Genomic DNA, 57,671 nt, shown 5'->3' with positions numbered 1-57,671 from the left:
TACCACCGACGCTCCCGGTTGCCGTGAGACGGTCCAGGACGGGGTCAACGGCTTGCTGGTCAGGCCGCGCGACTCGGCCGATCTGGCAACGGCAATGACACGCCTGGCGGGCTCAAGCGAGCTGCGTGAGCAAATGGGCCGCACAAGTCGCGAACTAGCTGAACAGAAGTATGACGTACATCGCGTAAACGCAGCCATGATTGAAGCAATGGAGTTACGCGGCTAACTGGCTGACCCGGTCCGGCGCGCTGTCAACACACTGCGCCGGGCTTTTCATGTGATGAAGCCCTCTTCTCATCCGAGATGAGAGGTACTCCTTCCGAGCCGGTGCTTATTACGTCGGGACATGACCATCCCCAGCAGAGGCCCAACAGCCAACCCCAACAACAACGCCCCCAAAATGTAAACCGAAAGGGCCCATTGCGGGGTAGACCAGCCCACAAACACCAGCGAAACCGATTGCTGGTTTTCCAGAACAAACGCCAGAATCGCCAGAACCAGCACCAAGGCGACTACAGCGAGCAATACGCGCTTAAGATTACGCATCAGCGGATCCTTGAGTTACGGCGGTCATCAAAGCCCCTCTTCCTCTTCCTCGTTCACACGATCGCGCAGCTCTTTGCCCGGCTTGAAGTGTGGAACGAATTTGCCGTCGAGACTGACCGACTGCCCGGTCTTCGGATTACGCCCTACCCGGGGCGCGCGGTAATGCAATGAGAAGCTGCCAAATCCACGGATCTCGATGCGATCACCGGTGGCCAGGCACTGGGACATTTGCTCGAGCATGGTCTTGATGGCCAGCTCCACATCCTTGGATGAGAGCAGCCCTTGATGGGTGACAATTCGTTCGATCAACTCCGACTTCGTCATATTTTTCCCTTCTTTTTCAAGCAGCTAGATCAGCGCTTCAAAGGTTTTAGCACGCCCGGATGAATTTGAACAGTCTGAGTTTTCACATATCTTTACCAACTGTGAGTGATCCTGTCGCGGAGCAAGAGCCGCTGATCGCCCGCTTTTTTGCTCATCTGCAGATAACCAGCATGGTGCGGGTCAGGTAGCCGGCAGGATTGAAGCCGAAAGGATATTCATCCTCTTCCTTGGCATCATCGGACCTCGTCACGACTTTGTAGCCGGCGCCCTTGCACTCCTTGTCCGCTCGTTTGCGGCACTTTTCCCAGCCCGAGCCCAGCCCGGAGCAATCGACCTCGATACCACTGACCCCGCGCTTTGCGTGGGTCTTGGCGTTAGTGGTACAACCTGCCAATGCCAATGCCAGTACTGCCATTGCGACAATGAGCTTGTTCATTCACTTCCTTATGCCGGACGCTCTGCCCGACTGTCGTTTGCTTCAGGCTATAGACTAGCTGCAATTAAACGATTGATCCTGTTAAAGAAAGGGACAGCTTGAGGGGGCTGCGGTTCATCGCTGATGCAAGGCGGTAGCAGAAGATCAAAAGATCGCAGCCTGCGGCAGCTCTTAAAGGGGATCAGCGTGACGCTGATTGCGTGCTCATCCTGAAGCGGTGCGATCGCCAAATCGCAGGCACAAAAAAGGGCGACCGAAGTCGCCCTTTTTCTATGGTCTGACAGAACTTAGTTCTGTTTTTCCATTTGTGCACGCAACAGGTCGCCCAGAGTGGTAGGACCAGCAGCGATGCTATCCGAAGGCTTGTCTTTCAAGCTTTGGATTGCTTCTTTCTCTTCAGCATCGTCTTTCGACTTGATGGAGAGCTGGATTACACGGCTCTTGCGGTCAACGCTGATGATCTTGGCTTCTACTTCCTGGCCTTCTTTCAGAACGTTGCGCGCGTCTTCAACGCGGTCACGGCTGATTTCGGAGGCTTTCAGAGTCGCTTCGATATCGTCGGCCAGAGTGATGATGGCGCCTTTGGCGTCAACTTCTTTCACGATGCCTTTAACGATTGCGCCTTTGTCGTTCTCTTGAACGTACTCGGAGAACGGATCGCTTTCCAGTTGCTTGATGCCCAGGGAGATGCGCTCGCGCTCTGGGTCAACCGACAGGATAACGGTGTCCAGCTCGTCGCCCTTCTTGAAGCGGCGAACGGCTTCTTCGCCCACTTCGTTCCAGGAGATGTCGGACAGGTGAACCAGACCGTCGATGCCGCCGTCCAGACCAATGAAGATACCGAAATCGGTGATCGACTTGATGGTGCCGGAGATTTTATCGCCCTTGTTGAACTGGCCAGAGAAATCTTCCCATGGGTTAGATTTGCACTGCTTGATGCCGAGGGAGATACGACGACGCTCTTCGTCGATGTCCAGAACCATGACTTCCACTTCGTCGCCGACTTGTACGACTTTCGAAGGGTGGATGTTCTTGTTGGTCCAGTCCATTTCGGAAACGTGTACCAGGCCTTCAACGCCTTCTTCCAGCTCAGCGAAGCAGCCGTAGTCGGTCAGGTTGGTTACACGAGCGGTAACGCGAGTGCTTTCTGGGTAACGGGCTTTGATAGCAACCCATGGATCTTCGCCCAGTTGCTTCAGGCCCAGGGAAACACGATTGCGTTCGCGATCGTACTTCAGAACCTTGACATCGATCTCGTCGCCAACGTTGACGATTTCGGAAGGATGCTTGATACGCTTCCAAGCCATGTCGGTAATGTGCAGCAGGCCATCGACGCCACCCAGATCGACGAATGCGCCGTAATCGGTGAGGTTCTTGACGATACCTTTGACTTGTTGGCCTTCCTGCAGGGATTCCAGCAGAGCTTCACGCTCGGCGGAGTTCTCGGCTTCGAGGACGCTGCGACGGGAAACGACAACGTTGTTGCGTTTCTGGTCGAGTTTGATGACCTTGAATTCCAGCTCTTTGCCTTCCAGGTGCGTAGTATCGCGCACAGGACGGACGTCAACCAGAGAACCTGGCAGGAACGCACGGATGCCGTTAACGTCGACTGTGAAGCCGCCTTTAACCTTACCGTTGATAACGCCCTTGACCACTTCTTCGGCTGCGAAGGCTGCTTCCAGAACAATCCAGCATTCAGCGCGCTTGGCTTTTTCACGGGACAGCTTGGTTTCACCAAAGCCGTCTTCAACCGAGTCCAGCGCAACGTGAACTTCGTCACCGACGTTGATAGTCAGTTCGCCAGCATCGTTGTAGAACTGCTCAAGCGGGATGAGTGCTTCAGACTTCAGGCCAGCGTGAACGGTTACCCAGCGAGCCTGGTAATCGATATCAACGATAACACCGGTGATGATGGAGCCTGCCTGAAGGTTCAGGGTTTTTAGGCTTTCTTCAAAGAGTTCCGCAAAGCTTTCGCTCATTTTAATTCCTGTTGAATAAGGGCGAAGGATACGCCCAGCTCCACATCCCAGACGATGTGGGTTACGTTCATTTAAAGAAGCGACACAGGACTATGACTGGTCCCCTGGGTCGTTTCTTGGTCACCCGGCGATATCGCGGATTGCGATCTCGCTCATGATGCGTTCAAGCACCTGTTCGATGGACAACTCCGTGGAATCCAGCTGTATCGCGTCGGCCGCCGGCTTGAGCGGGGCCACTGCGCGCTGGGTGTCACGCTCATCGCGTGCACGGATCTCATCTAGCAGACTCGACAGACTAACACCATCGACTTTGTCCTTCAACTGCAAGTATCGACGGCGCGCACGCTCCTCGGCACTGGCAGTGAGGAATATCTTCAGCGGAGCGTCCGGAAACACCACCGTGCCCATGTCGCGACCGTCGGCCACCAGGCCCGGCGCTTCCTGGAACGCACGCTGGCGCTGCAGCAGCGCCTCGCGCACGGCGGGCAGCGCCGCGACCTGGGAGGCACCCGAACCGACACTTTCGGTGCGGATGACATCGCTGACTTCGTCACCTTCCAGGATGATGCGCTGCAGTTGACCGTGGGTCGCGCGATGAACTGCACGTCCAGATGAGCGGCGAGTTTTTTCAGCAGCTCTTCATTGGTCAGGTCGACGCCGTGGTTATACGCGGCGAACGCCAGCAGTCGATACAACGCACCGGAGTCCAGCAGATTCCAGCCCAGTCGCTTGGCCAGGATCCCGGCGACCGTGCCCTTGCCAGAGCCGCTTGGCCCATCAATGGTGATGACCGGTGCGCTGATTTTCACGATTGAGCCTCTTGTGCTACACGGATACCGACCTGCGCGCATAACGCGAGGAAGTTCGGGAACGACGTCGCGACGTTGGCGCAATCATGGATGCGGATCGGTGCGGTGGCGCGCAGCGAGGCCACGCTGAAGGCCATGGCAATCCGGTGATCGCCGTGACCGTGCACTTCGCCGCCGCCGATCTGGCCGCCGTCGATGATGATGCCGTCCGGGGTCGGTTCGCATTTGACGCCCAGCGCCAGCAGGCCATCGGCCATGACCTGGATCCGGTCCGACTCCTTGACTCGCAGCTCTTCAGCGCCGCGCAGGACGGTGCGCCCTTCGGCACAGGCCGCGGCCACGAACAGCACCGGGAATTCATCGATGGCCAGCGGAACCAGCGCTTCGGGAATCTCGATACCTTTGAGTTTAGCTGCACGCACGCGCAGGTCCGCTACCGGCTCGCCGCCGACTTCACGCTGGTTTTCCAGGGTGATGTCAGCGCCCATCAGGCGCAGGATGTCGATTACGCCGGTACGGGTCGGGTTGATGCCGACGTGCTCGAGCACCAGCTCCGAACCTTCGGCGATCGACGCGGCAACCAGGAAGAACGCGGAAGAGGAGATATCGCCCGGGACTTCAATGTGGGTGGCGGTCAGCGTGTGGCCGGACTCGACCGACGCGGTAGCGCCGTCGACGCTGACCGGGTAGCCGAAGCCACGCAGCATGCGCTCGGTGTGGTCGCGGGTCGGTGCAGGCTCGGTGACAGTGGTCTTGCCTTCGGCATACAGACCCGCCAGCAACAGGCAGGATTTCACCTGGGCGCTGGCCATCGGCATGGTGTAGGTCAGGCCCTTGAGCTTGCTGCCGCCACGAATGGTCATCGGCGGACGACCTTCGGCGGCGGTTTCGATCACGGCGCCCATTTCACGCAGCGGATTGGCCACGCGATTCATCGGACGCTTGGACAGCGAGGCGTCACCGGTCAGGGTGCTGTCGAAGTCCTGCGCAGCCAACAGGCCAGACAGCAGGCGCATCGAGGTGCCGGAGTTGCCCAGGTAGATCGGGCCCGGCGCCGGCTTCAGGCCATGCAGGCCGACGCCGTGAATGGTCACGCGACCGTGGTGCGGACCTTCGATCACCACCCCCATGTCGCGGAAGGCCTGCAAGGTCGCCAGGGCGTCTTCGCCCTCGAGGAAGCCTTCGACTTCGGTGACGCCTTCAGCCAGCGAGCCGAGCATGATCGAGCGGTGGGAAATCGATTTATCGCCCGGTACACGAATCCGCCCAGTCAGGCGGCCACCAGGTTGTGCCAGGAAAATCAGGTCGTTGGAATTCATAGCGTCCACATAAGCCCGGCGGGCCAGGATTTTACTGAAATGTTCGCGGGCAACCCGGGCGCGCGTGAACACGCCCAATAATTGGTGCCCATCCCCTGCATCGACCGCGTCGCGCAAGGCGTCGAGGTCGCTGCGAAATGTATCGAGTGTGCGCAGGACAGCTTCGCGGTTGGCGAGGAAGATGTCGTGCCACATGACCGGGTCGCTCCCCGCGATTCTTGTGAAATCGCGGAAACCGCCGGCAGCGTAACGGAAGATCTCAAGGTTTTCATTGCGCTTGGCCAATGAATCGACCAGGCCGAACGCCAACAAGTGCGGCAAATGGCTGGTCGCCGCCAACACTTCGTCGTGACGCTCGACCTGCATGTGCTCGACATCGGCACCCAGTTCGCGCCACAGGCGGTCGACCACGGCCAAGGCCGCCGGATCGGTTTGATCCAGCGGCGTCAGTATCACTTTATGACGGCGGAACAGGTCGGCATTGGAGGCTTCCACCCCGCTCTGCTCGGAACCGGCAATCGGATGCCCCGGCACAAAACGCGCAGGCATGCCGCCGAACGCTGCGGTTGCCGCACGCACGACGTTGCCCTTGGCGCTGCCGACGTCGGTCAGAATCGCTTGCCCCAGGTTCATGCCGGCCAGGCGGCCGAGCATTTTTTCCATGGCGAGGATCGGCACGGCCAGTTGAATCACGTCGGCGCCCTGGCAAGCAGTGGCCAGGTCTTCCTCGCAGCGATCCACCACGCCCAACTCGACCGCCAGCTTGCGCGACTGCGGGTCGAGATCGACCCCGACCACTTCGCGACACAGGCCGCTTTCACGCAAACCCTTGGCAAACGAACCGCCGATCAACCCCAGGCCGACCACCACCAGGCGCCCGATCACCGGTGCAGCAGCGTGCCGCGCAGGGACATCAACCACGGGCCAGGACCTTGGTCAGCGCCTCGAGGAAGCGGCTGTTTTCCGCCGGCAGGCCGATGGTGACGCGCAGGTGGTTCGGCAGGCCGTAGTTGGCCACCGGACGCACGATCACGCCTTCGCGCAGCAGGCCCTGGAACACCGGAGCCGCCACTTGCCCCAGATCGACGCAGATGAAGTTGCCCTTGGATGGAATCCAGCCGAGCCCCAGTTCGCGCAAACCCGCTTCCAGTTGCTGCATGCCGGATTCGTTCAGGCGACGGCTTTCAGCCAGGTACTCGGTGTCTTGCAGCGCAGCGCAGGCCGCAGCCAGGGCCAGGCTGTTGACGTTGAACGGCTGGCGCACGCGGTTCAGCACGTCCGCCACGACCGCGGTAGACAAGCCATAACCGACCCGCAGTGCCGCCAGGCCATAGGCCTTGGAGAAGGTGCGCGAGACCAGCAGGTTCGGGTATGCCGCCAGGTAATCGAGGCCATCCGGCAAGTCGCCGCCCTCGGCGTATTCGATGTAGGCCTCGTCCAGCACCACCAGCACGTGTTCCGGCACATCCTGCAAGAACTCGTCCAGCGCCTCGGCATCGAACCAGGTCCCGGTCGGGTTGTTCGGATTGGCGATGAACACCACGCGGGTATCGGCATCGATCGCGGCCAGCATGGCCGACAGGTCATGCCCCCAGTCTTTCGCCGGGATAACCCGCGCGTCGGCACCCACGGCCTGGGTCACGATCGGATAGACCGCGAACGCATGCTCGCTGAACACCGCGTTCAGGCCCGGCGCCAGATAGGCACGCGCGACCAGCTCGAGAATGTCGTTGGAACCGTTGCCCAGGGTCACCTGGTTCAGCTCGACGCGACACTGCTCGGCCAGCAGGGTCTTGAGCGCAAAACCGTTGCCGTCCGGATAACGGGTCAGTTCGGCCAATGCTTCGCGAATGGCCGCCAATGCCTTGGGACTGGCGCCCAACGGGTTTTCGTTGCTCGCCAGCTTGACGATGCTGGCCGGATCGATGTCCAGCTCGCGCGCCAGTTCGTCCACGGGCTTACCCGGAACGTAAGGCGAAAGTTGTTGCACGCCCGGCTGTGCCAGAGCGAGGAAGTCGCCACTCATTTGCTACCCCTTAGAGAACGGCTTTCGGGTAGGAACCCAGCACTTTGAGTGCCACTGCTTCCTGACTGATCTTTTCCAGCACACCTTTTACCAGCGGATCGCGGTGGTGGCCGACGAAATCGATGAAGAACACGTAGGTCCACTTACCGCTGCGCGACGGACGGGTCTCGATGCGCGTCAGGTCGATGCCGTTATCGTGGAACGGAACCAGCAACTCGTGCAACGCGCCAGGCTTGTTGCTCATGGACACGATGATCGAGGTCTTGTCGTCGCCGGTTGGCGGCACTTCCTGGCTGCCGATCATCAGGAATCGCGTGGAGTTGTCCGGGCGATCCTCGATTTTCTCCGCCAGACGGGTCAGCCCGTACAAGCCTGCCGCCATGTCGCCGGCAATCGCTGCCGAATTCCACTCGCCCTTGACCCGCTTGGCCGCTTCGGCGTTGCTGGAAACCGCCACGCGCTCGACATTCGGGTAATGGGCGTCCAGCCACTTGCGGCACTGGGCCAGGGACTGGGCGTGGGAATAAATACGGCTGATGCTGTCGGTCTTGGTGTTTTCACCGACCAACAGGTGGTGGTGGATCCGCAGCTCGACTTCGCCACAGATCACCATGTCGTGCTCGAGGAAGCTGTCGAGGGTGTGGTTAACCGCGCCCTCGGTGGAGTTTTCCACCGGGACCACGCCAAAGTTCACCGCACCGGCCGCGACTTCACGGAACACTTCGTCGATGGCGGCCATCGGCTTGCTGATCACCGCGTGACCGAAGTGTTTCATGGCCGCCGCTTGGGTGAAGGTGCCCTCAGGGCCGAGATAAGCCACTTTCAACGGCTGCTCGAGCGCCAGGCACGAGGACATGATTTCGCGAAACAAACGCGCCATCTCTTCGTTGCCCAGCGGCCCCTGGTTGCGCTCCATCACGCGCTTGAGCACCTGAGCTTCACGCTCGGGGCGATAGAACACCGGCACTTCGCCTTCGGCCAGCGAGGCCATCTTTACTCGCGCAACTTCCTGGGCGCAACGTGCGCGCTCACTGATCAGCTCCAGGACTTTTTCGTCCAGGGCATCAATGCGCAGGCGCAGTGCCTTGAGTTCTTGCTCAGACATTAACCGTGTTCCTTCTCGAACTCTGCCATGTACGACACCAGCGCGTTGACCGCAACGATGTCGACGGCGTTATAGATGGAGGCACGCATGCCGCCCACGGATCGGTGACCCTTTAGGTTCAACAGGCCACGCTCGTCGGCACCCGCCAGGAATGGCTTGTCCAGACGGTCGTCCGCCAGGCGGAACGGCACGTTCATCCACGAGCGGTCCGATTTGTTGATCGGGTTGCTGTACAGGCCGCTGGCGTCGATAAAATCGTACAGCGTGCGCTGCTTCACGTCATTGAGCCTGCCGATGGCTTCAACGCCACCCTGCTCTTTCAGCCATTCGAACACCAGGCCCGACAGGTACCAGGCCAGGGTTGGCGGGGTGTTGTACATCGAGCCGTTATCGGCCGCGACCTTGTAGTCGAGCATGGTCGGGCACAGCGAACGGGCGCGACCCAGCAGGTCTTCACGAATGATGGTGACGACCAGGCCGCTCGGGCCGATGTTCTTCTGGGCGCCGGCGTAGATCATGCCGAAGCGCGAAATGTCCATCGGACGCGAGAGGATGTCCGAGGACATGTCGGCCACCAGCGGCACGTCACCGGTTTGCGGGATCCACTGGAATTCCAGACCGCCGATGGTTTCGTTCGGGGCGTAGTGAACGTAGGCCGCGTCTTTGGACAGGTTCCACTCGTTCTGACCGGGAATGGCGAAATAGTCATAAGGCTTGGCGGTGGCCGCAACGTTGACGTGGCCGTAGCGCGAAGCTTCTTCGATGGCTTTCTGCGACCAGATACCGGTGTCGATATAGTCGGCGGTGCCGCTTTCCGGCAACAGGTTCAGCGGAATCTGCGCAAATTGCTGGCTGGCGCCGCCTTGCAGGAACAGCACTTTATAGTTCGAGGGGATATTCAGCAGATCACGCAGATCCTGCTCGGCCTTGGTGGCGATGGACACGAACTCATCACTGCGATGGCTCATTTCCATGACCGACAGGCCCTTGCCATGCCAATCAAGGAGTTCACCCTGGGCGCGCCGCAGGACAGCTTCGGGAAGCGCCGCAGGACCGGCGCAGAAGTTATAGGCTCTCTTGCTCACATCCAATCTCGCTCTGATTTGGTGGGTCACGCAAACATATCAGTCGACGCAGATCCAATGTGGGAGCGGGCTTGCTCGCGAAAGCGGTGTAACAGGCGACATTGATGTTGAATGTCAGTCCGTCTTCGCGAGCAAGCCCGCTCCCACACTCGATCTTCATGGGCGTCGAAATTTCATTGCAGACAAACAACAAGGGGGCGAATTTTCATCCGCCCCCTGTTTGCCCGCTTACTCTTGCGGTTCTTCGTCGGCGGCGGCGTCGAGTTGCTGGTCTTCGGCAGCGTCGTCGATCACGACTTCACCGTCGAACACTGCACCTTCTTCGCCCTCTTCGCCTTCCAGCTCTTCGCCTTCGACTTCCGACGGCTCTTGAACCCGCTCCAGGCCCACCAGCGTTTCATCGCTGGCCAGCTTGATCAGGGTCACGCCCTGGGTATTACGACCCAGACTGGAGACTTCGTCGACACGGGTACGCACCAAAGTGCCCTGGTCGGAGATCAGCATGATCTCTTCGCCATCCTGCACCTGCACCGCGCCGACCAGACGGCCGTTACGCTCGTTGCTGACCATGGCGATCACGCCCTGACCGCCACGCTTGTACTCGGGGAACTCGGTGATCGCCGTGCGCTTGCCGAAACCACGCGCCGAAGCGGTGAGGATCTCGCTGCCTTCTTCCGGGATCAGCATGGAAATCAGCTTCTGCCCTTCCGGCAGACGCATGCCACGCACACCGCGAGCGGTACGGCCCATGGCGCGAACTTCGGACTCCTTGAAGCGAGTGACCTTGCCACCGTCGGAGAACAGCATGATTTCCTGCTCGCCATCGGTGACGGCAGCAGAAATCAGAATGTCGCCTTCGTCCAGCTCGAGCGCGATCAGACCGACGCTGCGCTGACGGCTGAACGCCACCAGCGGAGTCTTCTTGACCGTACCGTTAGCGGTCGACATGAAGATGAACGGCGCCTTCTTGCGGTCAGCAGCCTTGATACGAGCACGACGCTCTTCGTCGGTTTCGTTGCTGTTTTCGATTTCTTCTACATCAGCCTCGGCACCTTCGGCTTCTTCTTCGTCAGCCTGCCGCTTCATGGCTTCCAGATCGACCGGCAGCATGGTGGTGATGTATTCACCCTCGCTCAATGGCAAGAGGTTGACCAGCGGACGACCGCGGGCCGCGCGGGACGCTTCCGGAATCTCGTAGGTCTTGAGCCAGTACACCTTGCCTTTGCTGGAGAACAGCAGCAGCGTGGTGTGGCTGTTGGCGACCAGCAGGTGAGCGATGTAGTCCTCATCCTTGACGCCGGTGGCCGACTTGCCTTTACCGCCACGACGCTGGGCCTGGTACGCAGCCAGCGGCTGGGTCTTGGCGTAGCCACTGTGAGAAATGGTCACGACGCGCTCTTCTTCCGGGATCATGTCACCCAGGGTCAGGTCGAGGCGGGCATCGAGAATCTCGGTGCGACGCACATCGCCGTATTCGGCGCGGATCACTTCCAGTTCTTCGCGGATCACTTCCATCAGGCGCGTGGCGCTGCTGAGGATGCGGATCAGTTCGCCGATCTGGTTGAGGATCTCTTGATACTCGGCCAGCAGCTTTTCGTGTTCCAGGCCGGTCAGGCGGTGCAGACGCAGTTCCAGAATGGCTTGCGCCTGTTCCGGCGACAGGAAGTACTTGCCTTCGCGCAGACCGTATTGCGGGTCCAGGGTCTCTGGACGGCACGAATCGGCACCGGCACGCTCGACCATCGCGACCACGGCGGACGATTCCCACGCAGTCTTGATCAGCGCTTCCTTGGCTTCCGACGGCGTCGGCGAAGCCTTGATCAGGGCGATGACCGGGTCGATGTTCGACAGGGCAACCGCTTGACCTTCCAGGATGTGACCCCGTTCGCGGGCTTTGCGCAGCTCGAACACGGTACGACGGGTAACGACTTCGCGACGGTGGCGAACGAAGGCTTCCAGCAGGTCCTTGAGGTTGAGGATCCGCGGACGGCCGTCGATCAGCGCGACGATGTTGATACCGAACACCGCTTGCAGCTGGGTCTGGGCGTAGAGGTTGTTGAGGATCACCTCAGGCACTTCGCCGCGACGCAGCTCGATCACGACGCGCATGCCGTCCTTGTCGGACTCGTCACGCAGCTCGGTGATGCCTTCGAGCTTCTTCTCCTTGACCAGCTCGGCGATCTTCTCGATCAGACGGGCTTTGTTCAGCTGGTAAGGCAATTCGGTGATGACGATCTGCTGACGGCCACCGACCTTGTCGATGTCTTCGATCATCGAACGGGCGCGCATGTAAATGCGCCCGCGACCGGTGCGGTAGGCTTCGATGATGCCGGCGCGACCGTTGATGATCGCGGCGGTCGGGAAGTCCGGACCGGGGATGTATTGCATCAGCTCATCGATGGTCAACTCGGGGTTGTCGATGAGGGCCAGGCAACCGTCGATGACTTCACCGAGGTTGTGCGGCGGGATGTTGGTCGCCATGCCCACGGCGATACCGCTGGAACCGTTGACCAGCAGGTTGGGAATACGGGTCGGCATGACCGCCGGGATCATTTCGGTGCCGTCGTAGTTCGGCACCCAGTCCACGGTTTCTTTGTGCAGGTCGGCCAGCAGCTCGTGCGCCAGCTTGGTCATGCGCACTTCGGTGTATCGCATGGCCGCGGCGTTGTCGCCGTCCACCGAACCGAAGTTGCCCTGGCCGTCTACCAGCAGGTAGCGCAGCGAAAATGGCTGCGCCATCCGAACGATGGTGTCGTATACCGCTGTATCACCGTGCGGGTGATACTTACCGATCACGTCACCGACAACACGGGCAGATTTCTTGTACGGCTTGTTGAAGTCGTTGCCCAGCTCGCTCATCGCGAACAGCACACGCCGGTGCACGGGCTTCAAGCCATCGCGCGCATCCGGCAGTGCCCGCCCGACAATTACGCTCATTGCGTAGTCGAGGTAGGACTGCTTCAGCTCGTCTTCGATATTGACCGGGAGGATTTCTTTGGCCAGTTCGCCCATGAGAAGCCTGATTCCTTTTTCTGGTGAAACCTCGTCACATCCATATGGGACGAACGAAGCTCGCCGCTGCAGGCTGAGTGCCGTGCACCGACTTACGACAAATCAACGAGTTATGCCATGGATCTGCGCAGTAAAGACAACCCCGTGGGACTGCCTCGGAAAACGCCGGATGTTATCACAAGAGCCGCCACGCACCTATCCCCCTGATGCGCATGGAGCATAGTTAGTTGACCGGTGACAGGCTTGAAGGGGACGAGAGAGGCTTAGAGAGTTGTTGAATGCAGAATTCAGGCTTGATTGAGGCTTGTTTGTTGACTTTCAGGGCCTCTTCGCGAGCAGGCTCGCTCCCACACCGGATCGCTGTTGTGCCGGCTATTGCGCAAACACTTCGATCAACTGTGGGAGCGAGCCTGCTCGCGAAGGCGATTTACCAGGCGTCCAGGGTCATCAATGCAACCGCTTACGACACATCAACTGCGCCATCTTCGCCGTATCCGGCCGCTCGACAATGCCCTTTTCCGTGACGATCACATCGATCAGGTCTGCCGGGGTCACGTCAAACACCGGGTTGAACGCGGCGACATCGGCCCCGACCCGATGACCGCCGACTTCCAGCAACTCGCGACCGTCGCGCTCTTCGATTGGAATGTCATCGCCGCTGGCCAGGTTCATGTCGATGGTCGAACTCGGCGCCACGACCATGAAGCGCACGCCGTGGTGCATGGCGTTCACCGCCAATTGATAGGTGCCGATCTTGTTGGCCACGTCGCCATTGGCGCTGATGCGGTCGGCCCCCACGATCACCCAGGTAACGCCCTTGGTTTTCATGATATGGGCAGCGGCCGAGTCGGCATTGATCGTGACCGGAATCCCCTCGTTGGCCAATTCCCACGCGGTCAGGCGCGACCCTTGCAGCCAGGGGCGGGTTTCGTCGGCGTATACCCGTTCGACCATGCCTTCAATGAACGCCCCGCGAATCACTCCCAGCGCCGTGCCGAAGCCGCCGGTGGCCAAGGCTCCGGTGTTGCAATGGGTCAGGAACGCCTGGGCATTGCCCTGGTGCTTGCGAATCAGGTCCACCCCCAGTTGCGCCATGGTCAGGTTGGCTTCGCGATCACTTTCATGAATGGCAAGGGCTTCCGCTTCCAGCACCGCCAGCGGATCGGCGTGATGCTTGAGACGCCCAAGCCGCTCACGCATGCGGCCCAGGGCCCAGAACAGATTGACGGCGGTCGGACGCGCATCGGCGAGCAGCGCGGAAATCCGCTTCCAGCGCCGCCCGCCAGTCGCCGCCTTCGGCAAACCGGGCACGCGCCGCCAGCACCACGCCATAAGCGGCACTGATGCCAATGGCCGGCGCGCCGCGTACGACCATCGAACGAATCGCCTCGGCCACACCTGCGGCGCTGGTGTAAGCGATCCACGTTTCCTCGAACGGCAAAATACGTTGATCCAGCAGATACAGGGCGCCATCACGCCAATCGATGGCCTTCACCTTCTCCGCAGCCAACAGTCGATCGCGCATTCCCCACCCCGCACTCAGAAACAAAAGCCGCCGATTATAGCGATCCCCCCGCGAACACGCTCGGGTATACTTCGCCATCCTTTATAAAAGCACTGGAGCCCATCCTCGATGCCGAACACTGCCGTTGCGCTCGACCTGCTATTACTGCCGACCTGGCTGGTACCCGTCGAACCCGCTGGCGTTGTCCTCAAAGAGCACGCTCTGGGCATCCGCGACGGGCGCATCGTCTTTATCGGCCCGCGTGCCGCGGCTCTGAAGCTTGAGGCAAGCGAAATCCGCGAATTGCCGGACATGCTGCTCTGCCCTGGCTGTTCTTTGCTCACGGGCACGCCGCGATGACGCTGTTCCGCGGCCTGGCGGACGATCTGCCGCTGATGGCCTGGCTGGAACAGCACATCTGGCCGGCCGAAGCCAAATGGGTAGACGAAACCTTCGTTCGCGACGGCACCGACTGGCGATCGCCGAGCAGATCAAAGGCGGCATCACCTGCTTCTCCGACATGTATTTCTTCCCGAAGATTGCCAGCGAGTGCATCCATGACAGCGGCATTCGCGGGCAAATCGCCATTCCGATCCTCGACTTTCCGATCCCGGGCGCCAGCACGGCGGACGAGGCCATTCGCCAGGGCGTCGAACTGTTCAACGATCTCAAGCACCACGAGCGTATCAAAATTACCTTCGGCCCCCATGCACCCTACACCGTGGGCGACGAAAACCTGGAGAAAATCCGGGTGATCGCCGAAGAACTGGACGCCTCGATTCACATGCATGTCCATGAAACCGCCTTCGAAGTGCAGCAGTCGGTCGAGCAATATGGCGAACGCCCGTTGGCCCGCCTCGGGCGCCTGGGCCTCCTGGGGCCGCGCTTCCAGGCGGTGCACATGACGCAGATCAGCGATGAGGACCTGATGTTGCTGGTAGAAAGCAATACCAGCGTGGTCCATTGCCCGGAATCGAACCTCAAGCTGGCCAGCGGTTTCTGCCCGGTGGAGCGTTTGTGGCAGGCCGGCGTCAATGTCGCCATCGGCACCGATGGCGCGGCGAGCAACAACGACCTCGACCTGCTCGGCGAAACCCGCACCGCTGCATTGCTGGCCAAGGCCGTCGCAGGCTCCGCCACCGCGCTGGACGCCCATCGCGCCGCTGCGCATGGCCACCCTCAACGGCGCCCGCGCGCTGGGGATCGAAACCGACGTCGGCTCGCTGGAAGTCGGCAAAGCTGCGGACATCGTGGCATTCGACCTCTCGGGCCTGGCGCAGCAACCGGTCTACGACCCGGTTTCGCAGCTTATCTACGCCACTGGCCGCGACTGCGTGAAACACCTTTGGGTCGCCGGCAAGCAACTGCTCGACGACCGTCGTTTGACCCGTCTGGATGAAGACCGGCTTTGTGCCACCGCCAAGGCCTGGGGCCAGCGCATCAGCGGCCGCACCGAATTGTAAGCCCCCGGTCGGGGCAACAGGATTTTTCAAGTTTTAGAGGATTAAGCATGAGCAACGTCGACTACGCCGAAATCGCCAAATTCGAAGCCCTGGCGCATCGCTGGTGGGACCGCGAAAGCGAGTTCAAACCGCTGCACGACATCAACCCGCTGCGGGTCAACTGGATTGACGAACGGGTCCACCTGGCCGGCAAGAAAGTCCTCGACGTCGGCTGCGGCGGCGGCATCCTCAGCGAAGCCATGGCCCAGCGCGGCGCCACCGTCATGGGTATCGACATGGGCGAAGCGCCGCTGGCGGTCGCGCAATTGCATCAGCTGGAGTCGGGCGTGAGTGTCGAGTACCGCCAGACCACCGCCGAAGCCCTGGCCGAAGAGATGCCCGAGCAGTTCGACGTGGTCACCTGCCTGGAAATGCTCGAGCACGTGCCGGACCCCTCCTCGGTGATCCGCGCCTGCTTCCGCATGGTCAAACCCGGTGGCCAGGTGTTCTTCTCCACCATCAACCGCAACCCGAAGGCGTACCTGTTCGCCATCGTCGGCGCCGAATACATCATGAAGCTGCTGCCGCGCGGCACCCACGACTTCAAGAAGTTCATCCGCCCGTCCGAGCTGGGCGCCTGGAGCCGCATGGCCGGGCTGACCGTCAAGGACATCATCGGCCTGACCTACAACCCGCTGACCAAACACTACAAGCTCGCGTCCGACGTGGACGTCAACTACATGATCCAGACCCTGCGCGAGGAGTAAGCCGATGCGTATCAGAGCAGTTCTTTTCGACATGGACGGCACTCTGCTCGACACCGCGCCGGACTTCATTGCCATCTGTCAGGCGATGCGTGCCGATCGCGGCTTGCCGCCGATCAACGATAAACAGATTCGCGACGAAATCTCCGGCGGCGCCAAGGCGATGGTCGCCGTGACCTTCGCCATGGACCCGGAATCGCCGGAATTCGAGGCATTGCGCCTGGAGTTCCTCGAGCGTTATCTCGTGGGTTGCGCCGTTCACAGCAAATTGTTCGACGGCATGGGCGAACTGCTGGCCGATATCGAAAAAGCCAATCTGATCTGGGGCGTGGTCACCAACAAGCCGTTGCGGTTCGCCGAGCCGATCATGCAGCAGCTGGGGCTGGCCGAGCGCTCGGCGCTGCTGATTTGCCCGGACCATGTGAAGAACAGCAAGCCGGATCCCGAGCCGTTGATCCTCGCCTGCAAGATGCTCGACCTGGACCCGGCCAGCGTACTGTTCGTGGGCGATGACCTGCGCGATATCGAATCCGGTCGCGATGCCGGCACCAGGACCGCTGCGGTAACCTTTGGCTATATCCACCCGGACGATAACCCGCGGCACTGGGGCGCGGATGTGGTGGTGGATCATCCGCTGGAGTTGCGCAAGGTGCTTGATAGCGCCCTTTGCGGCTGCTGAACCTGCCCCTTGTAGGAGCGAGCTTGCTCGCGAAGAACCCGAGAACGCCGCGGGCTGTCTGGCTTGACGCGTTATCGTTGACGACCATCGCGAGCAAGCTCGCTCCTACAGGGACCGTGTAACGGCGGTCATTTCTATTTTGTAGAGGTTTTTTATGTTTGATTATTCCGCCCGCCCCGAACTGCTCAAGGACCGGGTCATCCTGGTCACCGGTGCCGGTCGTGGTATCGGCGCCGCCGCCGCGAAAACCTACGCCGCACACGGCGCCACCGTGCTGCTGCTGGGCAAGACCGAAGCCAACCTGACTCAGGTCTACGACGAAATCGAAGCCGCCGGTCATCCACAACCCGCGGTGATCCCGTTCAATCTGGAAACCGCCCTGCCCCATCAATACGATGAGTTGGCAGCGATGATCGAAACCGAATTCGGCCACCTCGACGGCCTGCTGCACAATGCGTCGATCATCGGCCCGCGTACGCCTATCGAGCAGCTGTCGGGTGAAAACTTCATGCGCGTCATGCACGTCAACGTCAATGCGATGTTCATGCTCACCAGCACGCTGCTGCCGCTGCTCAAGCTGTCCCAGGACGCCTCGGTGGTGTTCACGTCCAGCAGCGTCGGCCGCAAGGGGCGCGCCTACTGGGGTGCGTACGGGGTTTCCAAATTTGCCACCGAAGGCTTGATGCAAACCCTGGCCGACGAAGTCGATACCGTGGCACCGGTGCGCGCCAACAGCATCAACCCCGGCGCCACCCGCACCAGCATGCGCGCCCAGGCCTACCCCGGGGAAAACCCGCTGAACAACCCGACGCCGGAGGAGATCATGCCGGTTTATCTCTACCTGATGGGACCGGACAGCACCGGCATCAACGGCCAGGCTTTCAACGCTCAGTAACACCGTGCGTCGCTTTTGTGCCGCGACAGCCTCTGGTCGCGGCGCTTGAAATACCCCCGCAATTGCTGGTCAAACAACCGGCGTCACTCGCCTGCTCTCCCACCACAACCTCAAGCCATTGAATTATATCGTTATTATCCATTTGAACATTTTGGCAAGACTTTCGCTCTAAACCAGCTCAAGACACGCAGTGTGAAAGCAGATGGGGCGTCGATAGTTACTTTATCTTCAGCAAAGCGGATTAGACTCGTAGGAGATGTCCTACGGGACTGATGGATCAGTATGACGCGCAGCCCAAAGCCGCTCTCACCCAGCTTGTAAGACTGTCTTACTGCTCAGGGGCGCACGCCATATGAAACCACCTTCCCAGACCAACGCAATTGACTTCGATCGCGCCAAATTGCAACGCCTGGGCTTTGGTCAGCAGCCCCCCCGTCCGGAGAGGTCGGTCAGCCTTGCGCAAATGCGCCAGCAGCTGAGCCAACTTTTACAAACCAGCCTTGAGCCGCAACGCATTCTCGGGCTGTTTTTTCGTGAGATCCAGCGCCTGGTCCCTCTGGACGCCTTGAGTTACGAACACAAGGCCAGCGACTTGCGCCTGGAGTTCGGCGAGTGTGCCCCTCATTCGATCAGCTTCAGTCTCAACCATAAGGGCGAGCACCTGGGGCGCCTGGTATTCCGCCGCAAGCAGGCATTCAGCGATCAGGAACAAGGCAACCTCGAGTCGATTTTGTCCGCATTGTTGTATCCGATGCGCAATACCCTGCTCTACCGTGCCGCCACCCAAAGCGCCTTGCGTGATCCGCTGACGGACACCGGCAACCGCATCGCCATGGATCAGACGCTGCAACGGGAGATCGAGATGTCGCGCCAGCACCTGCAACCCTTGTCGCTGTTGATGCTGGACATCGATCACTTCAAACACGTCAATGACAATCACGGGCACAGCGCTGGCGATGAAGTACTGAAGGCGGTTGCCGGCTCGATCAAGCACCAGTTGCGCAACGTGGACATGGTGTTCCGCTTTGGTGGCGAAGAGTTCCTGATTCTGCTTTCCAACACCGGTCGGGAGGCGGCAGCCATGGTCGGCGAGCGATTACGATTTGCGGCGCAGGAGCAGGATTATGCCGCGGATGGCAAATCGATCGAGCTGACGGTCAGCCTCGGCTGTTCGACCCTGTTGCCCGGCGAGTCCGCCGATAGCCTGCTGCGACGGGCCGATAATGCACTGTATGTGGCCAAGCGCGCAGGTCGCAACCGGTTGGCGATGGCGGGGTGAAGGCCGCCAGCGCGGCCCGTACTGCATAGCCCTAACGGACAGCGCCGCGCAACTCGCCTACCAACCCTTGGAGCCTGGCGGGCTCCGCCGCTTCTACCGTCACCGCAGGGCCTGCCACCAGGGTCACTCGCGACCATAAGCGACGAAACAGCCCCTTGTCCGGATCGCGACTGAAAAAACTGCCCCACAACCCCTGCAGTGCCAACGGAATCACCGGCACCGGGGTCTCTTCAAGAATCCGCGTCAGCCCGCCCTTGAATTCATTGATCTCGCCATCGGCGGTCAGTTTGCCCTCAGGGAAGATGCACACCAGCTCACCGTCCTTCAGATACCGGGCAATGCGCGTGAAGGCTTTTTCGTAAATCTGGATATCTTCCTGACGCCCCGCGATCGGAATCGTCCCGGCCGTGCGAAAGATGAAATTCAGCACCGGCAAGTTGTAGATCTTGTAGTACATCACAAAGCGAATCGGCCGACGCACCGCGCCACCGATCAGTAACGCATCGACGAAAGACACATGATTGCAGACCAGCAACGCCGCGCCCTCATCGGGAATCAGTTGCAGATTGCGATGCTCCACGCGGTACATGGAATGGCTGAGCAGCCAGATCATGAAGCGCATGCTGAACTCGGGGACAATCTTGAAGATGTAGGCGTTGACGCCGATGTTCAGCAGCGACACCACCAGGAACAGCTGCGGGATCGACAGCTTGACCAGGCTCAGCAAGACGATCGAGACAATCGCCGAGACCACCATGAACAGCGCATTGAGAATGTTGTTGGCCGCAATCACCCGCGCCCGCTCGTTCTCGGGAGTGCGCGACTGGATCAACGCGTACAGCGGCACTATATAGAAGCCGCCGAAGGTCCCCAGGCCGAGAATATCGATCAAGACCAGCCAGGTATGGCCAAACCCGAGGATCTCGACCCAGCCATGGCCGTCGACGCTGCCCGGAATCCCGCCGGAATGCCACCACAACAGCAACCCGAACACTGTCAGGCCGAACGAACCGAACGGCACCAGGCCGATTTCGACTTTGCGCCCGGACAGTTTCTCGCAGAGCATCGAGCCGAGTGCGATACCGACCGAGAACACCGTGAGAATCAGCGTTACCACGGTTTCGTCGCCGTGCATCCACTCCTTGGCGTAAGCCGGGATCTGTGTCAGATAAATCGCGCCGACAAACCAGAACCATGAGTTGCCGACAATCGAGCGCGATACGGCCGGGGTTTGGCCCAGACCCAGCTTCAGGGTGGCCCAGGATTGACTGAAGATGTTCCAGTTCAGGCGCATTTCCGGCGAGGCGGCCGCGGCACGAGGGATGCTGCGGCTGGCCAGGTAACCGATGACCGCAATGCCAATGATCGCCGTGGAGACGATGGGCGCGTAATCACTGGACGACATCATGACCCCGGCGCCGATGGTTCCGGCGAGGATCGCCAGGAACGTCCCCATTTCCACCAGGCCGTTACCGCCCACCAGCTCTTCTTCGTGCAGGGCCTGGGGCAGGATCGAGTATTTCACCGGGCCGAACAGTGCCGAGTGAGTGCCCATGGCAAACAGCGCCACCAGCATCAGCGACAGGTGATCGAACATGAAACCGACCGCGCCGACCGCCATGATCGCGATTTCGCCGAGCTTGATCAGACGGATCAGCGCGTCCTTGGCGAATTTTTCGCCGAACTGCCCGGCCAGCGCCGAGAACAGAAAGAACGGCAGGATGAACAGCAGCGCACACAGGTTGACCCAGATCGAGCGATCTCCGTCGATCGTCAGCTTGTACAGAATGGCGAGGATCAACGACTGCTTGAAGATGTTGTCGTTGAACGCACCCAGCGACTGCGTGATGAAAAACGGCAGGAAGCGCCGGGTGCGAAGCAAGGTGAACTGTGAGGGGTGACTCATCTTCCGTGTGTCCCTGATCGTGGGTAGAGAGTGGCGTGGATACGTTGATTGGAATGCCGAACGTCGATCCAGGCCACACATTACCTAATCCCGGGCGGTTATTTCTTTAATCCTGCGATACAAGGTGAGACAAACAGCTCCCCCCGCCACGCCCCCTGCACCGTCCGTTTGCCGACGATCAGCCACATCACCACCAGCAATGCCACCAGCACACAGCCGAAAATACTGAAAAAGCTCAGGTTCAACACGCTGGCCAGTTTCAAGGTAGTCAGGGCGTACACGCCCAGGGGGAAGGTAAAGCCCCACCAGCCGAGGTTGAACGGAATCCCGGCGCGCAGGTATCGCACGGTGATCAGCAGCGCGATCAGCATCCACCACAGGCCAAACCCCCACAGCGTAATCCCGGCCACCAGCCCCAGCCCGGCGGCGATTTCACCGACCCCGGGCAAACCGTTGGCCGCGAAGATCGCCGGCGCGTCGGCACCCAGCAGCAACATGCCCAGCGCCCCGGTACCGATCGGGCCGAGTGCCAGCCAGCTCGAGGCTGCCATGTTTTCGTGGGGCAGTTTATGCAGGGCCATGCGCAACAGCAGGATGGTCAGGATGCTGAATGCCACCGGCAGGGAAAAGGCCCAAAGCACGTAGCTGGTGACCAACACCACTATCTGCGAATGGGCATCTGCCAGGTGCGGCGCCAACAGGCCGCCACTGGCGGCGGCGACTTCGGCGGCCACCACCGGCAACAGCCACACGGCCGTCATCTGATCGATGCTGTGCTCCTGCCGGGTGAACATCAGGTAGGGGATCAGCACGCCACAGGCCAGGGACATGACCACGTCCAGCCACCACAGCATTTCGGCGAGCGGTATCACGCCATTACCCCAGCGCGGCAGACCGAACACCAGAAAACCATTGATGATGGTCGCCAGGCCCATGGGGATGGTGCCAAAGAACATCGACACGGTCGAATGACCGAAAATCCGCCGCGCCTCATCGAAAAACAGCACCCAACGTGCCGTGTAGATAGCCGCGAACAAAACAAACAGGACGATATTGAACAGCCAGAGTGCTTCGGCGATCCCGCGAACGCCGGGACCCGCACCCGGCCACTGCGCCAGCGCCAATGCCAGCACACCGGTGCCCATGGTGGCGGCGAACCAGTTCGGGGTGAACTGGCGGATCACTTCGCGCGGGTGCTGCAAATGACTGAAAGGTTTAAAACCGGATGTGGCGGTGTTGGGGCATGTCATGGCGAACTCCTGTCCTCTTGTTGAGGTGGAATTCATGGTAGAACCGAATCGAATATCTATATAACGGGTAATATCTCTAACTGTTATCTATTTTATGAATATTATATTCATCCGACATCGGCGTGACAGGCTTTGACAGGCCGCTGCAGCTTCAATCCCAGCAGCGCCCCCAGCGACAGAACGATCAACACCGCACCATAACCATCGGTGGTTGGCACCAGGCCAAAGGTTTGTGTCAGGTTCCCGGCCAGCAACGACGGCAAGCAGAACGCCAGATAACTGAGCACGTAATACGCCGACATCAACCCGGCCCGCTCATGGGGCAGCGCCAGTGGCACCAGACTGCGCACCGCCCCCAGGAAACCGGCGCCGAACCCGCAACCGGCGACCAGGGTGCCGAGGAAAAACAATGCCAGGCTGGCGCTGTGCACCCCCAGCAAAATCAACACAAGCCCCACTGGCAGCAAGGTGCCTCCCAATAGCAGCGCGATTGCGGCGGGACGATTGCGCAGGGTGAAGATCATCAACGCACCGGTCACCGTCAATGCCGCCACCGGTCGCGCCGCCAATCAGGTTCGAGGTCGACCCCGTGGCGGTACGCACCAGCGAGGGTGCCAGCGATGCGAAAAAAACCGCCGAGCGCCCAGGTGGCGGTGTTGAGCGGCAATACTCGCCACAAGGTAGACCGTGCCTGGACCGGCACATGCAGGGTCGGGCGCAGCGACGCCCAGGCACCCGCTTGCGAACTGACGGTTTCGGGCAGGCGCCAGACGTACAATGCCTGCATCACAAACAGCGCGAGCAGTACCCAATAGGTCAACTGCAATGGCAGCGGCGCGAATTCGGCCAACAAGCCGCAGCCGATGGCCCCGAGCGCCATGCCCAGTAACGGCGCGACACTATTGACCAACGGCCCTTGTTGACGATCGGTATCCAGCAGCGCCGCACTCAGCACGGCGGTGGCCATTCCCGTTGCAAACCCCTGAAGCACCCGCGCACCGATCAACCACGCCACGCTGTCGGCATTGATAAACAGCAACATCGCCAGGACATTAAGCAATACAGCGGTGAAGATCACCGGTTTGCGCCCCAGATAATCGGAAAGCGAACCGACCGTCAGCAGCGCCACCAGCAAGCTGATGGCGTACACCCCGAAAATAACGGTCAGGGTCGCTGCCGAGAACCGCAGGTGTTCCTGATACAAGTGATACAACGGCGTCGGAGCAGTGGAAGCCGCGAGAAAACTGAGTAAGGTAACCGCCAGAAACCACAGGCTGGAACGCTGGGACTCAGAACGGTTCGTCGTTGAATAGAACATTGCACACTCCGCAAAAGCTAATTTATTGCTTTTCGGAGTGTGCTACTGGTGAACGCTTAAAGCAAATTCTTTGTGTTAAGGTCCGATGCATGGCTATTAAAGAAGGTTACGCCCGGGAGGCCGTAGCGCCCGGGTGCAAGAGTCGATTCATTCGGCCGTCCGTGAGCTGCTCCAGGAGCAGGAGCGCTCAACCCTGACCGTCCCGCAAATCGCCGCCCGTGCGGGGGTCACGCCGTCGACCATTTACCGGCGCTGGGGTGACTTGTCGGCGCTGCTGGCCGACGTGGCCCTCGCGCGCATGCGTCCCGACAGTGAGCCGGCCAACACTGGCAGCTTGCGCGGTGACGTGCTGGCCTGGGCGGAGCAGTATCTGGACGAGATGAGCTCCGAACCCGGGCGCAACATGCTGCGCGACGTGCAAAGCAGCACCCTGCCGATTTATTGCACGACCATCATTGGCGGGCAGTTGCAGACGATTCTGGACCGGTACCCCGATCAGCTGAAGCCCAGTGTCGATCGATTGATCAACCTGGTGGCGGCGCCTACGGTGTTCCGTATCCTGTTTTCAGAGGCGCCGCTGGAGGTTGGGGAGTTGCATCGGTTGGTTGAGATTGCCCTGAATCAGTGACACCGCCTTCGCGAGCTTGCTCGCGAAGAGGCCCGCATAGGCACTGAAGATCCTGCGGACTGCCACCCTGCGACACCCCGCCACGTCACGACCTTGGTCGACACTGACTAACGCCGGCGCTCGTGCGAGACTGTCTGACCGGGCGGGAGTCCCGGGTGTCTTTTGTCTGGAGTTCCCATGTCGCTGTCCAGCGGGCTGATCGCCACCGTCGCCCTGGCCTATATGGCCATCCTGTTCGCCATCGCCTTCTACGGTGACCGGCGCAGTGCGCCCTTGCCACCGCGCGTGCGTGCCTGGGTGTACAGCCTGTCGCTGGCGGTCTACTGCACCAGCTGGACCTTCTTCGGCGCCGTGGGCCAGGCCGCCGAACAACTCTGGTCATTCCTGCCGATCTACCTCGGGCCGATCCTGCTGCTGGTCTGCGCGCCGTGGGTCCTGCAGAAAATGGTGATGATCAGCAAGCAGGAGAACATCACCTCCATTGCCGACTTCATCGCCGCGCGCTATGGCAAGTCCCAGGCGCTGGCGGTGGTGGTGGCGCTGATCTGCCTGGTCGGTGTGCTGCCCTATATCGCGTTGCAGCTCAAAGGCATCGTGCTCGGGGTGAACCTGTTGATCGGCGCGGGCGCGGACGCCACGGGCACTCGCGCCCAGGATACGGCGCTGGTCGTATCGCTGGTGCTGGCGCTGTTTACCATCGTCTTCGGCACCCGCAACCTCGACGCCACGGAACACCACCGCGGCATGGTGCTGGCGATCGCGTTCGAATCCCTGGTCAAGCTGTTTGCGTTTCTCGCGGTCGGCGCGTTCGTGACCTACGGCCTCTACGACGGTCCCGGCGACCTGTTCGATCAGGCCATGCTCGCCCCGCGCCTGGAAGAATACTGGAAGGAAACCATCAACTGGCCATCGATGGTGGTCCAGACCGGCGTGGCGATGATGGCGATCATCTGCCTGCCACGACAGTTCCATGTGACCGTGGTCGAAAACATCGAGCCTCAAGATCTGCGAGTGGCCAAATGGGTGTTCCCGGCTTATCTGGCGCTGGCGGCGTTGTTTGTGGTCCCGATCGCCCTCGCCGGTCAGATGCTCCTGCCCAGCTCGGTCCTGCCGGACTCTTTCGTCATCAGCCTGCCCTTGGCGCAGGCTCACCCGGCCCTGGCATTGCTGGCGTTTATCGGGGGTGCCTCGGCGGCGACCGGCATGGTGATCGTCGCCAGCGTGGCCCTGTCGACCATGGTCTCCAACGACATGCTGCTGCCGTGGTTGCTGCGACGCAACAACGCCGAGCGGCCGTTCGAAGTGTTCCGCCAGTGGATGCTCTCGGTGCGCCGGGTCACCATCGTGGTGATCTTGCTGCTGGCCTACGTCAGCTATCGCCTGCTGGGCTCGACCGCGAGCCTGGCAACCATCGGCCAGATCGCCTTCGCCGCCGTGACCCAACTGGCCCCGGCCATGCTCGGCGCGCTGTACTGGAAACAGGCCAACCGTCGAGGTGTATTCGCCGGTCTCGCCACCGGGACGTTCCTCTGGTTCTACACCCTGATTCTGCCGATTGCCGCCTCCAGCCTGGGGTTGTCCTTGAGCAGTTTCCCGGGTTTGACCTGGCTGCACAGCAACCCGCTGCACCTGCCGATCACCCCCCTGACCCAAGGTGTGGTGCTGTCCCTGGCGGGCAACTTCACCCTGTTTGCCTGGGTGTCGGTGCTGTCGCGCACCCGGGTGTCGGAACACTGGCAGGCCGGTCGCTTCATCGGTCAGGAAATCAGCGCCCGTCCCAGCTCCCGCTCCATGCTGGCGGTACAGATCAATGATTTGCTGCAATTGGCGGCACGTTTCGTCGGTGAAGAGCGGGCCCGTCAGAGTTTCATCCGTTTTGCCTACCGCCAGGGCAAAGGCTACAACCCGAACCAGAACGCCGACGGCGAATGGATCGCCCACACCGAGCGCCTGCTGGCCGGTGTGCTCGGCGCTTCGTCCACTCGCGCAGTAGTAAAGGCGGCCATCGAAGGTCGGGAAATGCAACTCGAAGATGTCGTCCGGATCGCCGACGAAGCCTCGGAAGTGCTGCAATTCAACCGCGCGTTGCTGCAAGGCGCGATCGAGAACATCACCCAGGGCATCAGCGTGGTCGACCAGTCACTCAGGCTGGTGGCGTGGAACCGGCGCTACCTGGAGTTGTTCAATTATCCGGACGGCCTGATCAGCGTCGGGCGCCCGATTGCCGACATCATTCGCTACAACGCCGAACGTGGCCTGTGCGGGCCCGGCGAAGGGGAGGTGCATGTCGCCCGCCGCCTGCACTGGATGCGCCAAGGCCGCGCGCATACTTCGGAAAGATTGTTCCCCAATGGACGGGTGATCGAGCTGATCGGCAACCCGATGCCGGGCGGCGGTTTCGTCATGAGTTTCACCGACATCACCGCGTTTCGCGAGGCCGAACAGGCGCTGACCGAAGCCAACGAAGGCCTGGAGCGACGGGTCACCGAACGGACCCACGAACTGTCGCAACTCAACGTGGCCCTGACCGAAGCCAAGGGCACCGCCGAGTCGGCCAACCAGTCGAAAACCCGGTTCCTGGCAGCGGTCAGCCATGACTTGATGCAACCGCTGAACGCGGCACGATTGTTTTCTGCAGCCCTTAGTCACCAGGACGACGGCTTGTCCGGGGAGGCGCAGAAACTGGTGCATCACCTGGACACCTCTCTGCGCTCGGCCGAAGACCTGATCAGCGACCTGCTGGACATATCCCGCCTGGAAAACGGCAAGATCAACTCGGATCCCAAGCCGTTCGTGCTCAATGAGTTGTTCGACGTCCTCAGTGCCGAGTTCCAGGCGCTGGCCCGGGACCAGGGGCTGAAATTCCGGGTCAGGGGCAGCACGTTGCGGGTCGACAGCGACAGCAAACTGTTGCGGCGGATCTTGCAGAACTTCCTGACCAACGCTTTCCGCTACGGCAAAGGGCCGGTGTTGTTGGGGGTCAGGCGGCGCAAGGGCGAATTGTGCCTGGAGGTCTGGGACCGTGGCCCGGGGATTCCGGAAGACAAGCAGCAGGTGATTTTCGAAGAATTCAAACGCCTCGACAGCCACCAGACCCGTGCCGAGAAAGGCCTGGGGCTGGGCCTGGCGATTGCTGACGGCTTGTGTCGAGTCTTGGGCCACACCTTGCAGGTTCGCTCTTGGCCAGGTCGCGGCAGTGTGTTCAGCGTCACCGTGCCGTTGGCCCGGGCGCAAACCGCGATACCGGCCAAAGTCGTCGAACTCAACGGCAAACCGCTGAGCGGCGCGCAGGTACTGTGCATCGATAACGAAGACAGCATCCTGATCGGCATGAACAGCTTGCTGACACGCTGGGGATGCCAGGTCTGGACCGCACGCAACCGCGATGAGTGCGCGGCGTTGCTCAACGACGGGATGCGTCCGCAACTGGCACTGGTGGATTACCACCTGGACCATGGCGAGACCGGGACCGATCTGATGGCTTGGCTGCGCACCCGATTGGGCGAACCGGTGCCGGGCGTGGTGATCAGTGCCGACGGGCGACCCGAGATGGTGGCGCAGGTGCATGCGGCCGGGCTGGATTACCTGGCCAAACCGGTGAAGCCGGCGGCGTTGCGGGCGTTGTTGAGTCGGTATTTGCCGTTGTAGCGTGATATTTGGGGGCGGTGTAGCCCCCGAAAAGATCGCAGCCTGCGGCTTCCTGCAATCTTGCAGTCGGCGCGATCCCTTGTAGGAGCCGGCTTGCCAGCGAAGAGGCCATCACCTGCGACATCAATGGCGCCTGACACGTCGCCTTCGCCAGCAAGCCGGCTCCTATAACCGCGTGCAAACCCGATCCCGCAGGCTGCGATCTTTTGATCTTTACTCCGGCAACTCCGCCAAGCCATCCACATCCGTCATCGCCCGCTCCAGCAAATCTGCCGGCAGGCTCTTGCTCGCCCGCGCGCCCAGCAACTTGAGCTGCTCACTGCGACTGACCAGGTTGCCTCGTCCCTCCGTGAGCTTGTTGCGCGCGGAGCTGTAGGCCTTGTCCAGTTGCTGCAAGCGATTGCCGACTTCATCCAGATCCTGAATGAACAATACGAACTTGTCGTACAGCCACCCGGCTCGCTCGGCGATTTCCCTGGCGTTCTGGCTTTGGCGCTCTTGTTTCCACAGGCTGTCGATGACCCGCAAAGTCGCCAGCAGCGTTGTCGGGCTGACGATCACGATATTGCGGTCGAACGCCTCCTGAAACAGCGTCGGCTCGGCCTGCAGCGCGGCGGAAAACGCCGCTTCGATCGGCACGAAGAGCAAGACGAAATCCAGGCTGTGCAAACCGTCGAGCCGCTTATAGTCCTTGCCGGACAGGCCTTTGACATGATTGCGCAGCGACAGCACGTGTTGCTTGATGGCGATCTGGCCGATGGCATCGTCTTCGGCCGCCACGTATTGCTGATAGGCCGTGAGGCTGACTTTGGAGTCGACCACCACCTGCTTGTCGCCCGGCAGATAAATGATCACGTCCGGCTGGAATCGCTCACCGTCCGGGCCCTTGAGATTGACCTGGGTCTGGTATTCGCGCCCCTTCTCCAGGCCCGCATGCTCCAGCACCCGCTCCAGAATCAACTCGCCCCAGTTGCCCTGGGTTTTCTGCCCTTTCAAGGCCCGGGTCAGGTTGGTTGCTTCATCGCTCAGGCGCAGGTTCAACGCCTGCAACCGCTCCAGTTCCTTGGCCAGGGAGAAACGCTCACGGGCTTCGGCCTGATAACTCTCCTCGACGCGTTTTTCGAAGGACTGGATGCGTTCCTTCAACGGGTCCAGCAACTGCCCCAGACGCTGCTGACTGGTTTCGGCAAAACGCTGCTCACGCTCGTCGAAGATTTTGCCGGCCAGCTCCGCAAACTGCGCACGCAGCTCGTCTCGCGAGCCTTGCAGGTCACTGAGACGCTGCTGGTGGCTTTCCTGCTGCTCACGTAGCTCGGCGTTGAGCGAGGCGGTCTGGGCGTCCAGACGACGCAACTCGGCTTCTTTGCCGGCGCGCTCCAGATTCCAGGCGTGGGCGGCATTGCGGGCGTCGTCACGCTCGATCTGCAGCAGTTCCACTTCACGGCGCACGGCGGCGAGGTCCGCTTGCCGGGCGGTGTTGGCCTGGCCCAGATCGGCGATTTCATCGCGGCAGGCTTCGAGTTGGGCGTTCAGTCCATCCTGGGCCAGATGGGCCGTGGTCAGGCGCTCTTCCAGCAGGGCCACCTGCGACTGCATCGCGCTCGCCCGGCGCTGTAATTGCCAGGCCAATACCAGTAACGGCAGCGCAGCACCCGCCAGACCGAGCAATGCGCTGGTCAAGTCCATAGCCATAGCCACTCCTGCCCTTTCGATAAAACTTGAAGGTTAACCAAGGCGTCAGGTCTTGGACAGCTCAGTCTTCGATCAGACCCAATTCCTGCAGGGCACGTCGATCCCCGGCCCGCGCAGCCTGGCGCAGCAGGTCCTGACCGATTCGGCGATCCCGGGCATTGCCGCACTCGCGGCACATCAACTGACCGAGACGACTTTGCGCGGCGACGACGCCTTCACGGGCCGGTTGCTTGAGCAAACGTCCGGCGATGTGTTTGACGTTGGTGTTTTCACCCAGGCGCGGGCTGTCGAGCAACCACTCGGCCACACGCATCGAGAAACGCTTAGGCGGGGTAACACTGGCGGATGTGGAAGTGACTGAGATTGATACTGAGCGAAACTTCATAAAGCACTGTGGGACAGATCGGAAGGCGCGCCACTCTACTCTTTTTTTCTTACAGGTAAAGCCTAAAAAAACCCGGCACGCCCGTCCTAGAGCAAGCGCTCGGGACAATCCACAGAAGCTGTGGATAACTCAGTGGACAACCGCCTTTGAACTCTCGCAAAGCCCTATGGAATGGGGCCCGCAGTCAAACTGACGATTTTTTCACCAGTAAAAAAAAGCGATGTTTTTCATTGACTTAAATTTTGGTTACAGGCACCCACCCGGGTTGAAGGCAAGATGACAGCGAGGTGACAGCCCGCGCAACTGATGTGCACAAGTACCTTTCAGGCGGTTATATCGGGGCGTTTTTTCGGAGCATTTTCGTGTCAGGCCTGGGGATAAACCCCGGCAAACCCTTGATGCAGCCCGGTAAAAACTCGATAAACATCGGCGACCGATTGTCGGAATCTGTGCTATCACAAGGCGAGATCGCCGGTCTTGAGCTTCTCTCGACGCCCGCCCCGTGAAGCAAAAAAAGCGCTGCCAGGCATCTTTTTTGCCAGGGCCCTTCCCTTTGTCAAACCAATCCGTTACTATCCGCGGCGTTAGTACCAAGCTGAAAGTCAATTCTGGTCGAACACTCCCCCCGGTCAGCCTTCCCCAAGGAAGCTTCCACCGAACAAGCGGGATCGACCACCTCGATGGTTTCCAGGTAATCCTTGCGTCAACACTGCCTTTGATCGAAAGCAAAGGGTGTTGCGAAGTTCACTTACTCTGACCGAACCAACCTGCAAATTGATCAGGATCTTCACCCCGGGCCCAGAACCTTTGCCCTTGATGTGTTGCCTGCCCTCCTAAGTACCTACCTGCCAGCCCAAGCGCGCCAATTATCAGCGCTTCAAACTGGCTGCTTTGTTCCAGTCGGGTTCTTCGATCGACCAATGGTGGTCGTCGTCACTGGAACGTTTTAATTTTGCACGGCTCTTATCCGTGTCGCTTGTAGGAACACCCAATGACTATGTCTACTCAAATCCACACCCAGGATGCTATCCGCACCCTGACCAACGCTTTTGCACCAATGAACTGCCTGATCATGGCCGCTCGCAAAGGCTGCTTCAGCTTTACCCTGGTCAACGAACACGGCATCGCCCGTCACAGCGAACGCCTGTACCCCGATCAATACTCCAGCGCCGAGCCGCTGCAGGCCGTGATCGAGCGTACCCGTCAGGCACTGGTTGCCTGATACGCCAGCAAGACTGAAAACCGTAAAAGCCCTGCTCAAAAAGCGGGGCTTTTTATTGCCCGATATTTCCCAGTTAGTCGCCGCGGCCTAAGTACCAACCGATATAACGGTTATAACTCGAAGCCGGAAATATTTTAAAAACAGTCCTTTACGGCGCGAATATGACACTACACTTCAACTCAAGCGGCTTGTTCCGCTTCCGGCGAGCCTGAGCCGATCCACTGCTGCCAAGGCCCCTTCAGGACTCGCCGACTACTTCACGTTTCGAGGGTGATATGGGTATCGCTGCCAGCGAACTGTGCCGTTATGTGATCCGTCCGACCCTGATTTACCTCGGACGCCATAGCGCAACTGCCGAATCCCTGCTGCTGGGCATTGCCGCCAGCCAGTCTGCCCTTGGTTCCGCCCTGCATGACCGCCGTGGACACGGCCTGTATCGAATTGCCGAGCCCCGCCACCAGGCGCTCTGGGACCACTACCTGGCACTGGACCCGGATCGCGCCAGCCTGGTTCGCGGGCTGGCAAGCCAACATGCATTCCTCAGCAGCCCGAATCTCGAATTGACCGTCAACCTGCGTTACGCCACTGCCATCGCCTGGCTGCTGGTAGAAGAACAGAATACCCCGCTCCCCGAAGCAGCAGATGACCTGATGGGAATGGCCCGCATCTGGCGCCAGACCTTTCAGCCCCAAGGACGTCTGCGTGACTTCACTTTCGCCTGGCAGACCTGTGTCTCACCGCTGAATCAGGTCGCTTGCTGATCCTCATTTTCGCAAAATCCTGCAACTTGTCGCGAATCTGGTCGGATTGTCCTACAAAACCGCTCTAAATCAGGGGTTACAGGCTATAGCGCCCGGACGAAATTCTTGGTAATTTTCGCCCCGGTGATCACCAGGAGTTCTAATAATGAAAAAAGTAATGCTCAAAACCACCATTAGCCTCGCCGTTACCTTGGCATCCGCCCAAATCTTTGCAAGTGGCTTCGCCCTCAACGAACAAAGCATCAGCGGGATGGGTACAGGTTTTGCCGGGCGATCTTCTGCTGCCGACGACGCATCCACCATTTTTGGCAACCCTGCCGGCATGTCTCGCCTCAAACGCGAACAAGTGACCGGCGGTGTCGCATTTATCGATGCACACACTGACATCAGCGATGCCAGCTCCCGTCCGAATGGTGGCACCAACAAAGGTGACATGGTCCCTTTCATGGGCGTGCCCATGGGCTACTACGTAAAGCCAATCGATGACCAGTGGGCATTCGGCATCGGCGTGTACGCTCCATTCGGCCTGGTGACCGATTACGAGAACGGCTTTGCCGGCCGTTACTTCGGCAGCAAGAGCGAAGTCAAGATCGTCACTATCCAGCCAACCGTCAGCTACGCCTTCAACGACAAGGTTTCCATCGGTTTCGGCCCGACCATCAACCGCATCGACGGCAAGCTGGAATCGAACCTGTCGCTGAACCCGCTGGCACCGGACGGCGAAGTCAAGATCAAGGGTGACGACACGGCACTGGGCTACAACGTCGGTATCCTGGTGCAAGCCACCGACAGCACCAGCGTCGGCCTGACCTACCACTCGAAAGTGAAGTACAAGCTGGAGGGTGATACCAAGGTCAACTACGGCCTCCTTGGCGCCCTGGGTCAGAACCCGAACCAGAAGTTCGACGCTTCGCTGGACATCACTACGCCTGAATCGGTCGACTTCTCGGTCACCCACAAACTGGACTCCCAGTGGACCCTCTACGCAGGCAGCACCTGGACTCGCTGGAGTCGCCTGAAAGAAATCACCGTCGAGAACGAAGGCGTTCCTGCCGCTCTGTCCGCACGCGGCTTCGGCACCATCACCGAAGAGCAGAACTGGCACGACACCTGGGCTCACGCTATTGGCGCGTCCTACCAGTTGAACAAGCAATGGGTACTGCGGACCGGTCTGTCCGTTGACCAGGCGCCGACCAACAACGAAAACCGCTCCCCACGCATCCCGACTGGCGATCGCACAATCTTCAGCCTCGGTGCTGGCTGGAGCCCGACCGACGACCTGACCATCGATGTGGCGTATTCGTACCTGCGTGAAGAGTCGGTCAAGGTCAACGACAACAACGGCCGCCAGGCCTACGACGCCAAGTATGAAAACTATGCGAACGGTTTCGGTGTCGGTGCGACCTACCGCTTCTGATGATTCACGGCGAACCTGATCGCCTCGCCGCCTGAATTGAAAAAGCCCCGCGCTCTTGCACAGAGGCGGGGCTTTTTATCGGACGGCGATCGCCCCCCACCCCTGTGGGTGCTGGCTTTGATACAAAGGGATCGACGGCGCGTAAAGAAATAATAAATTTTCGCCCCACAGTCAGCCGTGCAATACATGTAGATATTGGATCTGGGGTAGCATCCGGCACCTGAATCGGCTTCTCGCAGAAAAGAGCCTCTTGCTCCCGGGTTCGCGCCCAGCATGCAGGGTTGTGTTCTGGAATACGCCTGAATTTACCGTGCCTGTGAGCTACGGTTGTACCTATTCTGAGAAGCGGCCCTCGATGCGCGTAAGCTCTCGCCCGTGCCTCCCGACCTTGCTGGCGACCTTTAAATGAAATCATTGCTTCATCCAGCAAGGGCTGTCGCTCTGGTTTTTCTGGCCGCAATACTCGTCGGCAGCGCCCTTCTGATGCTCCCGATATCCCACGCCGAAGGTAGTGCTACGCCCTGGGTGACTGCATTTTTTACAGCGGTATCGGCCGTATGCGTTACCGGGCTGGTAGTGGTGGACACCGGTACTTACTGGTCAACCTTTGGTCAGTCGGTGATTCTGCTGCTGTTCCAGCTAGGCGGCTTCGGCATGATGACTGTGGCGACCTTGCTGGGCTTGATGGTCAATAGCTCCTTTCGTCTGCGCACCAAAATGATCGCCCAGTTCGAGTCACGCTCATTGAGGTTGGGCGACATTGCCAGCGTGGCCAAACTCGTGCTTGTGGTGACATTTGCCCTGGAGCTCATTATTGCCCTGTCGCTCACCCTCCGATTACACCTGGCCTATGACCTGCCATGGGCTGAAGCGGCGTGGAGCGGTCTGTTTCATGCCGTATCGGCATTCAATAACGCGGGCTTCTCGATCCATCCGGACAGCCTGATGCGCTATGCCACAGATGCATTTATCTTGCTACCGGTCATGACCGCGATTGTTATCGGTGGTATCGGCTTTCCCGTCCTGCATGACTTGCGTAGCAGATTCAACGATCCCCGCCATTGGTCACTGCATACCAAACTCACTCTGATTGGCACGACAATACTGCTGCTGGGCGGTTTTTTCACTTTGCTGGTGTTTGAGTGGTCTAACTCGGCAACACTCGGCCCCATGCCGTTTGCCGATAAAGCTCTCTCGGCGGCATTTGCTTCTGTTTCTGCACGTACAGCCGGGTTTAACTCGATTGATATTGGCGCGCTGACCCAAGAGAGTTGGGCAATACACTACTTCCTGATGTTTGTGGGGGGCGGTAGCGCGGGAACCGCTGGCGGTGTCAAAGTCGGTACCGCCGCCATCCTGGCCATACTGATCATTGCTGAAATTCGAGGCCACAGTGACAGCGAGGCATTTGGCCGGAGAGTCGGCGCCTCCGCGCAACGCCAAGCCATCACGGTGCTCATGCTTGGCAGCACCATGATTGTGCTGGGGACGCTGTTCATCTTGCGCGAAACTGATTTCCCCACCGACCAGGTCATATTCGAAGTCATCTCTGCGTTTGGCACGGTCGGCCTGTCCACCGGAATCACCGGCAATCTACCTGAGGCGAGCCAATTGATGCTGACTCTGCTGATGTATGTCGGGCGGGTCGGGACCATCACGCTTGCGGCGTCACTGGCCCTGGGCGAGCACCGCATGCCCTATCGCTATCCAGAGGAGCATCCAATTGTTGGCTAAATTTCTGTTTACGGAGCAGTTTTCTTTTTCCAAAGGCGATAGCGTTGTGGTGATCGGCCTCGGTCGCTTCGGCAGGTCTGTGGCCCAATCGTTGATGCGGCTAGGCCATGACGTCATGGGCATCGACAGGGATGCTGAGCCTGTCCATGACTGGGCTGATCTCTTGACTCACACCGTCCAGGCCGACTCCACCAACGTCATGGTCTTGCGCCAACTGGGCGTTGCCGACTTTACCCATGCCATCGTGGGGATCGGTACCGACCTGGCGGCCAGCCTGATGACCATCATGGCGCTGACCGAACTGGGCATCCAGGATATCTGGGTCAAAGCATTGACCGCCGAACATGGACATCTTGCTCAGCGTATTGGCGCCCATCACGTTGTCTACCCGGAGGCGGATATGGGGGAACGTGTCGCGCACCTCATTACCGGACGGATGATTGATTTCATCGAGTTTGATGACGGCTTTGCAATCGCCAAAATTCACGCCCCGTTGTCGACTCAAAACAACACACTTGCCGACGCCAATATTCGTGAAAAATATGGCGTAACGGTCGTAGGACTCAAGCGCGCCAACGAAGACTTCCAGCATGCCACACCTGGCACCCTGATCCTGCCGGACGATCTACTCATCGTCTCTGGCTCGACTCATCTGATTCAGAAATTTGCGAGCCGCTCAAAATGATCAGAGGGCATCCAGCATTAACGGTGACTGATACACCGCTTTCGCTGGCAAGCCAGCTCCTACAGGGGGGGGCGATCAGGGTTGGGAAGCCAGGGCTTTCTCCACGGCTTCGATGAATTCGGGGTCGTCGGGCTTGGTCAGGCTGGAGAAATTGGCGATCACCTTGCCCTGGCGATCGACCACGTATTTGTAGAAATTCCACTTCGGTGCACTGCTTTGTCTGGCCAGGATCTTGAACAGATGAGTCGCGTCGTCACCACGGACTTTCTGCGGTTCGGTCATGGTGAAGGTCACGCCGTAATTCGCGTAACAGACCTTGGCGGTCTCGGCAGCGTCCTTCGACTCCTGCTTGAAGTCGTTGGATGGAACGCCAATCACCTCCAGCCCTTGATCCTTGTAACGCTGATTCAGCGCTTCAAGGCTTTTGAACTGCGGAGCGAAGCCACAGAAACTGGCCGTGTTGACCACCACCAGCGGTTTACCGGCGAAGCGCTGGCACAGGTCGATGGATTCCTTGGCGCGCAGCTTGGGCAGCGAGCCTTGCAAAAGGTCCGGGCACTCTGCCGCTTGAGCCAACCCGGTAAACGCTACCAGTAACGCAGGAACTGCCAACCAGCGCATCAGCATGTCAGTGCATCCTTGAGAGTTCGTCAGAAAACGAAGTTACTCGCCCTGACAGCCTGCTAGCAAGCACCCATGCCCAACTGCATCAAAGCCAGCCCGCCCTGATGCCAGCCCCACCACGCCAAGGCCAGCAGCGAGGCGCAGACAGCCGTCAGCGCAATCTGCGGCCAGAACCTGTTCATATCGCACTCATCCGGGTTTGCAGGCGCGCCACCGGCTGCTCACGCACCGGCCAGTTCAGGGCGGCGGCCAACAGGCTCAAGAGAATCGCTACCTGCCAGATCAAGTCGTAGCTCCCGGTTCGGTCATACACCACCCCGCCCAACCAGCCGCCGAGGAACGATCCGAGCTGGTGGAACAGGAACACAATCCCGCCGAGCATGGACAAGTTTCGTACACCGAACAAGGTCGCGACCGTACCGTTGGTCAAGGGCACGGTCGACAGCCACAGGAAGCCCATCGCCATGCCGAACAGATAGGCGCTGGTCGTCGTCACCGGCGCCCACAGGAACAACCCGATCACCACCGCCCGCAGCAAATACAGACCGGTGAGCAAGCGCGGCTTGGACATCCGCCCGCCGAGCCAACCCGCCGTGTAGGTACCGAAGATATTGAACAGCCCGATCAGCGCCAGCACCGTCGTACCGACGGTAGCCGGAAGATGCTGGTCCACCAGATAAGCCGGCAGATGCACGCCGATGAACACTACCTGGAAGCCGCAGACAAAAAAGCCGAACGCCAGCAGCCAGAACCCCGAATGGGAGCAGGCTTCGTGCAGTGCTTCGGACAGGGTTTGTTCATGCCCGAGGACCGGCAGCGGCTTGTCCTTGAGCATGCTCACCAGCGGCACGATCAGCGCCACCAGCAGGCCCAGCACCAGCAATGCCGCGGACCAGCCCAGCCAGCCGATCAACCCCAGCGTGCCGGGCAACATGGCGAACTGGCCGAACGAACCGGCGGCACTGGCGATGCCCATGCCCATGCTGCGTTTCTCCGGCGGCACCGCGCGCCCCACCACGCCGAGGATCACCGAGAACGAGGTGCCCGACAGCCCGATACCGATCAATAGACCGGCACTGAGCGACAAGGTCACGGCCGAGTCGGACAGGCCCATGCACGCCAGGCCCAAGGCGTACAGCACCCCACCGATGGCCACCACTTTCGCCGCACCGAAGCGGTCGGCCAGCGCGCCGGTGAAAGGCTGCGCCAGTCCCCAGATCAGGTTCTGCAAGGCGATGGCGAAAGCGAATGTCTCACGCCCCCAGCCGAACTCGGCACTCATCGGCGCCAGAAACAGCCCGAAGCCATGCCGCACACCCAGGGACAACGCGAGAATCAGCGCACTCCCCAACAGCACCCATCCGCACGTACGCCACATCGATGTCATTCTTGTTCTCCATTTGCGGGTATATACCGCTTATAAGCGGAAAACCGGCCTCAGGCCAGTTCATCCAACAGCTTCAGCAAGGTTTCGCGTTTCTCGGCGCCCAATCGATCAATCAGGCGCTGTTGGGCTGCCTCCCAGGCTGGCAACGCCGCTGTCAGGCGTTCCGCGCCGGCCTCGGTGAGCTGGACGATACGATTGCGCATGTCCGCGCCTTCGACCAGCCTGACCAGCCCTTCGCCCTCCAGCACCCGCAGATTGCGCCCCAGGGTGCTGCGGTCCAGGCCCATGGCCTCGGCCAGGGTGGAAATACTCGGTTGATCCAGGCGCTGCAGATTGCACAGCAGAGAATACTGGGCAACGTTGATCCCGAAGCCATCGAGAGCGCCGTCGTAGTGCCTGCTGACGCCACGGGCGGCGCGACGCAGGTTGGTGCATAAACATTGGGAGTCGAGCATGATACGTGTATATACCCGCGGTTAAATGAAAGCAAATTTTTTAGACATTACACCGCCTGTAGGAGCCAGGCTTGCCGGCGAACAACGATGACGCGGTGCAACAGGTGCACCGCGGCGCCTTATTCGCGGGCAAGCCCCGCTCCTACAGGAACAATGCGAGGCAGACGATCACTGTCATTTCCAGCAATTCCAGCAACGCCCCTGCCGTATCGCCCGTCGTCCCGCCCAATCGCCGGCAGCATCGCGTGCCGCAACCAGGCAAATACCAGCGCTGCCAGCACAACGGCCAAAACCCCGCTGAGACCCGCCACCAGCACACAGGCCACCCCACTGACCGCCAACACCTGCATACCCGCCAGACGCGGCAAATGATCCGCCAGCGCCTGCCCCAAACCACCGGGACGCACATAAGGCGTGGTCAGGAACAACCCCAGCATCGCGCTTCGTGCAATCAATGGAACAATGATCAGCACAACGCTGTGGGGCTGATCGATCACGCCAGCAACGCGGCGAATTTGAGCAGCAGCACCAGCACCAGCGTCACCACCGCGATCGGCCCACTGCGAGGGTCTTTCATGATCGTCAACGTGCGCTCACGGTCGCCAAACCCGCCGAGCCAGGCGTCGGCGCTGTCGGCCAGGCCGTCGAGATGCAACCCGCCGCTGAGCAGCACCCACACGGTCAACAACAACGCTGCGTGCAGCAACAACGGCGCGCCCTGCAAGAGCCCGTCAAGCGTCCACAGAATCATGCCGAACAGCAACCCGACCAGCGGATAAAACAGCAGCGATCGACCGAGTTCCCGAGGCGCGGGCATGCCTGGCAGACGAATCGGCAGACTGCTCAGGAACTGCAGGGCGATCCAGAACGGCAGCATGCTCAGTTCGCTTCCCTAAGGATGACGCCGGTCTCGACGCGCAAAGAAAACAGGGCACCATGACCGACTTCAACATTGAGCAACTGTTCGCGCGGCAATCCCCGCGCCTGGGCCAGCAACAAACGCATCACCCCGCCATGGCTGATCAGCAACACCCTCTGACCCGCGCAGCTCGCCTGCAAACGCCCGACCGCTGCCAATACCCGTGTCGAAAAATCCTCGACCCGCTCACCTTCAGGCGGCGTAAACGCATAGGGATCGGCCCAGAACTGACCCAACGCTTCGGCATCGGTCTCCATCAACGCGGCGGCGCTCTGCCCTTCCCAGGTCCCGAAGTGTAACTCCTGAAGGTCTTTATCCAGGAGCACGGGCAGACCCAGTTGTGCGCCGAGCTCCTCGGCGAACCGCGAACAACGCTGCAACGGCGAACTGACCAGGCGATCCCACGGCCCGCGCTCGAGCACCGCCGCCCGCATCTGCGCCCAACCTCTATCGGTCAGCGCATCGTCGAGGCTGCCGCGCAGGCCACCGCCGAGTTCGGTTTCGCCGTGGCGCAAGAGATCAAGGTGCAAGGTCATGCCGGACGATCCGCCACCGCAGCTTCGGCGAAGGTCGCCATCTGCCCGTGAAGATCGCAGGCCAGACGCAGCAACGGCACCGCCAACGCGGCGCCACTGCCCTCCCCCAGACGCAGCCCCAGGTCCAGCAGGGGTTCGGCGTTCAAGGTCTCCAACACATGGCGATGACCTGGCTCGGCACCGCGATGACCGAACAACAGCCATTCGCGGCAATCCGGGTTCAGGCGCACCGCAACCAACGCGGCAACGCTGCAAATGAACCCGTCCACCAGCACCGCGACGCCTGCCTGGGCACACGCCAGGTACGCGCCGACCAGCGCCGCGATTTCAAAACCGCCAAGGTTGAACAGGGTTTGCAGCGCGTCGCCACGATGCGCGCCATGCAACGCCAACGCGCGTTCGATGACCTGCGCCTTATGGCTGACGCCCGCCGCGTCGAGTCCGGTGCCCGGCCCGGCCAGATGCAGCACCGGGCAATCGAGCAAGGCACAGGCCAGGGCGCTGGCCGCCGTGGTATTGCCGATGCCCATTTCGCCACCGATGAACAACTGCGCGCCCGCCGCGATGGCCCGCTGCGCACTGTCGCGTCCGGCCTGCAAGGTGAGTTCGCCCTGGGCCCGAGTCATGGCCGGACCGTTCACGAAATTGGCGGTGCCCGGGCCGAGGTTGAGATGACGCACGCCCGGCAGATTCAGCGACGGCGTCACGGTGCCGAGGTCGACCACTTCAAGGGATGCTCCCAGTTGCCGCGCCAACACGCTGATCGCCGCACCGCCGTTGACGAAGTTGTGCAGCATCTGCCCGGTGACTGCCTGGGGAAACGCCGACACCCCTTCGGCGACCACACCATGGTCACCGGCAAAAATCGCGATCCACAGCTGATCCAGAGTCGGTTTTACCCGCCCCTGCAATCCGGCCAATTGCACCGCCACCGACTCCAGACGACCGAGGGAGCCGGCCGGTTTGGTCAGTTGCTGCTGTCGCGCCTCAGCCTGTTCGACGACTTGGGCGTCGATCGGCTTGCACGGGTTCAGCCACCAGGATCGAGTCATAAAGCAGTTCCTTTCAAAGTCAGGGGCAGGCCGGCGACGGTCAGGACGACGCGCTGACAACGTTCGGCCAAGGCTTGATGCAGCCAGCCGGCTTCATCGACATAGCGGCGAGTCAGTTCGCCCAGCGGCACGACACCCATTCCGGTTTCGTTGCTGACAAAAATGATCTCGCCCGGCAGCGATGCCAGGCACTCGAGCAGGGCTTCGCGTTCGGCGACCAGGCGCTCGGCATTCTCGAGCAACAGCAGGTTGGTCATCCACAGGGTCAGGCAGTCCACCAACAGGCAGCGGTCAACGCTGGCGGTTTCGCGCAAGATGCGGGCGAGTTCAACGGGTTCTTCGATCAACGACCAGTCGGCCGGACGACGGGCGCGGTGATGAGCCACCCGTTCATTCATTTCACCGTCCAGGGGTTGGCTGGTGGCGATGTAGGTCACCTGGAGTCCGGTGTCGGTTGCCAGCTTTTCAGCCAGGCGACTTTTGCCGGAGCGGGCGCCGCCGAGGATCAGTTGCAGCATGGTTCATTCCTTAAAATCTTCGGTGAGGCGACTGCCGCCTTCGCGAGCAAGCCCGCTCCCACATTTGATCGGCGTCGAACACTCATTTTATGTGCGCTGGAGATCTAATGTGGGAGCGGGCTTGCTCGCGAAGGGGCCGGCACAGGCGCCTCAAAAACCACAGAGCTGACGCAACAGCCCGGTATCCAGATGCTTCTCCACCAGATCCGCCAACCGCTCGATATCGCGCTCGCGCAACCCGTGATAATCCACTTCCTGCACCGCCTGCAAACCCGCCCAACGCAACAGCGCACTGCAGGCCGCCGGCGATTCGAACAGGCCATGCAAATAGGTGCCGAAAATCTGCCCATCAACACTTTGCGCACCGTCGCAGCGACCGTCATCCAACTGCACCGCAGCGTTTTCCAGCGCCGGCCCGGTGGTCACCCCGGCATGGATTTCATAACCAGTGACCGGCGCATCTTCCAGCGCCAGGCGCCCGCGGACATTGCGCAGCTGCTTCTCTTGTTCAAGCTGCGTTTCGAAGGCCAGCCAACCCAGACCGGCGCTCGACCCCGGCGCACCTTCGAGGCCCAGCGGGTCATGCACCTGTTCGCCGAGCATCTGCAGGCCACCACAGATGCCCAGCACTTTGCCGCCATAGCGCAGATGACGACTGATGGCGCTGTCCCAGCCATTGGCCCGCAGACACGCGAGATCGCTGCGCACGCTTTTCGAACCGGGAAGAATGATCAGGTCGGCGGGCGGGATAGCCTGGCCGGGGCCGATGAATTGCAAGTCCACTTGCGGGTGCAGACGCAGCGGATCGAAATCGGTGTGGTTGCTGATCCGCGGCAGCACCGGCACCAGCACTTTGAGTACCTGGTCCGCCTTGTCGGTCTGGCGCTGATCGATACCGTCCTCGGCTTCCAGGTGCAGGTCCATCACATACGGCAACACGCCGATCACCGGCTTGCCGGTGCGCGCCTCCAGCCAATCCAGCCCCGGCTGCAGTAACGCGAGGTCGCCGCGAAAACGGTTGATGATGAAACCTTTGATCCGTGCCTGTTCACTCGGCGACAGCAACTCGAGCGTGCCCACCAGATGGGCGAAAACCCCGCCGCGGTTGATGTCGGCAATCAGCACCACCGGGCAGTCCACCGCCTCGGCGAACCCCATGTTGGCGATGTCGCCGGCACGCAGATTGATCTCGGCCGGCGAACCGGCGCCTTCGACCATGACCACCGGATAAGCCGCGCTCAGCCGTTCATGGGACGCCAGCACCGCTTGCATGGCGATGGCTTTGTAGTCGTGATAGGCCACCGCATTCATGGTCGTGACGGCGCGACCATGAATGATCACCTGGGCACCGGTATCGCTGTTGGGTTTGAGCAACACCGGGTTCATGTCGGTGTGCGGTTCAAGGTTGGCCGCCTGGGCCTGCACCGCTTGCGCGCGACCGATTTCGCCGCCATCGGCGGTCACGGCGCTGATGAGCGCCATGTTCTGCGGCTTGAACGGCACGACGCTGACGCCCTGCCGGGTGACCCAGCGACAGAGCGCCGTCACCAGCGTGCTTTTACCGGCGTCCGACGTGGTGCCTTGCACCATCAACGTAGTCATTGGCGTTCCTTGGCATAGGCGTCGAATGCTTGCGTCGAGACGTGTCCAGTCGGCCTCATCGGCGGGCAAGCCGAATCGCAGGCTGCTGTTGTGGGTGAACAAACGCAGGAGAATGCCGCGCCGGGCCATGAATTCATGCAGGGCTTCGGCGTGCACGGTGATCAGCCATTGAAACAGCGCGCAACCGCCCTGGGGCGCGAACCCCTGTTGCGCCAGCAACCGCGCCAGGCGCTCGCTGGCCGCTTCGGTGCGCTGGCGTTGGCGAGCGTGCCCTTCGGTGTCCAGCAGGCAGGCCTGCCCCACTACCCGGGTCGGCCCGCTGACCGCCCACGGCCCCACCTGTCCGGCCAGCAATTTGAGCAGTTGGCGCTCGGCCAGCACGAAACCCAGGCGCACGCCGGCCAGGCCAAAAAACTTGCCGAAGGAACGCAGCACGATCAACCCGACCAGATGGGCAAAAGGCGCCAGGCTCAAGTGCGGCGTGTTGTCCATGAACGCCTCGTCCACCACCAGCAGCCACCGCGCTGAGCCAGTTTCGCATGCCAGTCGAGCAGGCGACTCGGGGCCAGGCTCAGGCCGGTGGGATTGTTCGGGTTGACCACCACCAGCACGTCCAGGCTGTCGAGAAAGAAGTCGACTTCCTGCTCCAGCACTTCACGCACGATATAACCGCTGCGGCGCCACGCTTCGGCGTGCTCGGCGTAACAGGGCGAGAGCACGCCGACCTTGCCGATGCGACGCAAACGCGGCAACAGCTGGATCGCCATTTGCGAACCGGCCACCGGCAGTACTTGTGCGGCGCCGTAGTAATCGCAGGCCGCCTGCTCCAGACCGTCATCGGTTTCCGGCAATCGCGCCCAGGCACGCAACGGGATATCCGGGACCGCAAATGGCCAGGGCGCGAGGCCGCTGGACAGGTCCAGCCAGTCGGCTTCGGCGATGCCGTATTCGTGCGCCGCCTGGCGCAATCGACCTCCGTGCTCAAGCATGGAATTCAGCCCCCACGCACAGAATCAGCAACCATAACCATACCCCGCGCTTGACCAATTGCCAGCCACGGTCGATAGAGTCGGCATCCGCCGGCGGGCCTTCACCCAGTTGCGGACGCTGATGCAATTCACCGTGATAGATCGCCGCCCCGCCCAACTCGACGCCGAGCGCACCCGCCCCGGCGGCCATCACCGGCCCGGCATTCGGGCTGTCCCAGGTCGGCCCCTGGGTGCGCCAGCATTTCAACGCCAGGCGAGTCTTGCCGAGCAGCGCGTAGGTCAACGCCACCAGGCGTGCGGGAATGTAGTTGAGCACGTCGTCGATCCTGGCCGCGGCCCAGCCGAAACGTTCGAAGCGGTCGTTACGGTAACCCCACATCGCATCGAGGGTGTTGCTCAGCCGATACAACACCACGCCGGGCGCCCCCGCCACGGCGAACCAGAACAGCGCGGCAAATACCGCGTCGCTGCCGTTCTCCAGCACCGATTCGGTGGCAGCCCGGGCGACTTCGGTTTTATCCAGTTCGCTGGTCTGGCGGCTGACCAGATAACCCACGCGTTTGCGCGCTTCTTCAAGATCATCGCTGCGCAGGGCCTTGGCCACTGGCTCGACGTGTTCACCGAGGCTGCGCATGCCGAGGGCACAATAGAGCGCGAGGATTTCGACGATCCAGCCGACATAAGGCGCCCAGGAAAACGCCGTGGCCAGCAAGGTCAGCGGCACGACCGCGATGAACCAGGCGGTGACGCCGTGACTGCGCCAGCCGCGACCTTCGCTGTTGAAGCGTTGCTCGATGCGGTCGGCAAAACGGCCGAACGCCACCAGCGGATGCCAGCGTTTGGGTTCACCCAGCAGCGCATCCAGCGCCACCGCGGCGACACTCAACAACGCCACACTCATTGACTCACTCCCCAATAATTTTCATACAACAATTCGCTAAGCGGACGCGCTTGCGCCCAGCCTTCCAGGGCAAGCATCGGCGCTGGATAAAACGCCTCGACCGGACCCAGGCACAGCACGGCCAACGGTTTGGCGCCAACGGGCATTTCCAGCAAGGCGGCCAGGGCTTGCGGCTCGAACAAAGAGACCCAGCCCATGCCCAGCCCTTCGGCACGGGACGCCAGCCACAGGTTCTGGATCGCACAGGACAAGGAGGCCATGTCCATTTCCGGCAAAGTACGGCGGCCGAAGATATGCCGCTCGCGATCGTCCGTCAGCGCGGCGACCAGCACTTCGGCGCAGTCGTTGATGCCTTCGACCTTGAGCTTCATGAATTCGTCGCTGCGCTCGCCGAGGGCTTCCGCGGTGCGGATGCGTTCTTCTTCCACCAGCTGTTGGATTTTGCCGCGCAGGGCGCGGTCGCTGATGCGGATGAAGCGCCAGGGCTGCATCAGGCCCACGCTCGGGGCCTGGTGGGCGGCTTCGAGCAGGCGTCGCAGTAGTTCGGGCGCGACGGTGCCGCCGCTGAAGTGGCGCATGTCGCGACGTTCGGCGATGGCACGGTAGACGGCAGCGCGTTCGGCTTCGGAAAATGCGTTGTCGGTGATGGCCTCTTCGCTGGCAAGCCCGCTCCCACATTTGATAGCGGTGCCCATGAGGTCTCTGGTACGACGCGGTCCAGTGTGGGAGCGGGCTTGCTCGCGAAGGCGTCCTCACGGTCAGGCTCAAACAGTGCGGCAACCGCCGATGGATTCGACGGAAAATAAAAATGCACATAAGAGGCCGTCATCCGCCCCTGACGATAAACCGCCTCCGCCCCGCGCCCGCCATTCGGGCTCAACCCACGGGCAATCGGCTCCAGCCCGGTACTGGTCAGCGAATGGTGATAAGTGTGCCCACGCAGCAACCCTTCCGGCAGTTCAACCGCCTGCAGGGCCAACGCCGCCAGACGCTTCTGCATCACCGCATCCCCGGCCAGCAAACCGACCAGTTCAGCTCGAGTGCCCTCGACATCGGTCAACGAATCCAGCAGATACAACATCCCGCCACACTCGGCCAACAACGGTTTGCCCGCCCCGTGGTGAGCGCGAATCGCGTCGAGCATCGAGGTGTTCTGTGACAGCGCCACATGGTGCAATTCCGGATAACCGCCCGGCAGGTACAGACTGTCTGCGTCCGGCAATCGGGCATCACGGATCGGCGAGAAAAACAGCAACTCGGCGCCCATGGCGCGCAGCAGATCCAGGCTCGCGCCGTAGGTGAAGGCAAAGGCTTCGTCACGGGCCACGGCGATCCGCACGCCAGCCAGCAATGGCTCGGCAACGATCACATCGGGGGCGGCGAATGCCACGGCCGGCGGCAACGCCACCTCGCAACTGCTGGCCAGGGCATCGGCCGCGGCGTCGAGGCGCAGATCAAGATCGTTCAACTCGCTGGCCTGGACCAGCCCCAGGTGACGGCTCGGCAGTTCGATCCCGGTTTCCCTGGACAAGGCGCCATACCAGCGCAAGCCTTCAGGTCAGGCTGCCCGCGAGCAATTGCGCATGGCGCAATGTGCCCACGCGGTTGGCCAACACTCCGGCAAACGGCAAGTCCGGCTGATAGCGCGCCAGCCCCAGGGCCAGGGCGCCAAAGGTCTGCGCCATGGCAGTGCCATCGATCACACCCAGCACCGGTACCCCGAAGTGTCGCGCCAGGTCGGCGCTGGACGGCGTACCGTCGAACAGCCCCATGACCCCTTCGATCAGGATCAGGTCGGCAACAGCCTGCGGCTTCCCACAACAGTCGACGACTTTCCTGCTCGCCGACCATCCACATGTCCAGTTGATACACCGGCGCACCGCTGGCGCGCTCGAGAATCATCGGGTCGAGGAAGTCCGGGCCGCACTTGAAGACCCGCACCTTGCGCCCCTGATTGCGGTGCAACCGGGCCAGCGCGGCAGTGACGGTGGTCTTGCCCTGACCGGAGGCCGGCGCGGCAATCAGGACCGCCGGGCAATGACGTGGTTGACTCACAATTCGACGCCTTTTTGCGCTTTGATCCCGGCCTGGAACGCGTGCTTGATCACGCCCATTTCGGTGACGGTGTCGGCCAGCTCGATCATTTCCGGTTTGGCGCCACGACCGGTGACCACCACATGCTGCATCGGCGGACGCGCCTGCAAGTCGCCGAGCACCTGATCGAGGTCGAGATAACCGTGCTTGAGCGCGATGTTCAACTCATCCAGCACCACCAGGCCGATGGACGGATCGCTCAGCAGTTCGCGGGACACTGCCCAGGCGGCTTCGGCGGCCGCGATATCGCGCTGACGATCCTGGGTCTCCCAGGTGAAGCCCTCGCCCATCACATGAAACCGCACCTGCTCCGGGAAGCGGCGGAAGAACAGTTCTTCGCCGGTGCTGTTGCGGCCCTTGATGAACTGCACCACGCCACACTGCATGCCATGGCCCAGGGATCGGGCGAGCATGCCAAAGGCCGAACTGCTCTTGCCTTTGCCGTTGCCGGTCAGCACCAGCAGCAGGCCGCATTCGTTCGGGGAATTGGCGATGCGTTCATCGATCACGGCTTTTTTGCGCAGCATGCGCGCCAGGTGACGTTCATCACGATCGGGGGTATCAGTCATGGGGAGCTCTCCGTTGAGGCTGGATAACGGCGGGCAGGCACAAGAATAGACGGCAAAAAGCCTGGCATCGCCCACCGTGATGCCGCTGGATGAATCAGGCCGGTCTCCGGGCTCATGAGCGGCGCTGGCCTGACTGCGCGCCTTCCCATGTCGGCGTTCGACACAGTGGCTCAAGGCGCAGTCTTCACTCATTTACCGTTGCGGGGGCAGCGTCGGGATCATGAGGCTTCAGCGTTCGAAGACCATCACTCACCGACTTCCCTGTTTCACTCCGTCGGCCATGGCCACAGAGCACCTGAAACAAGCCGCGAAGGTTAGAGGGTTGGGGGTGGAGCGTCAATTGAGAAAGCGCCCTGCGACTGACCGGTTGAACCATCGCGCCTCCCGGCTTCTCTATGATTGTATCAACGCGTCCATAGAGAAGATCAGCATGCGCAAGCCCCAGCTCGTTCTCGTCATCGCGCTCGCCGGAGGGCTCGCCGCCTGTGGTGAAACCTCCAGCCTGCAAGTCATGGACGGCACCGGACCGTCGCCCAAGTTGCCAGAACCGAACAAGACCCTGATCCCGACGGTGAACATCGCCCCGGCGATCGGCTGGCCGGACGGTGCAAAACCCGTCGCGGCGACGGGAACCCAGGTCGCCGCCTTCGCCGAAGGCCTCGATCACCCGCGCTGGCTGTATGTATTACCCAACGGCGACGTGCTGGTCGCCGAGACCAATGCGCCACCCAAACCCGATGACGGCAAAGGTGTCAAAGGCTGGGTAATGAAGAAAGTCATGGGCCGTGCCGGTGCAGCCGTACCGAGCCCGAACCGCATCACGCTGCTGCGGGACAAGGACCACGATGGCATCGCCGAGACCCGAACGGTGTTTCTGGAAAACCTCAATTCGCCGTTCGGCATGACCCTGGTCGGCACTGACCTGTACGTGGCCGATACGGACCGCTTGCTGCGTTTCCACTATGAAACTGGCGAGACGGCGATCAAGTCGCCTCCGATCAAAGTGGTCGATCTACCGGGCGGCACACTCAATCATCACTGGACCAAAAACGTCATCGCCAGCAAGGACGGGAGCAAGCTGTATGTGACAGTGGGTTCCAACAGCAATGTCGCGGAAAACGGCATGGACCAGGAAGAAGGTCGCGCGGCGATCTGGGAAGTGGATCGCGCCACCGGCAACCATCGGATCTTCGCTTCAGGGATCCGCAATCCCAACGGCCTGGCCTGGGAGCCCCAGAGCGGCGCGCTGTGGACGGCCGTCAATGAGCGCGACGAAATCGGCAGCGACCTGGTACCGGACTACATCACTTCGGTGAAGGACGGCGGGTTCTACGGCTGGCCCTACAGCTATTACGGACAACATGTCGATGTGCGCGTGACCCCGCAGAATCCGGACCTGGTGGCCAAGGCCATTGCGCCGGACTACGCAGTGGGCCCGCACACGGCATCGCTGGGCCTGACCTTTGCTGAAGGCAACAGCCTGCCGGCGCAGTTCAAGGAAGGCGCATTCATCGGCCAGCACGGCTCGTGGAACCGCGACCCGCACAGTGGCTACAAAGTGATTTTCGTGCCATTCAGCGCGGGCAAACCGGTGGGGCAACCGGTTGATGTGCTCACCGGGTTCCTCAGCGACGACGAAAAAGCCATGGGCCGTCCGGTGGGGGTAGTGATCGACCGGCAGGGCGATTTGCTGGTGGCGGATGATGTGGGGAACAAGGTGTGGCGGGTGTCGACGGCTGCTAAATAAATGTCGGCGACTGTGCCGGCTCCTTCGCGAGCAAGCCCGCTCCCACACCTAACCTCAGGCGTTCACATTTTTGTGTTCGCCGCAGATCAAGTGTGGGAGCGGGCTTGCTCGCGAAGAGGCCATCACAGCCACCCATAAATCACCTGCCTAGCGTTTACGGCAGAGCGTTAACCCATCCCCCAACGGCAACAACGACAGGTCCACCCGCACATCATCCTTCAAGGCCAGATTGAGCGCCTGGATGGCCCGGGTGTCTGCGCTTTCCGGATTGCCCTCAAGCACCCGCCCGCTCCACAGGGTGTTATCGAACACCGCCAGACCACCGACCCGCAGCAAACGCAGCGCATGCTCCAGATAACTCGGGTAATTGGCCTTGTCGGCATCGATGAAAATCAGGTCGAACTGCCCTGGTTGATCCAGCCCGGCCAGGGTTTCCAACGCCGGCGCCAACCGCAGGTCAATCCGCCCCGCCAGACCCGCTTCCTGCCAGTAACGGCGCGCGGTAGCGTTGTAGTCGCCTGGAATATCACAGCAGATCAGCGAACCGTCGTCCGGCAACGCCGCCGCCATGCACAAGGCGCTGTACCCGGTGAAGGTGCCCACTTCCAGCACACGCCTGGCGCCGGTGAGCTTCACCAGCATCGCGAGAAACTGCCCCTGCTCCGGCGCCACCTGCCAGCGCGCCATGGGCAGGGCCTGGGTTTCGTCGCGCAAGCGCTTGAGCAGCGGCGTCTCCCTCAGGGAGACGTCGAGCAGGTATTGATACAGGGAATCATCGAGATTGAGCGTGCGAGCGGTCATCACCAAGGCCCTGCAATCTATGGGTTATGGGCCAGATGCTCGGGTTGCAGCACACGCTTGGCGCTCAGGTAGGCTTTCTGCCAATAAGTCTTGGACAAGCTGTCGAGCTTCACCGTACCGCCCGTGGCCGGTGCATGGACGAAGCGACCTTCGCCGACATAGATCCCGGCGTGGCTGACCTGGGAACCGCCATTGGTGGCGAAGAACAACAGGTCGCCGGTTTGCAGGCCTTCCTTGCCGACACTCGCCGCCTGCATGCCGATCATCTCGCGGGTGGTGCGCGGCAAGGAAATACCGGCAACATCACGGTAGACGTAGCCGATCAGCCCGCTGCAATCAAACCCTGAATCCGGCGTATTGCCGCCCCACCGATAAGGTGTGCCGACGAGGCCGAGCGCACGAAACAGTACGTCTTCGGCGGCGGGAGAAAAGGCTTGGGAGGGACCGAAAACCAGCGGCGCGCGAATCACCGGTGCCGGTGGCGGCGGTGGGCGGGTGGCGCAGGCGCTGAGCAGCGCGGCGAAGCACATGATTGCGAGGCGGGCCGACATCGTCATAGGCAGAACATCCTGATCTGGCTGCGGCTTTTTCCACCGACAGGGCAGAAAAGAAAACCGCCTGCGCAGGACGCAGGCGGTTTGCCATCAATATTAGATCAGGATTTTAGCTGCTGCGTGGCAAACTTCAAGTAAGACTTTAAGTTCACCCTACAAATTGTCCGCTTACTTGCGCGCCGTGACGATCGCCGGACCTGTCGTTGGCGCCATCGCGAGTGCGCGCTTGGCTTCGATGAAGGTCTTGCTCCAGTAGCTGTCGCCCAGGCTGTCGATCCGGACACCGCCGCTGCGGCGGCTGCTGGAATGGATGAACTGGTTGTCGCCCAGGTAGATCCCGGCGTGACTGACGCGCCCACGACGACCATTGGTGGCGAAGAACAACAGGTCGCCAGGCTTCAGATCGCTGCGAGTCACCAGCGGGGCGTCCACGTTGATCATTTCGCGGGTGGAGCGCGGCAGGTTCATACCGGCCTCTTCCCGAAACAGATAACCGATAAAACCGCTGCAATCGAACCCGGCTTCGGAGGTGCCACCGAAACGGTAACGGGTGCCGATCAGGGACATGCCGCGCTCGAGGATGCTGTCGGCCAGTACTGGAAGCTGATACGACTTGCCATTGGCGAAGCTGGCCAGTTCTTTATCGGTGGCCGCTTCTTGCTCAATCGCTTCCTGGAGAAGAACGGAAGTCGATTGGGCGGTAACTGAATTGATAACCTGCTGTTCTTGCTCTTGCTGGGGCGCTGGAGAATGAGCAGCGCAACCGAACAACAGGGTGACGAGTGCGAGAGGCACGAGGGGTGCGAAGCGCTTTAGCATGGGCACGACCGTGGCTGATAGTTATAAGAGAAGCCGCGACTATGCCCGCAATCATGCTCATTTGCAAATTCAATCGATCTTTGTGTGACTTCCCGGCTTCTCGATTACATCTAAGCGCTTAAGCCCCATTTAGTCGTCACGCAGCCTGCAGACCTGTAGGCATGCAGGTTTTTTCGCGTCGGAAAACGGCCAAAAGCCGGGTCAGGCAAGGGCTTCACCAGCCCAACGTTTCTTTGAGGAACGGAATCGTCAACTTGCGCTGGGCTTGCAGCGACGCCTGGTCCAGGCGCTCGAGCAACTCGAATAGCGCACTCATGCTGCGCGTACCACGCGTCAGGATGAAATGCCCGACTTCGTCGGTCAGGTGCAGGCCGCGACGAGACGCGCGCAGTTGCAAGGCGCGCAATTTGTCTTCGTCGGAGAGCGGGCGCATCTGGAAGATCAGGGCCAGGGTCAGGCGGGACTTGAGATCCGCCAGCTTGACCGGCAGCTCACGCGGCGACGTCGAAGCGGCGATCAACAAGCGTCGACCACTGTCACGCAGACGGTTGAACAGATGGAACAGCGCCTCCTCCCAATCCGCACGCCCGGCGACCGCCTGCAGGTCATCCAGGCAGACCAGTTCGTATTGTTCGAGGTTGTCGAGGATTTCGATGCCACGATCCAGCAGCTCGGCCAACGGCAAGTACACCGCCCGTTCCCCCAGCTGTTCGAAACGCAGGCAGGCCGCCTGCAACAGATGCGTACGCCCTACCCCGTCCTTGCCCCAGAGATAAATCAGGCTTTCGGTCCAGCCGGCGTCGGCTTCGCATAGCCGCTCGACATAGCCGAGTGCAGCGGCATTGGCGCCTGGGTAGTAATTGATAAAGGTAGCGTCATCACGCAGACGCACACCTAGGGGCAGCTGAATCGGTTTCATGCTGACTGAACAGTTCCAGGGGAACCGTTAGTGGCCTCTGTGTAAAGTTTGCGAAGTTTATACCCGTGAAGCTGACCGCACAATGCGACAGACCACAAGCAAAATCAATGGTTTGCGTTAATGCATTGGTTTTATGGCAGTTTCTTTGGCGCCAAGGGCGATAGCCATGCACAAGAGGCAGGCAACCTGGCAATGCACCAGGCCGCCCTGCGAGCAACCGTCAACCCGCCTCAGAGCTCGGGATCGTCGACGCCACTGTACATATCTGAATCCTTGTACAAATCATGCACATGACGCACCAGCACCATGATCACCGCCGCCACCGGCAATGCCAGAAGCACGCCGGTAAAGCCGAACAGCTCGCCCCCCGCCAGAATCGCGAAGATCACCGCCACCGGATGCAGGCCGATCCGGTCCCCCACCAGCAATGGCGTCAGCACCATGCCTTCCAGCGCCTGACCGACCATGAACACCGCGACGATGCCGACCATGGGGTACAGGTCGCCACCGAACTGGAACAGGCCGGCAACCAGTGCCGCACCAATGCCGATGACAAAGCCCATGTACGGCACGATCGCCGCCAGACCGGCGATCAGACCGATCAACAGCCCCAACTCCAGCCCTATCAGCATCAAGCCCGCCGCGTAGATCACGCCCAGCGCCACCATCACCAGCAACTGCCCGCGCACGAACGCACCCAGCACTTCATGGCATTCACCGGCCAGCGTCACCACCCGCGCTTCGCGATCACGGGGCAGCAGGCCGCGGATCTTGGCCATCATCAGGTCCCAGTCCCGCAGCAGGTAGAACATCACCACCGGGATCAGCACCAGATTGGCCACCAGAGCGATCAATGCCAGCCCGGAAGCCGTCGCCTGACTCAACACCACGCCGACAATGTCAGTGGTCTGGCCCATGTGTTCGCTGATGGCGGCCTTGAGTTTGTCGAATTTCCAGAAACCGTCCGACAGGCCAAATTTCGATTGCGCCCAGGGCAGTGCACTGTGCTGCAACCAGTCGAGAATCTGCGGTGTCAGTTCGTACAAGCGAAACAACTGCTTGGCGAGCATCGGCACCAACACCAGCAGCAACGTGGTGAAGATCAGGGTAAACAGCGCAAACACCGCGATCACGCCCCAGGTCCTGGACAGGCCGGCTTTCTCCAGTCGATCAACCAGAGGGTCGAACAGATAGGCCAGCAGCAGCGCGACCAGAAATGGCGTGAGGATCGGATGCAACAGCCAGACAAACACGCAGAGCAGGATCAACCCACCCAACCAGTACCAACGCCGCGTATCGGCCATGAACCACTCCAGCTTCTATATAAGGAAAGAACAACTTACCAGCGGAACCGCAGCTGCGGCGTGGGTTTCGGCGTCGGCGCCACGGCGGGTACCGAGCCATCGGCCGCAGGCTGGGCAGGGGTCGCGGGGGCTGGCGCTTCACCGGCCGGCACTTCCTGCAGCCTGGCCAGGGACAACTGCGCCTTCAACTGTTCGGCACTGCCTTTGACCCGATAGAGAATCCGGTCGCCGTCGACGCTTTGCAGGCGCGCGCCAAAAGGTTCGAGCAAACGCCCAAGGGCCGCATAGCGCTCCAGGTTCATGCCCTGCACTTCCAGCAATTGCTCGCTCGAAGCCCCCGGTTTGACCACAAACCGCGGTGCCAGACGCTCACTGACCGCCAACATGACGGCATCGGCCACGGCGGCCTGATCCGCGCCCTGCACACTGCCGGCCTCTTTCTGATCGCCCAGCCATAAACGCCACTTGGCTTGCCACTGGCCTCCCTCTTCACGGGCATGCACAGCCAGCAAGGCATCGGCGTTGTAACGGGCCGAAGCACCGCGCAACGGCGCCGGGTCCGTGCCTTCCAGATTTGGCGCGGTGGCCACGATCTGCTCATTCAGGTCCGCCAGCGGCAGGCGCAGCGGCAAACCACGGTGTTGTGCCGCGCGGCGCAATGACGTCGCGCTGGCCTGGCCATCGCCCACCAGGCTCGAGCCTTCGGTGGCATCGTTCAGCCACCAGCCCAGGATCGACGGGCGATTCGCGCTCCACAGAGACAATCCGGCACGGCGCAATGCCTGCTCCGTGCTGGCCGGGTCGAAATCGACCTTGAGTACTTCCGGCGGGCCGGCATCAAACCCGAATTGACTGATGATCTGTTGCGGATCCTTGCGCAGCGCCGCCAACCCCGGGCTTTGCGCCGCCTTGGGATCACCGGTCAGGCGCAACACCAGGGTATCCAGCGCGCGCTGGGTGGCTTGATCGCGCTCCTCGGGCGCCTGACTGGTGACAGGCTCGCGCACTTGATAAAGGCCTTTGACGGTTTCGGCATGACTGGCGAGGCTGACCAACGATAAACCGCCCATTAACAACAATTTGAAAAAACGCATGGAAGATTCCTGACGACAAGAGCGGCTGGAACAGACCGCATGAAGACAATCGAGCAAGGCTGTGACCCTCGCCCGACGCAAAACATTCACACGGCCCGGGTAAGTTTTTCGCACTGCCCTAACGATAGACGGTTAATAGCGCTACCTTATACAGCCCTGTGCGATTGCACCAACCCGGGCAATTACAGTTTTTTTCCGCCGATATGCCCCTGCTGTCGGCCTGAGGATGGCCGCTGCCCCTCAAGCCTGATAAAATCGCGCGCCTTCGCAGACCGGCAACAGCCGGGCCCTTGAATTTGCGCTCGGCAATCGCCCTCGCCTGTACAAGCGGTCCCGTTGGACTCGGTCGTTACCCCTGAATCCCCCCTAAAGGCCTGGATCATGAGCAAGCAACCCTCCCTGAGCTACAAGGACGCCGGTGTAGACATCGACGCCGGTGAAGCATTGGTCGAACGCATCAAGAGCGTCGCCAAGCGCACTGCGCGCCCGGAAGTCATGGGCGGCCTGGGCGGTTTTGGCGCCCTCTGCGAAATCCCGGCCGGCTACAAGCAGCCTGTGCTGGTTTCCGGTACTGACGGCGTCGGCACCAAGCTGCGCCTGGCGCTGAACCTGAACAAGCACGACAGCATCGGCATCGACCTGGTGGCCATGTGCGTCAACGACCTGGTGGTCTGCGGTGCCGAGCCGCTGTTCTTCCTCGACTACTATGCCACCGGCAAACTCAACGTCGAAACCGCGACCCAGGTCGTGACCGGCATCGGCGCCGGCTGCGAACTGTCCGGCTGCTCCCTGGTCGGCGGCGAAACCGCTGAAATGCCTGGCATGTACGAAGGCGAAGACTACGACCTGGCCGGCTTCTGCGTCGGCGTCGTGGAAAAATCGGAAATCATCGACGGTTCCAAAGTCGCTGCCGGCGATGCCCTGCTCGCCCTGCCGTCTTCCGGCCCGCACTCCAACGGCTACTCGCTGATCCGCAAGATCATCGAAGTCTCCGGTGCCGACATCGAAAACATCCAGCTCGACGGCAAGCCGCTGACCGACCTGCTGATGGCCCCGACCCGCATCTACGTGAAGCCGCTGCTCAAGCTGATCAAGGACACCGGCGCCGTCAAGGCCATGGCCCACATCACCGGTGGCGGCCTGCTCGACAACATCCCGCGCGTGCTGCCAAAAGGCGCACAAGCGGTGGTTGACGTTGCCAGCTGGACCCGTCCTGCCGTGTTCGACTGGCTGCAAGAGCAAGGTAACGTCGACGAAAACGAGATGCACCGCGTGCTGAACTGCGGCGTGGGCATGGTCATCTGCGTCGCTCAAGAGCACGTCGAAACCGCGCTGAACGTGCTGCGCGAAGCCGGCGAACAGCCTTGGGTCATCGGCCAGATCTCCACCGCTGCCGAAGGCGCGGCTCAGGTCGAACTGAAAAACCTCAAGGCTCATTGATGTCCCAGACCTGTGATGTGGTGGTGCTGTTATCCGGCACCGGCAGTAACTTGCAGGCCTTGATCGACAGCACGCGGACCGGCGACAGCCCGGCCCGCATCGCTGCGGTGATTTCCAACCGCGCCGACGCCTACGGCCTGCAACGCGCCAGGGACGCGGGTATCGATACCCGCTGCCTGGATCACAAGGCTTTCGAAGGCCGCGAGGCCTTCGATGTCGCGCTGATCGAACTGATCGACGCCTTCAATCCCAAACTCGTGGTCCTGGCCGGCTTCATGCGCATTCTCAGCGCCGGCTTCGTGCGCCACTACCAGGGTCGCCTGCTCAACATCCATCCCTCGCTGCTGCCCAAATACAAAGGGTTACACACTCACCAGCGCGCGCTGGAGGCCGGCGACACCGAGCATGGCTGCTCCGTGCACTTTGTCACCGAGGAACTCGATGGCGGACCACTGGTCGTACAGGCAGTAATACCGGTAGAGTTACAGGATTCGCCGCAGAGTCTGGCGCAGCGAGTCCATACCCGGGAACACCTGATCTACCCGATGGCTGTACGCTGGTTTGCCGAAGGTCGTTTATCCCTCGGCGAGCAAGGTGCTTTACTGGATGGGAAGCTACTCGCCGCCAGCGGCCACTTGATTCGAACCTAGGAGATTTTATGCGTCGCGCCCTGCTCTTCGCTTGCGCTCTGCTCGTCCTGCCTTTCGCGCAGGCTGCAGAACTTCAACCTTTCTCCGCCAGCTACACCGCCGACTGGAAGCAGCTGCCGATGAGCGGCACCGCCGAGCGCAGCCTGACCAAGCAAGCCAACGGCGCCTGGAAGCTCAGCTTCAAGGCCTCGATGATGATCGCCAGCCTGACCGAAGAAAGCACCCTGACCCTGGACAAGGACACCTTGCTGCCCCAGTCCTACCATTTCGAACGTGGCGGCCTGGGCAAAGCCAAGAAGGCTGACCTGGACTTCGACTGGACCAACAAAATGGTCACCGGCACCGATCGCGGCGACCCGGTCAAACTCCCGCTCAACCGCGGCATGGTCGACAAATCCACTTATCAGCTGGCCCTGCAGCACGACGTCGCCGCCGGCAAGAAAAGCATGAGCTATCAGGTCGTCGATGACGGCGAAGTCGATACCTATGACTTCCGCGTGCTGGGTTCGGAAAAAGTCGACACCAAGGCCGGCCAGATCGATGCGATCAAGGTCGAGCGCGTGCGCGATCCGACTCAGAGCAAACGCATCACCGTGCTGTGGTTCGCCAAGGACTGGGATTACCTGCTGGTCCGCCTGCAACAGGTCGAGACTGACGGCAAGGAGTACAACATCATGCTCCTGGACGGTACGGTCAACGGCAAGGCTGTCAAAGGCAGCTGATCCGGATCGATACGAAACAAGCCTCGCCGTGTGCGGGGCTTTTTTTCGTCTGCCAAATAGCCCCCTGTGCAATACGCTCCCTGTAGGAGCCGGCTTGCCGGCGAAGGCGCCTTGAGTACGCCTTC

Annotated in this window: 46 protein-coding genes, 7 pseudogenes and 1 riboswitch (1 of these 54 running past the window's edge); of the genes and pseudogenes, 17 read left to right on the top strand and 36 right to left on the bottom strand. The window is 61.0% G+C overall.

The window, feature by feature from the left end; all coding sequences use genetic code 11:
* Nucleotides 1–226: the end of a glycosyltransferase family 4 protein gene (locus BZ163_RS26445; RefSeq protein WP_128873337.1), read on the top strand. The gene continues 899 nt to the left of window position 1, outside the view; 226 of the gene's 1,125 nt are visible here — the last part of the coding sequence; its start codon lies beyond the left edge, outside the window; it ends in the stop codon at nt 224–226.
* Between the two features lie 68 nt (nt 227–294).
* Here the strand turns inward: BZ163_RS26445 and BZ163_RS26440 are convergent, their stop codons facing one another.
* The 11 genes and pseudogenes from BZ163_RS26440 to mtnA form a co-directional block, all read right to left on the bottom strand.
* The gene (locus tag BZ163_RS26440) at nt 295–546 is read right to left on the bottom strand and encodes a lipopolysaccharide assembly protein LapA domain-containing protein (RefSeq protein ID WP_128873336.1); all 252 of its coding nucleotides are present in this window, start codon (nt 544–546) and stop codon (nt 295–297) included.
* Between the two features lie 27 nt (nt 547–573).
* A complete protein-coding gene (gene ihfB, locus BZ163_RS26435; protein WP_007899751.1) occupies nt 574–870 on the bottom strand; it encodes an integration host factor subunit beta in 297 nt (98 codons plus the stop codon).
* Between the two features lie 151 nt (nt 871–1,021).
* Nucleotides 1,022–1,306, bottom strand: coding sequence for a hypothetical protein (locus BZ163_RS26430; protein WP_128873335.1), 285 nt, complete (start codon nt 1,304–1,306; stop codon nt 1,022–1,024).
* Between the two features lie 287 nt (nt 1,307–1,593).
* Nucleotides 1,594–3,285 (bottom strand): 30S ribosomal protein S1, encoded by a 1,692-nt coding sequence (gene rpsA / locus BZ163_RS26425; RefSeq protein WP_008148721.1) that lies wholly within the window; start codon nt 3,283–3,285, stop codon nt 1,594–1,596.
* Between the two features lie 120 nt (nt 3,286–3,405).
* A pseudogene (cmk, locus tag BZ163_RS26420) lies at nt 3,406–4,094 on the bottom strand ((d)CMP kinase).
* Nucleotides 4,091–6,298: a bifunctional prephenate dehydrogenase/3-phosphoshikimate 1-carboxyvinyltransferase gene (locus BZ163_RS26415; protein ID WP_128873409.1), complete on the bottom strand. Its 2,208-nt coding sequence runs from the start codon at nt 6,296–6,298 to the stop codon at nt 4,091–4,093. The pseudogene cmk and the gene BZ163_RS26415 overlap by 4 nt, the downstream one beginning before the upstream one ends.
* A 28-nt stretch (nt 6,299–6,326) precedes the next feature.
* Nucleotides 6,327–7,439 (bottom strand): histidinol-phosphate transaminase, encoded by a 1,113-nt coding sequence (gene hisC / locus BZ163_RS26410; protein WP_128873334.1) that lies wholly within the window; start codon nt 7,437–7,439, stop codon nt 6,327–6,329.
* Between the two features lie 10 nt (nt 7,440–7,449).
* Nucleotides 7,450–8,544 (bottom strand): prephenate dehydratase, encoded by a 1,095-nt coding sequence (gene pheA / locus BZ163_RS26405; RefSeq protein ID WP_007899727.1) that lies wholly within the window; start codon nt 8,542–8,544, stop codon nt 7,450–7,452.
* Complete coding sequence (serC, locus tag BZ163_RS26400; protein WP_128873333.1) at nt 8,544–9,629, bottom strand: 3-phosphoserine/phosphohydroxythreonine transaminase; 1,086 nt, start codon at nt 9,627–9,629, stop codon at nt 8,544–8,546. Before serC ends, pheA begins: the two co-directional genes overlap by 1 nt.
* Nucleotides 9,630–9,857: 228 nt before the next feature.
* Nucleotides 9,858–12,641: a DNA gyrase subunit A gene (gyrA, locus tag BZ163_RS26395; RefSeq protein WP_128873332.1), complete on the bottom strand. Its 2,784-nt coding sequence runs from the start codon at nt 12,639–12,641 to the stop codon at nt 9,858–9,860.
* Between the two features lie 447 nt (nt 12,642–13,088).
* A pseudogene (gene mtnA / locus BZ163_RS26390) lies at nt 13,089–14,166 on the bottom strand (S-methyl-5-thioribose-1-phosphate isomerase).
* Nucleotides 14,167–14,274: 108 nt separating this feature from the next.
* On the opposite strand from mtnA, the pseudogene BZ163_RS26385 reads away from it, so the two are divergent.
* The 5 genes and pseudogenes from BZ163_RS26385 (at nt 14,275) to BZ163_RS26365 (ending at nt 19,204) form a co-directional block, all read left to right on the top strand.
* Nucleotides 14,275–15,608 (top strand): annotated as a pseudogene (locus BZ163_RS26385) (TRZ/ATZ family hydrolase).
* Nucleotides 15,609–15,655: 47 nt separating this feature from the next.
* Nucleotides 15,656–16,354: a bifunctional 2-polyprenyl-6-hydroxyphenol methylase/3-demethylubiquinol 3-O-methyltransferase UbiG gene (ubiG, locus tag BZ163_RS26380; protein WP_128873331.1), complete on the top strand. Its 699-nt coding sequence runs from the start codon at nt 15,656–15,658 to the stop codon at nt 16,352–16,354.
* Between the two features lie 4 nt (nt 16,355–16,358).
* The gene (gene mupP, locus BZ163_RS26375; RefSeq protein WP_128873330.1) at nt 16,359–17,030 is read left to right on the top strand and encodes an N-acetylmuramic acid 6-phosphate phosphatase MupP; all 672 of its coding nucleotides are present in this window, start codon (nt 16,359–16,361) and stop codon (nt 17,028–17,030) included.
* Nucleotides 17,031–17,184: 154 nt separating this feature from the next.
* On the top strand, nt 17,185–17,925 hold the full coding sequence (locus BZ163_RS26370) for a YciK family oxidoreductase (RefSeq protein ID WP_128873329.1): 741 nt from the start codon (nt 17,185–17,187) through the stop codon (nt 17,923–17,925).
* Between the two features lie 352 nt (nt 17,926–18,277).
* Nucleotides 18,278–19,204, top strand: a complete 927-nt coding sequence (locus tag BZ163_RS26365; RefSeq protein ID WP_128873328.1) for a GGDEF domain-containing protein — start codon at nt 18,278–18,280, stop codon at nt 19,202–19,204.
* A 31-nt stretch (nt 19,205–19,235) separates the two neighbouring features.
* Here BZ163_RS26365 and BZ163_RS26360 read toward each other — a convergent pair whose 3' ends face one another.
* The 3 genes and pseudogenes from BZ163_RS26360 to BZ163_RS26350 form a co-directional block, all read right to left on the bottom strand.
* Nucleotides 19,236–21,110 carry an MFS transporter gene (locus tag BZ163_RS26360; protein ID WP_128873327.1) on the bottom strand — a complete coding sequence of 625 codons (1,875 nt, stop codon included), beginning with the start codon at nt 21,108–21,110 and terminating at the stop codon, nt 19,236–19,238.
* 98 nt (nt 21,111–21,208) lie between these two features.
* Nucleotides 21,209–22,360 (bottom strand): TDT family transporter, encoded by a 1,152-nt coding sequence (locus tag BZ163_RS26355; protein ID WP_128873326.1) that lies wholly within the window; start codon nt 22,358–22,360, stop codon nt 21,209–21,211.
* 107 nt (nt 22,361–22,467) lie between these two features.
* A pseudogene (locus BZ163_RS26350) lies at nt 22,468–23,678 on the bottom strand (MFS transporter).
* A 133-nt stretch (nt 23,679–23,811) separates the two neighbouring features.
* Between BZ163_RS26350 and BZ163_RS26345 the strand changes: the two are divergent.
* Nucleotides 23,812–24,306, top strand: coding sequence for a TetR/AcrR family transcriptional regulator (locus BZ163_RS26345; RefSeq protein ID WP_128873325.1), 495 nt, complete (start codon nt 23,812–23,814; stop codon nt 24,304–24,306).
* Nucleotides 24,307–24,483: 177 nt separating this feature from the next.
* Nucleotides 24,484–27,954 carry a PAS domain-containing hybrid sensor histidine kinase/response regulator gene (locus tag BZ163_RS26340; RefSeq protein WP_128873324.1) on the top strand — a complete coding sequence of 1,157 codons (3,471 nt, stop codon included), beginning with the start codon at nt 24,484–24,486 and terminating at the stop codon, nt 27,952–27,954.
* Nucleotides 27,955–28,167: 213 nt separating this feature from the next.
* On the opposite strand, the gene rmuC is transcribed toward BZ163_RS26340, so the two are convergent.
* Together rmuC and BZ163_RS26330 are read right to left on the bottom strand one after the other, a co-directional pair.
* Nucleotides 28,168–29,532 (bottom strand): DNA recombination protein RmuC, encoded by a 1,365-nt coding sequence (gene rmuC / locus BZ163_RS26335; RefSeq protein WP_168187413.1) that lies wholly within the window; start codon nt 29,530–29,532, stop codon nt 28,168–28,170.
* Between the two features lie 175 nt (nt 29,533–29,707).
* Complete coding sequence (locus BZ163_RS26330; protein WP_128873322.1) at nt 29,708–30,031, bottom strand: sel1 repeat family protein; 324 nt, start codon at nt 30,029–30,031, stop codon at nt 29,708–29,710.
* 997 nt (nt 30,032–31,028) lie between these two features.
* On the opposite strand from BZ163_RS26330, the gene BZ163_RS26320 reads away from it, so the two are divergent.
* The 5 genes from BZ163_RS26320 to BZ163_RS26300 all read left to right on the top strand — a co-directional run bounded on the left by BZ163_RS26320 (nt 31,029) and on the right by BZ163_RS26300 (nt 35,850).
* Nucleotides 31,029–31,253 carry a hypothetical protein gene (locus tag BZ163_RS26320; RefSeq protein ID WP_007898912.1) on the top strand — a complete coding sequence of 75 codons (225 nt, stop codon included), beginning with the start codon at nt 31,029–31,031 and terminating at the stop codon, nt 31,251–31,253.
* A 275-nt stretch (nt 31,254–31,528) separates the two neighbouring features.
* Nucleotides 31,529–32,014: a hypothetical protein gene (locus tag BZ163_RS26315; RefSeq protein ID WP_128873321.1), complete on the top strand. Its 486-nt coding sequence runs from the start codon at nt 31,529–31,531 to the stop codon at nt 32,012–32,014.
* A gap of 145 nt (nt 32,015–32,159) precedes the next feature.
* The gene (locus BZ163_RS26310) at nt 32,160–33,431 is read left to right on the top strand and encodes an OmpP1/FadL family transporter (RefSeq protein ID WP_128873320.1); all 1,272 of its coding nucleotides are present in this window, start codon (nt 32,160–32,162) and stop codon (nt 33,429–33,431) included.
* 405 nt (nt 33,432–33,836) lie between these two features.
* Nucleotides 33,837–35,165 carry a TrkH family potassium uptake protein gene (locus tag BZ163_RS26305; RefSeq protein ID WP_128873319.1) on the top strand — a complete coding sequence of 443 codons (1,329 nt, stop codon included), beginning with the start codon at nt 33,837–33,839 and terminating at the stop codon, nt 35,163–35,165.
* A complete protein-coding gene (locus BZ163_RS26300; protein ID WP_218190530.1) occupies nt 35,155–35,850 on the top strand; it encodes a TrkA family potassium uptake protein in 696 nt (231 codons plus the stop codon). The genes BZ163_RS26305 and BZ163_RS26300 overlap by 11 nt, the downstream gene beginning before the upstream one ends.
* A 75-nt stretch (nt 35,851–35,925) precedes the next feature.
* Here the strand turns inward: BZ163_RS26300 and BZ163_RS26295 are convergent, their stop codons facing one another.
* The 14 genes and pseudogenes from BZ163_RS26295 to cobO all read right to left on the bottom strand — a co-directional run bounded on the left by BZ163_RS26295 (nt 35,926) and on the right by cobO (nt 47,496).
* Nucleotides 35,926–36,477, bottom strand: a complete 552-nt coding sequence (locus BZ163_RS26295; protein WP_128873317.1) for a glutathione peroxidase — start codon at nt 36,475–36,477, stop codon at nt 35,926–35,928.
* A gap of 56 nt (nt 36,478–36,533) precedes the next feature.
* Nucleotides 36,534–36,656, bottom strand: coding sequence for a hypothetical protein (locus tag BZ163_RS36010; protein ID WP_256579139.1), 123 nt, complete (start codon nt 36,654–36,656; stop codon nt 36,534–36,536).
* Complete coding sequence (locus BZ163_RS26290) at nt 36,653–37,861, bottom strand: MFS transporter (protein ID WP_128873316.1); 1,209 nt, start codon at nt 37,859–37,861, stop codon at nt 36,653–36,655. Before BZ163_RS26290 ends, BZ163_RS36010 begins: the two co-directional genes overlap by 4 nt.
* A gap of 50 nt (nt 37,862–37,911) precedes the next feature.
* The gene (locus BZ163_RS26285) at nt 37,912–38,316 is read right to left on the bottom strand and encodes a MarR family winged helix-turn-helix transcriptional regulator (protein WP_128873315.1); all 405 of its coding nucleotides are present in this window, start codon (nt 38,314–38,316) and stop codon (nt 37,912–37,914) included.
* A gap of 142 nt (nt 38,317–38,458) precedes the next feature.
* Nucleotides 38,459–39,193: pseudogene (locus tag BZ163_RS26275) on the bottom strand (adenosylcobinamide-GDP ribazoletransferase).
* A 2-nt stretch (nt 39,194–39,195) separates the two neighbouring features.
* Nucleotides 39,196–39,771 carry an alpha-ribazole phosphatase family protein gene (cobC, locus tag BZ163_RS26270; protein ID WP_128873314.1) on the bottom strand — a complete coding sequence of 192 codons (576 nt, stop codon included), beginning with the start codon at nt 39,769–39,771 and terminating at the stop codon, nt 39,196–39,198.
* On the bottom strand, nt 39,768–40,823 hold the full coding sequence (gene cobT / locus BZ163_RS26265; RefSeq protein WP_128873313.1) for a nicotinate-nucleotide--dimethylbenzimidazole phosphoribosyltransferase: 1,056 nt from the start codon (nt 40,821–40,823) through the stop codon (nt 39,768–39,770). The genes cobC and cobT overlap by 4 nt, the downstream gene beginning before the upstream one ends.
* Nucleotides 40,820–41,341 (bottom strand): bifunctional adenosylcobinamide kinase/adenosylcobinamide-phosphate guanylyltransferase, encoded by a 522-nt coding sequence (gene cobU / locus BZ163_RS26260; protein ID WP_128873312.1) that lies wholly within the window; start codon nt 41,339–41,341, stop codon nt 40,820–40,822. The genes cobT and cobU overlap by 4 nt, the downstream gene beginning before the upstream one ends.
* Nucleotides 41,342–41,491: 150 nt before the next feature.
* Nucleotides 41,492–42,943, bottom strand: coding sequence for a cobyric acid synthase (locus tag BZ163_RS26255; protein ID WP_128873408.1), 1,452 nt, complete (start codon nt 42,941–42,943; stop codon nt 41,492–41,494).
* Between the two features lie 21 nt (nt 42,944–42,964).
* A pseudogene (gene cobD / locus BZ163_RS26250) lies at nt 42,965–43,932 on the bottom strand (threonine-phosphate decarboxylase CobD); the annotation flags it as partial.
* On the bottom strand, nt 43,925–44,833 hold the full coding sequence (cbiB, locus tag BZ163_RS26245; RefSeq protein ID WP_128873311.1) for an adenosylcobinamide-phosphate synthase CbiB: 909 nt from the start codon (nt 44,831–44,833) through the stop codon (nt 43,925–43,927). The pseudogene cobD and the gene cbiB, both read right to left, overlap by 8 nt.
* Nucleotides 44,830–45,528 (bottom strand): 5,6-dimethylbenzimidazole synthase, encoded by a 699-nt coding sequence (gene bluB / locus BZ163_RS26240; protein ID WP_168187408.1) that lies wholly within the window; start codon nt 45,526–45,528, stop codon nt 44,830–44,832. Before bluB ends, cbiB begins: the two co-directional genes overlap by 4 nt.
* A pseudogene (locus tag BZ163_RS36005) lies at nt 45,480–46,888 on the bottom strand (cobyrinate a,c-diamide synthase); the annotation flags it as partial. The gene bluB and the pseudogene BZ163_RS36005, both read right to left, overlap by 49 nt.
* A complete protein-coding gene (cobO, locus tag BZ163_RS26230; protein WP_128873310.1) occupies nt 46,885–47,496 on the bottom strand; it encodes a cob(I)yrinic acid a,c-diamide adenosyltransferase in 612 nt (203 codons plus the stop codon). The pseudogene BZ163_RS36005 and the gene cobO, both read right to left, overlap by 4 nt.
* Before the next feature lie 79 nt (nt 47,497–47,575).
* Nucleotides 47,576–47,810, bottom strand: a riboswitch (cobalamin riboswitch).
* A gap of 116 nt (nt 47,811–47,926) precedes the next feature.
* Here cobO and BZ163_RS26225 point away from each other — a divergent pair.
* Nucleotides 47,927–49,243, top strand: a complete 1,317-nt coding sequence (locus BZ163_RS26225; protein WP_128873309.1) for a sorbosone dehydrogenase family protein — start codon at nt 47,927–47,929, stop codon at nt 49,241–49,243.
* A 147-nt stretch (nt 49,244–49,390) separates the two neighbouring features.
* Here the strand turns inward: BZ163_RS26225 and BZ163_RS26220 are convergent, their stop codons facing one another.
* From BZ163_RS26220 to BZ163_RS26195, 6 genes are all read right to left on the bottom strand, one after another.
* Nucleotides 49,391–50,044 carry an O-methyltransferase gene (locus tag BZ163_RS26220; RefSeq protein ID WP_128873308.1) on the bottom strand — a complete coding sequence of 218 codons (654 nt, stop codon included), beginning with the start codon at nt 50,042–50,044 and terminating at the stop codon, nt 49,391–49,393.
* Nucleotides 50,045–50,061: 17 nt separating this feature from the next.
* Entirely contained in the window at nt 50,062–50,601 is a 540-nt protein-coding gene (locus BZ163_RS26215) for a C40 family peptidase (RefSeq protein WP_128873307.1), read from the bottom strand.
* 165 nt (nt 50,602–50,766) lie between these two features.
* On the bottom strand, nt 50,767–51,417 hold the full coding sequence (locus BZ163_RS26210; RefSeq protein WP_128873306.1) for a C40 family peptidase: 651 nt from the start codon (nt 51,415–51,417) through the stop codon (nt 50,767–50,769).
* A 214-nt stretch (nt 51,418–51,631) separates the two neighbouring features.
* Nucleotides 51,632–52,336 (bottom strand): DnaA regulatory inactivator Hda, encoded by a 705-nt coding sequence (hda, locus tag BZ163_RS26205; protein ID WP_128873305.1) that lies wholly within the window; start codon nt 52,334–52,336, stop codon nt 51,632–51,634.
* 230 nt (nt 52,337–52,566) lie between these two features.
* Nucleotides 52,567–53,640 carry an AI-2E family transporter gene (locus tag BZ163_RS26200; protein WP_128873304.1) on the bottom strand — a complete coding sequence of 358 codons (1,074 nt, stop codon included), beginning with the start codon at nt 53,638–53,640 and terminating at the stop codon, nt 52,567–52,569.
* A 35-nt stretch (nt 53,641–53,675) separates the two neighbouring features.
* Entirely contained in the window at nt 53,676–54,734 is a 1,059-nt protein-coding gene (locus tag BZ163_RS26195; protein WP_128873303.1) for a DUF2066 domain-containing protein, read from the bottom strand.
* Between the two features lie 381 nt (nt 54,735–55,115).
* On the opposite strand from BZ163_RS26195, the gene purM reads away from it, so the two are divergent.
* Genes purM through BZ163_RS26180 form a run of 3 tightly spaced genes read left to right on the top strand, consistent with a single transcriptional unit; the run spans nt 55,116 to nt 57,546 of the window.
* On the top strand, nt 55,116–56,174 hold the full coding sequence (purM, locus tag BZ163_RS26190) for a phosphoribosylformylglycinamidine cyclo-ligase (RefSeq protein WP_128873302.1): 1,059 nt from the start codon (nt 55,116–55,118) through the stop codon (nt 56,172–56,174).
* A complete protein-coding gene (gene purN, locus BZ163_RS26185; protein ID WP_128873301.1) occupies nt 56,174–56,824 on the top strand; it encodes a phosphoribosylglycinamide formyltransferase in 651 nt (216 codons plus the stop codon). Before purM ends, purN begins: the two co-directional genes overlap by 1 nt.
* Before the next feature lie 8 nt (nt 56,825–56,832).
* Entirely contained in the window at nt 56,833–57,546 is a 714-nt protein-coding gene (locus BZ163_RS26180) for a DUF3108 domain-containing protein (protein WP_064679020.1), read from the top strand.
* Nucleotides 57,547–57,671: the final 125 nt, after the last annotated feature.

Origin of the sequence: Pseudomonas sp. VI4.1, assembly GCF_002029345.1 — a bacterium.
Lineage (GTDB): Bacteria > Pseudomonadota > Gammaproteobacteria > Pseudomonadales > Pseudomonadaceae > Aquipseudomonas.
This window is presented reverse-complemented; position numbering and strand designations above follow the sequence as displayed.

Excerpts from the sequence above, each read along its gene's own strand:
- BZ163_RS26310 (WP_128873320.1), top strand. The coding sequence starts at position 32,160 with ATGAAAAAAGTAATGCTCAAAACCACCATTAGCCTCGCCGTTACCTTG.
- cobO (WP_128873310.1), bottom strand. The coding sequence starts at position 47,496 with ATGACTGATACCCCCGATCGTGATGAACGTCACCTGGCGCGCATGCTG.
- BZ163_RS26305 (WP_128873319.1), top strand. The coding sequence starts at position 33,837 with ATGAAATCATTGCTTCATCCAGCAAGGGCTGTCGCTCTGGTTTTTCTG.
- ubiG (WP_128873331.1), top strand. The coding sequence starts at position 15,656 with ATGAGCAACGTCGACTACGCCGAAATCGCCAAATTCGAAGCCCTGGCG.
- BZ163_RS26430 (WP_128873335.1), bottom strand. The coding sequence starts at position 1,306 with ATGAACAAGCTCATTGTCGCAATGGCAGTACTGGCATTGGCATTGGCA.
- BZ163_RS26200 (WP_128873304.1), bottom strand. The coding sequence starts at position 53,640 with ATGGCCGATACGCGGCGTTGGTACTGGTTGGGTGGGTTGATCCTGCTC.
- BZ163_RS26285 (WP_128873315.1), bottom strand. The coding sequence starts at position 38,316 with ATGCTCGACTCCCAATGTTTATGCACCAACCTGCGTCGCGCCGCCCGT.
- BZ163_RS36010 (WP_256579139.1), bottom strand. The coding sequence starts at position 36,656 with ATGAACAGGTTCTGGCCGCAGATTGCGCTGACGGCTGTCTGCGCCTCG.
- cbiB (WP_128873311.1), bottom strand. The coding sequence starts at position 44,833 with ATGAGTGTGGCGTTGTTGAGTGTCGCCGCGGTGGCGCTGGATGCGCTG.
- BZ163_RS26210 (WP_128873306.1), bottom strand. The coding sequence starts at position 51,417 with ATGCTAAAGCGCTTCGCACCCCTCGTGCCTCTCGCACTCGTCACCCTG.
- BZ163_RS26440 (WP_128873336.1), bottom strand. The coding sequence starts at position 546 with ATGCGTAATCTTAAGCGCGTATTGCTCGCTGTAGTCGCCTTGGTGCTG.
- BZ163_RS26295 (WP_128873317.1), bottom strand. The coding sequence starts at position 36,477 with ATGCTGATGCGCTGGTTGGCAGTTCCTGCGTTACTGGTAGCGTTTACC.
- mupP (WP_128873330.1), top strand. The coding sequence starts at position 16,359 with ATGCGTATCAGAGCAGTTCTTTTCGACATGGACGGCACTCTGCTCGAC.
- BZ163_RS26255 (WP_128873408.1), bottom strand. The coding sequence starts at position 42,943 with ATGACTACGTTGATGGTGCAAGGCACCACGTCGGACGCCGGTAAAAGC.
- rpsA (WP_008148721.1), bottom strand. The coding sequence starts at position 3,285 with ATGAGCGAAAGCTTTGCGGAACTCTTTGAAGAAAGCCTAAAAACCCTG.
- gyrA (WP_128873332.1), bottom strand. The coding sequence starts at position 12,641 with ATGGGCGAACTGGCCAAAGAAATCCTCCCGGTCAATATCGAAGACGAG.
- hisC (WP_128873334.1), bottom strand. The coding sequence starts at position 7,439 with ATGAGTGGCGACTTCCTCGCTCTGGCACAGCCGGGCGTGCAACAACTT.
- BZ163_RS26195 (WP_128873303.1), bottom strand. The coding sequence starts at position 54,734 with ATGCGTTTTTTCAAATTGTTGTTAATGGGCGGTTTATCGTTGGTCAGC.
- ihfB (WP_007899751.1), bottom strand. The coding sequence starts at position 870 with ATGACGAAGTCGGAGTTGATCGAACGAATTGTCACCCATCAAGGGCTG.
- cobT (WP_128873313.1), bottom strand. The coding sequence starts at position 40,823 with ATGACTCGATCCTGGTGGCTGAACCCGTGCAAGCCGATCGACGCCCAA.
- pheA (WP_007899727.1), bottom strand. The coding sequence starts at position 8,544 with ATGTCTGAGCAAGAACTCAAGGCACTGCGCCTGCGCATTGATGCCCTG.
- BZ163_RS26220 (WP_128873308.1), bottom strand. The coding sequence starts at position 50,044 with ATGACCGCTCGCACGCTCAATCTCGATGATTCCCTGTATCAATACCTG.
- BZ163_RS26355 (WP_128873326.1), bottom strand. The coding sequence starts at position 22,360 with ATGACATGCCCCAACACCGCCACATCCGGTTTTAAACCTTTCAGTCAT.
- BZ163_RS26340 (WP_128873324.1), top strand. The coding sequence starts at position 24,484 with ATGTCGCTGTCCAGCGGGCTGATCGCCACCGTCGCCCTGGCCTATATG.
- BZ163_RS26365 (WP_128873328.1), top strand. The coding sequence starts at position 18,278 with ATGAAACCACCTTCCCAGACCAACGCAATTGACTTCGATCGCGCCAAA.
- BZ163_RS26370 (WP_128873329.1), top strand. The coding sequence starts at position 17,185 with ATGTTTGATTATTCCGCCCGCCCCGAACTGCTCAAGGACCGGGTCATC.
- BZ163_RS26360 (WP_128873327.1), bottom strand. The coding sequence starts at position 21,110 with ATGAGTCACCCCTCACAGTTCACCTTGCTTCGCACCCGGCGCTTCCTG.
- BZ163_RS26180 (WP_064679020.1), top strand. The coding sequence starts at position 56,833 with ATGCGTCGCGCCCTGCTCTTCGCTTGCGCTCTGCTCGTCCTGCCTTTC.
- purM (WP_128873302.1), top strand. The coding sequence starts at position 55,116 with ATGAGCAAGCAACCCTCCCTGAGCTACAAGGACGCCGGTGTAGACATC.
- purN (WP_128873301.1), top strand. The coding sequence starts at position 56,174 with ATGTCCCAGACCTGTGATGTGGTGGTGCTGTTATCCGGCACCGGCAGT.
- BZ163_RS26315 (WP_128873321.1), top strand. The coding sequence starts at position 31,529 with ATGGGTATCGCTGCCAGCGAACTGTGCCGTTATGTGATCCGTCCGACC.
- BZ163_RS26215 (WP_128873307.1), bottom strand. The coding sequence starts at position 50,601 with ATGACGATGTCGGCCCGCCTCGCAATCATGTGCTTCGCCGCGCTGCTC.
- bluB (WP_168187408.1), bottom strand. The coding sequence starts at position 45,528 with ATGGGCACCGCTATCAAATGTGGGAGCGGGCTTGCCAGCGAAGAGGCC.
- BZ163_RS26225 (WP_128873309.1), top strand. The coding sequence starts at position 47,927 with ATGCGCAAGCCCCAGCTCGTTCTCGTCATCGCGCTCGCCGGAGGGCTC.
- BZ163_RS26290 (WP_128873316.1), bottom strand. The coding sequence starts at position 37,861 with ATGACATCGATGTGGCGTACGTGCGGATGGGTGCTGTTGGGGAGTGCG.
- cobU (WP_128873312.1), bottom strand. The coding sequence starts at position 41,341 with ATGCTGCAACTGATCCTCGGCGGCGCCCGCTCCGGCAAAAGTCGCCTG.
- BZ163_RS26320 (WP_007898912.1), top strand. The coding sequence starts at position 31,029 with ATGTCTACTCAAATCCACACCCAGGATGCTATCCGCACCCTGACCAAC.
- cobC (WP_128873314.1), bottom strand. The coding sequence starts at position 39,771 with ATGACCTTGCACCTTGATCTCTTGCGCCACGGCGAAACCGAACTCGGC.
- hda (WP_128873305.1), bottom strand. The coding sequence starts at position 52,336 with ATGAAACCGATTCAGCTGCCCCTAGGTGTGCGTCTGCGTGATGACGCT.
- BZ163_RS26330 (WP_128873322.1), bottom strand. The coding sequence starts at position 30,031 with ATGAAGTTTCGCTCAGTATCAATCTCAGTCACTTCCACATCCGCCAGT.